Source organism: Gluconobacter potus, assembly GCF_015244705.1.
GTDB lineage: Bacteria > Pseudomonadota > Alphaproteobacteria > Acetobacterales > Acetobacteraceae > Gluconobacter > Gluconobacter potus.
In genome coordinates, this window is the sequence record NZ_JABCQF010000001.1 from 858,911 (window position 1) to 913,525 (window position 54,615).

The window sequence follows — 54,615 nt, forward strand, 5'->3', positions numbered from 1 at the left end:
CCGGGTGTGGCGGGCCATGCCGCCGGGCCGGAGCCTGATTGCTGTGGGCGCCTGCGCGGTGGATGGCGGGCCTTTTCCGGCCGGTTATGCGACGCTGGGTGGGTTACAAGCGCTGACGCCGGTGCGGCGTTCGATTGCGGGATGTCCGCCGTCGCCGGACGATATTCTGCGGGCTTTGCAGGAACTGGCGCAGGTCTGAACGGTTTGTCCGGACGCGGGAATTTTCCTGAAACAACGAAGTTTTGTCCCCCGACGGCTTGCCGTAACACGGTTTCGCGTTAAAGCAGACGGACGCACTGGATGCGTTTTCCATGAGGTTCGGTCGCCTGTCTTTCAGGTCACCGTATAGAGCACAGGGCTAGAGATGGCTGATTATCGCCTTGGAATTGATCTTGGTGGCACGAAGATCGAAATTGCCGTTCTGAACCGTTCGGGCGATCTCGTCCTGCGTGAACGCATTCCCAATCCCGGTATCTATAATGAAGCCGTTCTGGCCATTCGTGATCTGGTGACGGATGTGGACCGTCGTCTGGGTGCGGTGCCGAGCCACCGCGTTTCGGCCGGACAGCATACGTCCACGCTGGGCATCGGCATCCCGGGATCAATCTCCCCCGAGACCGGGTTGATTAAGAACGCCAATGCGACCTGGCTGAACAACCAGCCTTTCGGTCAGGATGTAGAATCTGCGCTGGCGCGTCCGGTCCGGACGGAAAATGATGCGAACTGCTTTGCCTTGTCCGAGGCAGCTGATGGTGCGGCCAAGGGCATGCTGACGGTGTTCGGTGTCATTATCGGAACCGGCATGGGCGCGGGCATCGTCAATAACGGCCGTGTTCTTGAAGGGCGTCATCACATTGCAGGCGAGTGGGGGCATCTGCCTCTGCCCTGGCCGACGGAAGAGGACGCGCCTCCACGCGAATGTTTCTGTGGCAACAAGGGCTGTATGGAGCGCTATCTGAGCGGTCCGGCCCTGGCGGTGGATTGGAAGGGGCCGGGTCACCGCAATACAGCCGGGATCGAGGAGGCGGCTGCCAATGGCGATCAGGCTGCGATTGCGGCGCTGGGCCGTTATACCGAGCGTTTCGCACGGGCCTGTGCGATGGTCATCAACTTCCTTGATCCGGATGTGATCGTCCTCGGTGGTGGCGTGTCCAACCTGCATACGCTGTATGAGCGCGTGCCGCCGCTTCTGGCCAAACATGTGATCACGCCGGTCTGCACGACGCCGATCGTACGGAACAAGCATGGTGACAGCTCGGGTGTGCGTGGCGCGGCATGGCTGTGGGACGTGACGGAATAAGTCCGTCGCGCACTGGATATGAAAAAGGCCGCCCGGATGACCGGGCGGCCTTTTTTGTTGGTTCGTTTTGGTTCAGGCGGGCTCTTCTTCCACCGTTTCCGACATTTCTTCCGCCGCCTGTTTCAGGCGGTGATAGGAGCGGCGGGAGAAGGGCAGGATCGCAATATAGAGCAGTCCTGCTCCCGCAAGAGCGCCCCAGGGGTCTGCGACCATAAGGGCGGCGTAGAGGCCGGTTCCCAGCATCAGGGGCAGGACGTAGCGCGCCGGGACCTTGAAATTCTTGAAGGACCAGACCGGCAGGGTCGAGACCAGAAGCAGGCCTGTAAAGATCAGGCAGACGGCCGAGACGATGGGCAGGCGGGCAAAGGCGGCCAGTCCCCCGGCATGCAGCCGGTCGGCCTCAAGGCCCAGGAAGACCGGGAACAGCACCAGCCCGGCTCCGGCAGGGGCGGGAACGCCCGTAAAGAAGCTGTAGGAATATTCCGGCTTATCATCGTCATCGAGGCTCGCATTGAAGCGGGCGAGACGTAGCGCCATGCAGACCGTGAACAGGATGCAGGGGACGAAAGAGTAGCGCCCGGCATGTTCGAGCGACCACATCAGCAGCACGAAGGACGGTGCCACGCCGAAGCAGACGAAGTCCGACAGGCTGTCGAATTCCGCGCCGAAGCGGGTGGCGCCCTTGAGCAGGCGGGCGATCCGCCCGTCCAGGCCGTCGATACAGGCGGCGATCAGCAGCGCCACGGCCGCGGGTTCGAACTGGTGTTCGAGCGCGAAACGCATGCCGCTGAGCCCGGCGCAGAGGCCGAGCATCGTCATGATGTTGGGGATGAGGCGGTTGAACGACGGCCCCCGCACGCGGGTGCGGGGATTGCGCCCCATGCGTCGGAGCCTGCGTCGGATGCGGCGTCTTTTGGCGGGGCGGATGGGTTCAACCGTTGGCGGTGTGGTCATGAACGGCGTCTGGCTCAGAGCTTCGCCAGGACAGTTTCGCCACCAACCATGGTCTGCCCTTCCACAACCAGGGGTTCAACGCCGGGCGGCAGATAGACATCCGTGCGTGAGCCGAAGCGGATCAGGCCGAAACGCTCGCCGGCTTCCACGCGGTCGCCTTCCTCGACGAAACACAGGATACGGCGGGCGATCAGCCCGGCGATCTGGACAACGCCGATGTTGCGACCGTCCGGCAGCGTCAGGCGCAGTTCGTTGCGCTCATTGTGTTCGGAGGCCTTGTCGAGGCTGGCATTGAGGAACTTGCCGGCGTGATAGGCAATCTTCGTCACTTCACCGGCGGCTGGCATGCGGTTGATGTGGACGTTCAGCACGGACAGGAACGTCGAGACGCGCCAGACCGGGGTGTGGCCCATTTCCAGAGCGGCAGGTGGGGTGACGAGCGCGATGGATGTGATGCGGCCATCAGCGGAGGCCAGCACCAGATCCGTGCGCGGTGGCGGGACGCGCTTGGGATCGCGGAAGAAGTAGAGACAGAACGCCGTGAAGGCGATGCCCGCGTTGCCCAGCAGGCGGGTAGGGCGCCAGGGCGTGGCCCGTCCGAGAAGCCCGACGAGTGAACCCGCGAGGAGAAAGGGAGTCGCGGCGCGATGCGGCGGCGACAGGACAAGCTTGAAGGACTGGATCAGCGACATGGAACGCACTCTTACGGCACACGGCGGGAGGGTCAAGAATTCGCCACAAAGAAGGCGTTTTTCGGGCAGGTTTTCTGCTTCCGCCGCCTTCAGGCGGGCTCGGCCACCTGCCGGGGGAACGGGACGCACAGTTTTTCGTCGATCAGGGGCGTTCCCGCATAGACATTCTTGCGGGCGGTGACGACATGCACTCCGCCGCAGGGCAGTCGCAGTGTGCGGCCTGCCCGTTCCATCAGGCGGCCATGCGTGACTGACAGCGCGGCGGGTGGGGTCATCAGCGCGGAGGAATGGTGTTCGATCCGGAACAGGGCCTGATCGAGCAGGCGCGTCAGCTGCCCGCTGCTGTAGGGGATGCCGTGACCGAAAGGGGTGGCGTCCGTGTGGGCCCAGTAGCCGGAGCGGTTGGGAACGACCAGCGTCAGGACCCCGTCATCGCTGAGGGTGCGCCAGATGGCGCGGAGGAAATCCGGAGCGAAGCGGGTGAATTCGAGGCCGTGGACCACGAGGACGGCGTTCATCGAGAGGTCGTCGAAGGGCAGGCGTCCGCTGCTGACGATGCAGTCCGCCCAGGGGATGTTTCGGGTCTGGCTTCGGGTGGGACGGGTGCTGCGCTGCGTCTGCGGGTGCAGGAGGCGGCCCGAAACGGCGAATTCCGCACTTTCCGGGAGATAGGGGGCTGTGTAGCCTATTCCGAGGATCCTTCGGCCGCGCATGGGGGGCATGATGCTCTGCAGGCGGTCGTTGAGAAGCAGCGCCGTGCGCTGGCCCTGTCGGCTTTCATAGAAAGTGGCGGCATCATCGGAACGGATGCGGGCCAGGGACGTCAGCATGCAGCTACCTCATCAGCAGGACACTCCAAGGGGAACAGTCATGCCACTCGATATCAAGCCGATTCCGGTTCTCTCCGACAATTATGCCTGGCTGCTGACCGCGATGGAGGGTCAGCGCGCCGTTGTGGACCCCGGTGAAGCGGGGCCGATCATGGACGAAATCGGGGAAGGGCGGCTCGACATGATCCTGCTGACCCATCATCACGCCGATCATACAGCGGGGACGGACGCGCTGCGGGAGCGCTATGGCGCGAAGGTATATGGACCGCGGCAGAAAAGGGAATGGTTGCCCCGGCTGGATCACGACGTCGAGGACGGGGACAGCTTCTCGCTGGGCAGTGCGCAGATCCGGGTTCTGTCCACGCCGGGCCATGCGGTGGGGCATGTGTCGTATATCGTGCCCGAGGTTCCGGCGCTGTTCTGCGGGGATGTGCTGTTCAGCCTGGGATGCGGGCGGCTGCTGGAAGGGACAGCACAGGAGCTGTTCGACAGTCTGCATCGCTATGACAGTCTGCCGGATCAGACGCTTGTCTGCGCGGGGCATGAATATACCCGCTCCAATCTGGCTTTCGCGCTGCATGTCGATCCGGACAACGCGGCTTTGAAGGCCCGGGCCGGGGAAGTCGAGCGGCTGCTGGAAGCAGGCCGGCCGACGCTCCCGGTGACGCTCGGGGTGGAGCGGAAGACCAATCCTTTCCTGCTCGCGCCGGATGTTGTGACGTTTGCGCGGCTGCGCAGGGAAAAGGATACGTTCTGAAGGCACAAAAAAGCCCCGCTCGAAAGAGACGGGGCTTTTTTGTGAAGGATCGTTGGGCCGTTACCAGCCGAAGATGATCTTCTTGAGCAGTTCGGCGCCGAGGCCGACGACGACAACGCCGCCAGCCCAGATCGCCACGAACCAGCCCACACGTTTCATCCAGTTCAGGAAACCCGGTTTCTGTTCGGGCTGTCCGTATTCGATGCGCATGAGCCGGGTTCCCTGTTCTCAGTGGTAGTGATGTCCGGCGGACATCTTTCCGCGGAACACGTAGTACGAATAGGCCGTGTAGGAGAGGATCAGCGGTAGCAGGAACATCGTACCGACCAGCAGGAAGGTCTGGCTCTCCGGCGGAGAAGAGGCCTGCCAGATGGTGATGGTCGGGGGTACGATGTAGGGCCACACATTGATGCCAAGGCCGCTGAAGCACAGGAAGAACAGGCCCAGTGTTGCGACGAACGGCAGCAGGTGCGAGCGTGGGTTGCGCAGTCCCATGAACAGGACGCCCGTCAGCACGATGACGGCGACAGGCACCGGAGCGACCAGTGCGAACTGCGGCATGGCGAGCCAGTGCTGCATGTAGGTGGTGTGCAGCATGGGCGTCCAGATGGAGACCAGGGCGATCGTGATCAGCATCAGCCCGGCAAGAGCGAAGGAGATCCTGCGCATCGTGTCGTGCAGTTCACCCTCACAGCGCCACAGGAGCCAGGTTGCGCCGAGAAGAGCGTAACCGATGACCACGGCAAGGCCACAGAACAGGGCGAACGGAGAGAACCAGTCGAAGCTGGACCCGACGAACACGTTGTTCTCGACCTTGATGCCCTGGACGAGCGTTCCGAGGATGACGCCCTGCATGAATGCCGCCACGAAGGAGCCGCCGCAGAAGGCCGTGTCCCAGAAAAACTGGCTCATGGGCGATTCCGACTTGAAGCGGAACTCGAAGGACACGCCGCGCAGGATCAGGGCCAGCAGCATGAACAGGACCGGCAGGTAGAGCGCCGGAAGGATCGTGCCGTAAGCCACGGGGAAGACGCCGTAGAGCGCGGCGCCACCGAAGATCATCCAGGTCTCGTTGCCGTCCCAGACAGGGGCGACGGTGTTGACCATGAGGTTGCGGTGATCGTGGTCCTTTTCCTTGAGGAAGAGGATGCCGATCCCGAGGTCGAAGCCATCGAGGCAGATATAGAGGAAGATGGCGGTTGCTGCGAGCAGCGCCCAGACCACCGGGAGCCAGAAGCCGGCTGTTTCTGTCATGGTTCTTACTCCGCCATGCCAGCGTCGGGCTGGGGCTGATGGGAGACCTGTGTTGTGCCCGCAGCGCGCTGGGGCTGATCTTCGGCCGGACCATGCTGATCCGGATGGGGCTCTTCGGCGAAGGTCCGCAGCAGGATGGTGATGCCGCCCGTGAACACGATGAAATAGACGATGACGAAAGCGATCATCGACGTCGCGATGTTCGGCAGGGCGATCGGGGAGACGCTGTCGGAGGTCCGCAGCAGGCCATAGACCGTGAAGGGCTGACGGCCGACTTCAGTCGTGATCCAGCCGCAGAGCAGGGCCAGGAAGCCGGCTGGCGACATGAACAGTGCGATACGGTGCAGAAGCGGCGTATCGTACAGCTTCCCCTTCCAGCGGAGGTACAGCGACCACAGTCCGACCAGCACCATCAGCATGCCGAGCGCGATCATGATGCGGAAGGAGAAGAACAGCAGCGGGGAGTAGGGACGGTCTTCCTTCGGATAGTCCTTCAGGCCCGGAACCTTGCCGTCGAGGCTGTGCGTCAGGATCAGCGAACCCAGATAGGGGATGGCGATCTTGAAATGCGTCGTCTCGTTCTTCATGTCCGGAATACCGAACAGAAGCTCGGGCGCGCGGCTTTCGGACTCCCAGTCGCCTTCGAGGGCTGCGATCTTGGCCGGCTGGTATTCCAGCGTGTTCAGGCCCTGCGTATCGCCGGCCAGAACCTGGATCGGGGAGACGATGGCAGCCATCCACATGGCCATAGAGAACATCAGACGGACCTGTTCGGACGCCTGACGGCCTTCACGGCGGGCCTTGAGCAGATGCCATCCGGCAACGCCCGCCACGATGAACGCCACGCACAGGAAGGCTGCGAGGCCCATGTGCACGATGCGGTACGGGAAGGAGGGGTTGAAGACGATCTGCCACCAGTCAACCGGCAGGAAGCGGCCGGTGGCCTCGTCGATGCGGTAGCCGCGCGGGGTCTGCATCCAGGAATTGGATGACAGGATCCAGCTCATGGAGATCAGCGTGCCGATCGAGACCATGCAGGTGGCTGCGAAGTGCAGGCCTTTGCCGACGCGGTTGAGGCCGAACATCATGACGCCGAGGAAGCCGGCTTCAAGGAAGAAGGCCGTCATGACCTCGTAGGCCAGCATCGGGCCGAGGATCGGACCGGCTTTCTGTGAGAACGACGACCAGTTGGTTCCGAACTCGTAGGACATGACGAGGCCGGAGACCACGCCCATGCCGAAGACGACGGAGAAAACTTTCAGCCAGTATTTGAAAAGGTCGAGATAGGCGCTGCGACCCGTTTTGAGCCACAGGCCTTCGAGGACTGCGAGATAGGCTGCGAGACCGATCGAGAATGCCGGGAATACGATGTGAAACCCGACTGTAAACGCGAACTGGAAACGCGCCAAGAATAGAGCCGACAAGCCAAACATGTCGATTGCCTTCTGGGTAGATGGCGAGACGCACAGACCGGCAGGAAGGATGTCGGCTCCCCGGGGGCCTTACGCACGCACAACAGGGTAACGAAGTTGTGATCTCTTCGCGTGTTGCCGTCTTTTGAACCCTCTAAACGTATTTTGCCAGAAAAAGTTTGATACTCCGGACATGATTTTGACAAAAATCAATGCGGCATCCGGGATTTTTCCGGGCGTTCAGGGGGTTCTGAAACCCTGGCTGACAAGTGCTGAAACCGCCTGCGCATCCGGGAGGATCTGGCCATTGACGACGGGCATGGAGAGCGAAAAGGGGCGCTCCTTCATGGCCGGGATGCCGGATGCTTTCTCCAGCAGTTTCTGCAGCGCGGCCTGAAGGTCGGGAGCGAGATGCGACTCTATTTCCGGACGATCGAGGAGACGGGACGCCAGTTCCTGCCAGTGGGTCATGGTGAGGGTGAGCGTGCCGTTCTGTTCCGGCAGGGCGAGGGCGCCTGTCAGGGTGATCCGGTTGTCCGGGGAAGCCGGGACAGGAGTGGCGGAGGCATCCTGAAGGATGAGGCGTCCGTAGGATGTGGGGTCGAGCAGCGAAAGTCCCTGCGATGACTGCGATGCTGTCAGGGCGATTGCCAGACGTGCGTTGCGCAGGTCGCTGGAGAGGCCGTAGGGCAGCGGAAAGCCGTTGACTGTGGCGGCATGCGCGATGAGGCCGAGGCGCGTAGCGTCCGGGCTGGCAGCGGGAAAACGGATGAGGCGCCCTGACAGGGTCTGTGCGGAGAACTGTCTGTTCGGCCATTGGCCCGAGAAGGCCAGTTGAAGCCGGGGTGCCGAAAAGACCAGGTTTTCCGGATTGCGGAAGCGGATCTGAAGGCCCGAAGTCAGCACGGTTAGAACATTCTCATTCACGACAAGGCGGGCGGCCTGATGTCCTGTCAGGGAGAGTGGAAGCCCTGCCTGGAGCAGGGAGAGCCATGATCCGCCCAGACGGATTTTCTCACAGGCCCATCCCGCATCATACGGCGACGCGGCCGACGCGGAGTGTGTGCCGTTCAGGCGGTCGAGTTCCACCCAGGCCCCGAAGGGCCAGCCGCCCTTGTGCAGCGGAGTCGTCTCAACCCTCCAGCCATTTTCGCGCGCCGCGGTGAGGGCGGTTCGGGCCGTGGCGTCCAACCTGTGGATTGTGTGGAGCCAGAAGACTGTATCCAGCGTCGCGGATATTGCGAGGACGGCAATCAATACCAGAGCAGATCGGCCGTAACGCACAGTAAAGAATGGACGAGCCATTGAGCATGTCTTTTCAGGTGTGGCTGCGGGATTGGTCAAGTCCCATCTGTTTTATCCCCAGCCATTGAAAGAAGCTCCAAAACGTTGGAAAGCGCTCACGAACGTGTGATCTTAAGCGGAGCTTCTGGAAGTGTGAAACGCTGAAAACGGCAGAAAACCAAGAGATGCGAAGATTCTGTCAGAGGTGGGACGTCAGGAACACGTCGGGTCTGGAATAGTCCTGAAAGATTTCAGTTTTTTGCAGTCCGGTCATGCGTTTTCCGGGTCCACAGAGTTATCCACAGGATCGCGGGGAAGGGTATGGGTTGTGCACAGTTCATCCCACGCGCTCTCCAGAGCCTGTGTGAAGGCTTTGCGCTCCTGCTGCGGGGGCAGAGGCTGACCGATGACGACGTGCAGGGTTCCCGGACGTTTGAGCCACGCATTGCGGTCCCAGAACAGGCCTGAATCGGTGGCGACGGGCACGATGGGAACGTCTATCTGTCGTGCCAGGGCGACGATGCCGGGCTGGATCGGATGGCGCTCTCCGGGAAGGGTACGGGTGCCTTCGGGGAAAATGATGATCTGGCGATCGTCGGCGTGGGCTGCCTTGGTGTCCCGCATCATGTTGCGCAGGGCTTTCGAGCCGGCCTTCCGGTCGATGGCGATCATGCCGGTCAGGAGCAGCATCGGGCCGACGACGGGAATACGGGTCAGTTCGGACTTGATGATGTAGTCGGGCCGGTCAACGAGGGTCATCCAGATGAAGCCGTCGAAGAAGGACTGGTGCTGCGAGGCGATCAGCAGCGGACCGGGAGGCAGGTTCTCGCGCCCCGTGACCTCGATGCGGACCGAGCAGATCCGGGTGAAGCCGGCTAGGACGGCCCGTGCCCAGAGTTTCGCGTAGGACAGGGCCAGATCCTGGTTTTTCATCAGGCGGATCGGAATGGTTCCGAGGCCCATGAACAGGGTGATCCAGAAAAGATAGAGATTGAAAAGGACGCCGCGCAGAATGCTCATCATGCTGTTCTGCACACCAGAAAAGCGGTCCGGGCACAAGGGCTGTCAGGCGCCGTCCAGTCCTTCCCGGCCATCCGGAAGGCCGGTGAGGACGCAGATTTCCGCGCCGAGGAACTTGTTGTACTCGCGGAACATCAGGAACAGGGTCCGGCGGGAAAGGGGCGCCTGAAGGGCGAGAGGCACGACCGGATAGGGGACGAGAGCCAGATCCGGAGCCACGCGATGGATTTCGAGAACCGCCCGGCGGATATGGTAGCCGGCCGTGACGACCAGAAGGCGGTGAAGGTGATTGTCACGGGCCCACTGGGCGGTTTCGTGGGCGTTGCCGATCGTGCTGGTGGCGCGGCGGCCGAGCGTGATGCGCTCGGCCAGGGGGGAGGACAGGGATTCCTGCTGGAGATGCAGGATGTGCTGTAGCGTGACATGGGGGCCGACCCCCGAGATCAGGAGCAGATGCCCGTATCCGCCCCGCAGAAGTGTGATGGCCGTATCGACGCGTTGTTCTCCGCCGGTCAGGGCGACGATGCCGTCGCAGACGGGGGCTGTGACGGAAGCCTTGCTCGCGTCCTGAATGAACCATGCGAATCCCGCCAGCCAGAGCCCGCCCAGAGCCAGACATGTCAGGAACAGCCGCTTCATGGCAGTCGCCGGAGCCAGACGAGCACGACGGTCTGCGCGGTGAGCCAGCCCAGGCAGGCGGCAATCAGCGGCAGGGCGCCAAGCTCTTCGAGAAGGAGGCGGGGCAGGACATGCAGGGTGTTCCACCAGCTGGCCAGCATGGTCTGCCATGTTGTCGCAGGCAGTGCGGCCGGCCCTGCGTCATGTGAGAAGGGCGCCAGTTTTCGCGCGAGCATGGTGATGACCGGGCTCAGGAAGAACAGTCCGGCGAGGCCCCCGGCGAGGCTCAGAAGGGCGGCCCGGCCTGCAATGCGACTGGAGATCGTTACATCTCCGGCACCAAGGAAATGGACGATCTCGACAGCCTTGCGCTGGGCCATTACAGAGCGGCGGACGGTCATGCCAACCGACAGGACTGCGATGGCGGCGATAAGGCTGACCGCAAGCCAGGCGCAGGCGACGAGGCTGCTTCCCAGACCGTTGAGGCGCTCCCCCCAGCGGCGGTCTTCTTCCACGACGGCTTCCGGCAGGGCCTCATGGACGACCTTTCCCAGATCAGGGGTTCCGGTATGGGCGACGATCAGGACGACGGGCAGGGAAAGGCCGGTGAGATGCCCGCTGTCCGAGACCTGTCCGAGCCAGGGGGCGAGAAGGGTCTGTACCTGCTGCGGGGAAAGTTCCCGGACAGTGGTGACATCGGGCGTTTTGTTGAGGGTCTGGATGAGGGCGCGGGTGCGGTCTTCAAGCTGGGGCGTGTCGGACGGGATCTCGATCGTGGTGGCGTTGCGTGCAGCGCCGGCCCAACCTTCGGCCAGGGTTTGAACGCCTGTCAGCCCGGCGAGCGAGAGCCCGGCCAGGAGAGTCATGAGTGCGACCAGAAGTGGCAGGCTGCCGGAGCGCAGGCCGGGGGAGACAGGCGCGCTCATGTTCCGTCGCTCCGGCGTGCGGCGATTCCGTCCTGAGGATCGGCCCCCGCGAGTGTGCCGTCCTGAAGGACGATGGACGTGGCTGGAGCTTCGCGGACCAGCGCTTCATTATGGGTTGCGACGATGACGGTCGTGCCCATGTCCACCAGTTCCTGAAACGTGGCCAGCAGGCGACGGGCCTGCGCGTCCTCAAGGGCATTCGTGGGTTCGTCGGCCAGCAGGACTTCCGGACGGCCGATCAGGGCGCGGGCGATGGCAGCGCGCTGCTGTTCGCCGCCGGAAAGGGTTCCGGGGCGCTTGTCAGCAAGATGCGCGACGTCTAGCCATTCCAGAACGGCGAAGGCCTCGCGTCTGGTGTCGCGTTCGGAGGCGCCGCGCAGTCTCAGCGGGAGAGCTACATTGTCGAACACAGTCCATTCCCCGATCAGGCGATAGTCCTGGGGAACAAACCCGATCCTTCGCCGCAGGTTCCGTAGCGTGGCCCGGCTGGCCTGACTGACGGATACGCCGAGGAGGTCCATCTGACCGGCGGAGGGGCGTGTTTCGAGCGTCAGGAGGCGCAGCAGACTCGATTTGCCGGCTCCGGAGGGGCCGAGCAGCCAGCGGAACTCCCCCTGCGGGACGGTGAGCGTCAGATTCCGCAGAACGGGCTGTCCCACGCCGGGGGGCATCATCGAGACATTCAGGAGGCGGATCATGATGCTTTCATTGAAAAGGCGGGCAATCTATTAACCATTTAATAACGATCATTTCGTCATAACAGGCAAGCACACGGATCAGGCTAGGCCGGATCGGAGCCGGCTGTCGAAGGGATTGATTGAATGCGCATTGAATGCCCCCACTGTCATGCAGTCTTTGAGGTCCCGGAGGCGTTGGCAAAAGGGGTCAAGCGTCTGCGCTGCGCCAACTGCGGAGACAGCTGGGAGCTGGGCGCGCCCGCAGCTTCGAAACTGGAGGAGGCGTCCGAAGGGGCTGTCGCCGCGCCTGAAGTTTTCGAGGTCCCGGAAGAGGAGGCTGCGCCTGTCGTTGCGGAGTCGCCGGTTTCCGGAACAGAAGGGACGTTCCGGGCGACCGGGGCCATGGCCAGCCGCAGCAATGCCCGCCGTTCCGCGGTTCTGCATTCGCGCTCGGCCGGAGAGGTACAGACGCCCGCGGATACGGCTGGTCCGTCAATGATCGGGTCTACCGGAGCCTGGATTGCAGCCTGGGGCGCCAGTCTTGTTCTGGCAGGATCCGGGGTGGCCGCGCTGTGGTACTGCAAGGGCGCAGGCGTTTTCGGGTTTCTGCCTGGGGCCGGGCATTTCTCCTGACCCCTGCGCATCTTACATGTTGCGGGCGGCGAGGGCCGAGACCGTGGCCCCGATCGCGGCGATGGCCATGAGCAGGATACCGTCGAAAATCAGGGAGCCCGGCGTGATGAGGTGAGAGCCGATCTGCAGATGGTTTGGAAGAGTCCCGGCGACATGGTTCATGATGTCACGGGCCTGCGGATCGGCCGTGGCGGCGCTTGTGGTGATCGCGTTGACGATATGTGGCAGGATGTACCAGCCCACTCCCAGAATCAGCAGGAGAGGCGCCAGAAGTTCGGCGATCTGCTGGGCCAGATAGAAGGCGAAATAGCAGACCGACCAGATGCCCGTCCGGATCATGGAGGACGTGGTGAGCGATGAATCGCTGCGGCTGCTGCGGCCCAGAAGGCGGTCCGTGATATGGGATGGGGGCTGCATGTCCATAGATATGGCTTCCAGTGGTCCGGCAACGGGAGTTAGTCTTCGCCCCTGAAAACGGACGAATGGTTCACCTCGGACTAGCTGCAAGAGAACGCCAATGCAAACTTTCCCGTGCTGTCATGCCTTTTCCTGAGTTCGAGATGCCTATGGTGACGTCTAACATGCCCCGGGTGGTCCTTGTGGAGCCCGATTGTGACCATGCCAGGCAGATTGCCCAGGTTCTGGTCAAGGAGGGGTTTGCCCTGACCTGCGCCACAAGTGGCGAGGAGGCGCTGGGCACGATCGAGGAGACCATGCCGGATCTGGTGGTCGCCTGTACCGAACTGCCGGGCATGAGTGGTGGCCAGCTGGCGCGGCGGCTGCGGCTGGATGCGCTGACCCGGAACATCCCGATCCTGATGCTGACGGAGGATGCCTCTCCAGGTGTGGAGCGTGAGGGGCTGGAGAGCGGCGCGGACGCCTATATTTCCAAGTCGGCCCATCCGGATCTCATGGTGCTGCGGATGCGGGCTCTGCTGCGGGAAGGGCCGGAACTTCTTCAGGTCGATGAGGCATCCCGTCTGCGCCGGGCGCGGATCGTGATCGTCAATTCTCCGCGTGAGGATGAAGACGAGGAAGAAGTCGTCGAGGACGTGCCGGAAACCACTCTGGGAGAACTGCTCTGGCGTGACGGGCATACCGTCACCTCCATCGAGCGGTCCGATGATCTGATTGAGGGCGGCTGGCTTCGGGGGGCGGACAGTCCGGACTGTCTGGTGCTGGAACTGGGCAGCGGGGACGAGGATCTGAAGTTCTGCCGTCTTCTGGATGCGCGTCGGCAGGCGGTGCTGGAAGCGGGCGGGATTCCGTTCCGGACGCTTGGGATCGTGGAAGCGTCGCGTTTCCGGCGGCAGTCTTCCGGTGAGTTTTTTGAGGCCGGGATTGATGATCTCGTACCAAGCGATATTGCGCTTGAGGCGCTGGCCATGCGGATCCGGACGCTGGCGCAGCGCAGGATGGCGCAGGACGAGTTTCGTCAGCAGGAAATCGAGCGTCAGCAGAACGCCCTGACGCTTGAAGCCGCGCGCGCCAAGGCGGAAATGGCCGAGGCGCTGGCGCAGGCCAACATGGAGCTGGCGCGGACGAACGAGCGGCTTCTTCAGGCGCAGTCCAAGCTCGTGCAAACGGCGAAAATGGCGTCGCTGGGCGAGCTGGTGGCGGGCATTGCGCATGAGATCAACAATCCGCTGGCCTTTACGATCGCACATGCGGATACGGTGACGCGGACCCTCAAGCGGTTACAGGGTGTGAATGCCTCCGACGAGGCGATGTCCCTGACGAAAAAGGGGATGTCGCGGCTGGAGTCCATGAAACTCGGTTTGCAGCGGATCCAGAACCTGGTTCTGAGCCTGCGGCGGTTTTCACGGCTGGATGAAAGCTCGTTCCAGAAGGTTGATGTACCGGCAGCGCTGGAAACCGCGCTGGCTCTTCTGGCGCACAAGCTGGGGCCGGGGATTATCGTGCAGAAGGATCTTCAGGCGCCGGCCGAACTGGTCTGTCAGCCAGCGTTTCTCAATCAGGTTGTCATGAACATCATTTCCAATGCGGCCGATGCGCTGGCGGACATGTCCACCGACGGAGATATCGTGCGGGGCAGGATCGTCATTGCCTCGCGTCTGGAAAACGGTCGCTACGAAATGAGTGTGAGTGATGACGGGCCGGGGCTGCCGCCTGACCTGCGGACGCGGATCTTCGATCCGTTCTTCACGACCAAGCCCGTGGGAACCGGGACAGGTCTGGGGCTGGCCATTGCCTATAGCGTCATGGAGGCGCATGACGGGGTGATTGAGGTAACGGACGCCAATCTGCCGGACGGGCGCGGGATCGGAGCGTGTTTCCGGATGAGTCTGCCCGTTCGCATGACCGAGGAGGGGCCGGTGGCGACTGGTCGTGCAGCATGACTTTCTGGAGTGCCAAAGGGCCGTCGCGCCCGCTGATCCTGCTGGTTGACGATGAGGAGGAGATCCTCGTCGCCCTGACGGATCTGCTGGAAGACCAGTATGAAATCCTGTCCACCACGGACCCGCTGAAGGCGCTGGATCTGCTGCGGGCGCACAGGGATGTCGCGACCATCATTTCTGATCAGCGGATGCCTGGTCTGACCGGAGACCAGCTGCTGATGCAGGCCCGGGCGTTTTCGGATGCCCGCAGCATTCTGCTCACGGGATATGCCGATCTGGAAGCGGTCGTCTCCGCCCTGAACCAGGGGCAGGTGCAGGCCTATGTGCACAAGCCCTGGGATTCGGATGCCCTGCGTTCGCTGGTTGGGGAAGTCACGCAGCACTGTCTGGCGCAGCGGGCCCTGAGGACGGAGCAGGCGCTTTTGCGGGGGCTGATGGAAGCGCTGCCGATCGGGCTCGTCTTTTCGGACCGGGACGGGCGGTGCATCCGCAGTAATGTGCGGGATGAATCCGAGAGCGGGGCTGAGAACGAGCAGGCCCATTTTCCGGAAAATCTCTGGCCCGAAATCACGGCCATGCGTGAGGATGTGCGCGTTTCGGGGCAGGAAGAGCGTCTGGTCGGAGAGGTTCTTACGGAAGGAGAGGGCCGTTCTGTCACGCGCTGGCATGAGCTGACGCGGCTGGTTCTTGCGTGGCCGGAAGGTGCTTCCAGGGCAGATGCCTGGCAGGTCAGCATGGACCGGGATGTGACGTCCCGTGTCGTTATGGAATCACGGCTGCGTCAGGCCGAAAAGCTTCAGTCGCTCGGGACGCTGGCTGGCGGTATTGCGCATGATTTCAATAATCTGCTGGCGGCAATTTCAGGGTCTCTCGAGCTTCTGGAGGATATCGCGGAGTTTGATGAGGCTTCTCTGGCACTGTTGCGCAATGCCGCGGATTCCGCCCAGCGCGGGGCCGTTCTGACGCGGCGGCTGCTTCAGTTCGGACGTCCGCGCGAGGCACGTCTGTCGGCTGTGTCGCTGGGGCAGTTGCTGCCGGGGCTGACGGATCTTCTGCGTCAGAGCCTCAAAAAGCGGGGTGTCCCGGCATCGGCGGCCCCATGCGCGCTGTGTGTGGAAGACGTGCCACCGGATCTGCCGCTGGTCTGGTCGGATGCGGACCAGCTTGAAATGGCGCTCCTGAACCTGTGTGTGAATGCGCGGGATGCCATGGCGGATGGCGGGACGGTGCGGATCAGTGCGCATGTCGTCGAGCAGAAGCGGACAGGTCTTCCCGCGGAGTGCTGTCCTGACCGGGCCGTGGCGCTGGAGGTCGTGGATGAAGGCGAAGGCATGCCGCCGGAGGTGGCGGCAAGGATTTTTGATCCCTTCTTTACGACCAAGGATGTCGGGCGTGGGACCGGGCTGGGTCTGTCCAGCGTGTATGGTTTTCTGAGCCGGAGTTATGGCGAAATCGTTGTTGACAGTGTCGTGGGCAGGGGGACGCGCATGACGCTGCTGCTTCCCGTGGCGCGGGGCAGTCAGGAACGGGTTGCTGTGCCGCAGCTTCAGGGTGCGAAGCTCGAACGGCGCCTGAAGGTTCTGGTGCTGGATGATGAAGCGCCGGTGCGGATGGTGACGGCGGGATTCCTGGCCCAGGATGGCCATGAGGTGACGGCTGTGGCCTCGCTGACGGATGCCCTGAAGCGTGTTGATCTGGCGTCCCCCTTCGAGCTTGCGATCATTGATATGAGGATGCCGGATCATGATGGTCTGGCCTGTGCGGAAGCATTGCTGAAGGCTGTGCCCGGATTGAGGGTGCTGTTTATCAGTGGGCACACAGATGATATGCCGGCCCCTGAAAACGGGCTTCTTCTGCCGAAGCCCTTTACGCAGGAAAGCCTGCAGAGGGCCGTTGCCGAAACCATGCGTTCTGTTGACGGTGGTGCGTCATAAGAAGCCGGTCCTGCGTTGGCTGGCGGCACTGGGCCTGTGAATTGGAGATTGTGACACGTGAGTGATGCCTATCTTGTTCCCCAGGAGGACACGGCTGCTGCGGCTATCGAGGAGATCGAGGCCGAACTGGGTCTGTTTGATGACTGGATGGAGCGGTATCAGTACATCATCGAGATGGGACGCAAGCTGCCGCCATTTCCGGAAGAGTGGCAGGATGATGCCCATCGTGTTCCGGGCTGTCAGAGCCAGGTCTGGCTTGAAGCGGTCGAACGGGATGGAAAGCTGTTTTTCGCCGGGGCGTCGGATGCCGCGATCGTTCAGGGGCTCGTGGCGCTTCTGCTGAGGGTTTATTCCGGCCGTCCGAAATCGGAAATTCTGGAAACAAGCCCTGTGTTTCTGCATGACATGGGACTGGTCAAGGCGCTTTCGACGAACCGTGGGAACGGGGTCGAGGCCATGGCGCAGGCCATTCAGAAGCGCGCGTCACACTAGAAATAAAAAAACCCGCAGGCTCAAAGCCGGCGGGGTTTTTTCTTGCAGAGATTATAATCTTACTGCGGATGACTTGCCGACGGAGTGGCGCTGGTCGCAGCTGTCGTGCCATTGGCGGTTGTCGGGCACTTCGTGAACTTCCCTTTTGCGTCCCGGCAGGGCTTCGGCTTCTGGGGAGCTTCGCATTTCGTGAACTTGCCCTTGTCGTCGCGACAGGGCTTGGCGTGGGCCATCTGGGTACCGAGCGCCAGAACGGCGAGGGCGGCAACGGAGAGGCGACGGAACGGCATGGGGTATGATCTCCAGAGCGGTGCCGGGTTACGGGGAACGCGTCCCGGCTTTCAGAAAAGAATGCAATACGTTGCGAGCGGCGTGCAAGCGGTCTTGTAGCGGGAGACTAGCGGAAACCCTGCTGGTCCACAGGATGGGTCGTGTCCCAGGTGATGTTCCCCCGATACTGTGCCGTGATGGGCTGTCCGTCCTTAAGGGCCGGGTAGTATCTGGCAAGGCTGAAATAGGCGAGCGAAGCGCGTTGCAGGATGGGCGGACCGTCACTGACTGTGCAGTCATGCGCGGCACCCATTGGGTCGATCTGACAGAGGGCGGTGATGTGACCGCCAATTCCGGCAGCGTCGGCGGTTTCGGGATAATGGGGCGGAGGCGTATGGGCCTTGTCGAGCATCGGCGTCGTCAGGTCGGGCGAAGCATGGAAGGTGTAGGTCTTCTCCCAGGTGCCGGGCACGGCCACGCTGTTCTGGTAGGCGGGCAGGAATGTCGAGCTGTAGGCCATCTGCTCGGCTGCGAGGCCGAAATCCGGTTGTGAGGCGGAAGACTGGCAGTCGGTGGCTATTCCGGCAGCGCTGATGGTGCAGCGGACATGGGCCGTTCCGCTTTTGTGAAACTCAAGTTCGGCCGGCGGGTAAATGAGAGGGCTGTGATGATGGGGATCCAGCATCGCGCCGAGAGGATGGTCTTCGGCCTGTGCGGACAGGCTGCTGCCCGCAAGAAGGAGGGTCAGGGCCAGAAGCGGGCGGATGACGGACAGTCTCATGATGTGTCTTTCATCGGGAAGTAACTTTGTTACCCTATGTAACGATTGTATCTTCCGCCAGTCTGCCGGAACGAAAAAAGGGGAGATGCCTGATGGCATCTCCCCTTTTTCATGGCCCCGAGGGTCCTGTCAGATCATTTCTGATCGGGCAGGGCGTAGGCGATGATGTCGTCGCCCATGCGGGTCGGGAACGAGTTGTGTCCGCCTGCATAGGTCACGATGTACTGCTTGCCGTTGATGGCATAGGTGATCGGCGTTGCCTGGGCACCAGCCGGCAGACGGTCCTGCCATAGCACCTTGCCCGTCGTCAGGTTGTACGCACGGATGTAGTAATCCATGGACGCCGTCAGGAAGCCGAGATTGCCAGCCGTGGAGAGCGGGCCACCGAGGCTCGGGACACCGATCTTGATCGGCGGCAGCGGGATCGGCAGGGAGCTGCCATACATCGAGTCACGCAGGGTGCCGTTGCGGTGCTGCCAGACGACCTTGTTGGTCTTCAGGTCAATACCGGCGACATAACCCCAGGGCGGCGTGCGGCAGGGCATCTTGATGCCGAACGGCAGCAGCACCGGATCCAGGAACGGATGCAGATTGACGGCATACGGAATGCCATAGTTGTGCTGCAGGCCGGTTTCACCACCCGTCCCCTTGGCATTTTCTTCAGGCCAGAGCGGGTTGCCCGGTCCGCGGGGAACAAGCTGGGAGACGAACGGCAGGGAGATCGGGTTGGCGAAAGCCACCTGACGCTGCGGATCGACAGCCAGACCACCCCATTCGAACATTCCCAGATCACCCGGGAAGATGAGCGAGCCCTTGAGCGACGGCGGCGTGAAGGGGCCTTCGTAGCGCAGGGTGTGGAAATAGATGCTGCAGAACATCTGGTCGAAGATCGTGCCGCCCCAGATATCGGAGTCGTTCAGCGGGTTCTTCGGACGCAGGGTCAGCTGCGACATCGGCTGGGTCGGGCTGGTGTGGTCACCCGGAGCAGCACCCTGGGGAACCGGGGTTTCCGGAGCCGGGACGATTTCCTTGCCGGTACGACGGTCGAGGACGAAAATGTCGCCGGTCTTGGTCGGAGCGTAGATGGCCGGAACAAGCGTGCCGTCCTTCTGCGTTACGTCCACGAGGCTCGGCTGGGACGGAACGTCCATGTCCCACAGATCGTGATGAACGGTCTGGTAGAACCAGGCGAGCTTGCCCGTATCGGCGTTCAGCGCAACGATACCCGGAGCGAAACGCTCGGAATCCTTCGTGCGGTCACCGCCCCACTGGTCGGGAGTCCCCACGCCCATCGGGATGTACACGAGGTTCAGGTTGGCGTCGTAGGACGACACGATCCAGGAGTTCGGGGAGTTCGGGTGGAAGACAGGGTGGCTGTCATCCGGAAGCTGGTTCGGATCCGGGTTGGATGCATCGAACACCCAGACGCGCTTGCCGGTGTAGACGTCGAATGCCTGCGTGGCGCCAGAAGCCTGCTTGACCGAGCCGTTATCGGTGATGGCGCTGTTGGCGATGATCAGCTTGTTCGTGATGACCGGCGGGGACGTCGGCTCGTACTGGCCGGGCGTCGTGTAAGGCTGGTTCGGAACGCGCAGATCGATCTCGCCGTTGTTGCCGAAGCCGGAGCAGGTCTTGCCCGTGTCGGCATCGACTTCAACCAGACGGCCATCGTTGACCGGCAGGATGATGCGCTTGGCGCAGTCCGTCGGAGCAGGATTGCCATCGGAATCCGTGGCATTGGCCGGCGTTTCGTGGAAGCTGACGCCACGGCAGGTCAGATGCTGGAAGCCAGGGTTGATCTGGAGCTTCGGATCGTAGACCCACTTGACGTTACCGGTGGCACCATCAACCGCAAACAGCTTCTGATGCAGCGAGCACATATAAAGCGTGTTGTTGAACTCGATCGGGGTCGCTTCGTTCGTCGCTTCGCCCGGGTCATTGGAGTTCATCATATCCTTGGTGTGGATATGCCATGCGACCTTGAGGTTGCTGACGTTGGACGCGTTGATCTGGTTCAGCGGGGACCAGCGGTCACCGGCCTGTGTACGACCATAAGCGTGCCACTCGCTGGCCGGGACGTTGTCCGGGTCGGCGGGGGAGGCGTTTGCGATCTGCGTCGGCAGTTCGCCGCTGATGTCATGCGGGTCGGTGAAGAGGCTGGCGAACAGGGCCAGAACCGCAACGCCAACGGCGCCGGCGAGCGGCAGGACGGTCGTCCGCGTGCCACCGATCTGGCGCGAGACGAACGGCAGCAGCAGCCAGATGCCGAGGATGATGACGATGTCCGAGCGCGGGATCAGGGCCCAGATGTCGAGACCGACAACGGTGAGTTCCCAGATGACCGTTCCGAAGACGACGACTGCGAACAGATAGAGGGCAGCCGGATTGCGCCGGAATGAGAGGAAAGCCGTGGCGAGAAGTGCCAGGCCAAGGATGACATAATAAAGAGGGCCGCCGATGGCAGCGACCCATGCGCCGCCTACGGTAAGGATCGCGCCGCAAAGCGCGAATACCGCGGCCGTAATCAGGGCCCAGAGCCCTGGCCGGGATGTTGTGCTCATGATGTTCCTGGATCTGTTGTTCTGATGCATCACGGTGACTTCCGGACAAAGCACATGGATGGGCGTCAAGGGTCAAGATGTCAGAAGGTTCATCTTGCTCACGTCACTGTGAGGACTTTCACGTCGTCGTGACTTGAGGAAAGGAAGGACTTATGATTGAGCGTTCAAGAAAATAATGCGCTTGCAGGCCACTTGGGCTTACGATAAGGACACCGCTTCCGCGCACGCGTCCGGGCCACGAGTGGCATGCCCGGCCGTGCAGAGTCTCTGCAGGATGCAGGACCAATCGTTTACGGCGAGGGAGACCGAAATGCCCAAGATGAAGACCAAGTCGTCGGTCAAGAAGCGGTTCAAGATCACCGCGACCGGCAAAGTGATGTGTGGCCCGGGCAACAAGCGCCATGGCCTTATCAACCGTCCGCAGAAGATGAAGCGCACCAACCGTGGTCCCCAGACCATGACGGACATGGATGCGAAGACAATCAAGCAGTGGGCGCCCTACGGGCTCTGAGGAGATAAGGTAAATGGCACGTGTCAAGCGGGGCGTAACGTCACACGCCCGTCACAAGAAGGTTCTCGAGCTCGCCAAGGGCTATCGCGGCCGTTCGTCCACGAACTACCGTATTGCTCTGGAGCGCGTCGAGAAGGCGCTGCGTTATGCGTATCGTGACCGTCGCAACAAGAAGCGTGATTTCCGCGCCCTGTGGATCCAGCGTATCAACGCTGCCGTCCGCGAGCATGGTCTGACGTACAGCCGCTTCATCAATGGTCTGGACAAGGCTGGCATCGAGATCGACCGTAAGGTCCTCGCCGCCATCGCTTTTGACGATAGCGCCGCTTTCGGTGAAATCGTGAAGAAGGCCCAGGCCGCTCTCGGCTGAGCTTTTCCGGCTTGATCCCCCTGGGGGTCTGGTGACTGGCGGGCCGTCCTGTTATCAGGACGGCCCGTTTTGTTTTGTGCTGCAGGGGATGGGCGGTATGGCTGACGATCTCGATATACTCAGAAATGACACGCTGGCTGCGCTGGCCGGAGCGCAGGATCGCGCCCAGTGGGACGCGATCCGCGTCGGAACGCTGGGCAAGTCCGGTGCGCTGACCGGTCTGCTCAAACAGCTGGGCAGGCTGGAGCCGCAGGAGCGCAAAGAGCGCGGTCAGGCGCTGAACCGTCTGCGCGACGAGCTGACGGCAGCTATCGAGGCCCGTGGGCGCGATATCGAGGAAGAGGCGCTTCAGGCCCGTCTGCGCTCCGAGCGCGTGGACGTGACGATGCCGGCGCCTGCGGTTGTCACGGGCACCATCCATCCCATCAGCCGGACCATTGAGGAAATGACGGCCATTTTCGGCGCGATGGGCTTCTCCGTCGCCGAAGGGCCGGACATCGAGAGCCAGTGGCATAATTTCTCGGCCCTCAATACGCCGGAGCATCATCCTGCCCGGACCGAGCACGACACGTTCTATCTGCCACCGAAGAATGAGGGCGGGGAGCCGCGGGTTCTGCGGACGCAGACCTCTGGTGTGCAGATCCGCACCATGCTCGGCTCAAAGCCACCGATCCGGATCATTGCACCGGGTCGTACCTATCGTGCCGATCATGATGCGACCCATTCGCCGATGTTCCATCAGTGCGAAGGCCTCGTGGTCGATCGCAACATCACGCTTGGCCATCTCAAGGGCTGCCTGATCGAGTTCCTGCGCGTTTATTTCGACAAGCCGAACCTGCCTGTCCGTTTCCGGGCGTCCTATTTCCCGTTCACCGAGCCTTCCATGGAAGTTGATATCGGCTGGTCGAAGGCGACCGGCGAAATCGGTGGCGGGTCTGACTGGCTTGAGGTTCTGGGATCAGGAATGATTCATCCGCGGGTTCTGGCAAACTGTGGCCTGGATCCGTCCGAATGGCAGGGCTTTGCGTTCGGGATGGGGATCGAGCGTCTGGCGATGCTGAAGAACGGCATCCCCGATCTGCGGTCTTTTTACGAAAGCGATCTGCGCTGGCTGCGTCATTACGGATTTTCGGCGTTCTCGCCTGCCACGCTGACGGAGGGCGTGTGACATGAAGTTCTCTCTTTCCTGGCTGCGCGAACATCTTGATTTTACGGCTTCTGTTGAAGAGATCTGTGCCCGGCTGAATGTCATCGGGCTTGAGGTCGAGGGTGTTGAAAACCCCGCTGACCGTCTGGTGGGTTTCCGGACCGCCAAGATCGTCGAAGCGCACCGCCATCCGGATGCGGACCGGCTTCAGGTCTGCCGGGTTGCTGCGGGCGCCGGCTTTGAAGATGTGCAGGTCGTTTGCGGTGCGCCGAATGCGCGGGCTGGCCTGCATGTGATCTTTGCGACGCCGGGCACGTATGTTCCGGGGCTCGACATCACCATCAAGAAGGGCAAGATCCGCGGGCAGGACAGTGGCGGCATGCTGTGTTCGCTCCGTGAGCTCGGGATCGGTGAGGAAAGCAATGGCATTGCCGAGCTTTCTGAAGCGGCTCCGATCGGAGAGTCCTACGCCGCTTATGCCGAGCTGGATGATCCGGTCATCGAAATCGCCATCACGCCCAACCGTGGTGACGCGCTCAGCATCCGGGGCATTGCGCGGGATCTGGCAGCTGGCGGGATCGGGCATCTGAAGCCCTGGTTGACCGAAGCGATGGAAGGGGATTTTCCGTCGCCGCTGACGTGGAAGACCGAGCATCCGGCCTGTCCGTATATCGTCGGGCGTGTGATCCGGGGTGTGAAGAACGGTCCGAGCCCGGACTGGCTGCAGCGTCGTCTGGAATCGGTCGGGGTCAAGCCGATCTCGGCGCTCGTCGATGTGACGAACTACCTCACTTATGATCTCGGCCGTCCGCTGCATGTCTTTGATGTTGCAAAACTTAAAGGCGATACGCTGACGGTGACGCATGCGGCCCGTGAGACCTTTACGGGGCTTGATGGGCGCGAATATGTGCTTGGCACCGAGGACATGGTCATTGTCGATGAAGCCGGTGTGCAGTCGCTCGCCGGGCTGATTGGTGGTGAGAGCAGCGGCGTGGATGCGAACACGACCGATGTGTTCGTGGAATCCGCCCTCTTCGATCCTGTGCGGATTGCCCTGACGGGCCGTCGTCTGGCCATTCACACCGATGCGCGGCAGCGTTTCGAGCGCGGGATTGATCCGGCGCAGGTTCTCAACGGACTTGAAGCCGCGACGGTCATGATCCGCGATCTGTGTGGCGGTGAAGTCAGCGAGATCACCGAGGCTGGCGCCCTTCCGGACTGGAAGCGGACGGCGACGCTGCGGTTCGAGCGTCTGAAGACACTGGGTGGTGTGGATATCGCGGCTGACGATGCCGTGCGCTCCCTTGAGCATCTGGGCTTTGAGGTGACGGAACGGACGGAAGACGCCGCGACGTTCCTGGTGCCGTCCTGGCGCAATGACATTGCCTCGGGGCAGGTTCTGGCACAGGCCCCGACGCTGGATGAAGACGTGGCCATTCGCGCTGCCAGCCATGTTCAGGCAATAGAAGCGGAATGCGATCTGCTTGAGGAAGTGCTGCGGCTTTACGGTCTGGACAATGTTCCGGCGGTTGCGCTGCCGCAGACGACGGTTGTGCCCGCTCCGGCTGTCACGCCGCTTCAGGCGCGTGCGGCCCTGCTGCGTCGTGTCTGTGCGGCACGCGGACTGACCGAGACGGTCGGGTTCTCGTTCGTGGCGCAGGATGATGCGGCTCTGTTCGGTGATGTGCCGGAAACCCAGCATCTGCTGAACCCGATTGCCACTGATCTGGATCAGCTTCGTCCGACGCCGCTGATCAATCTGGCGCGGGCCCTGTCACGCAATCTGGCCCGTGGTCTGGGCCTGTCGGGCGAGGGTGCGCTGTTCGAGGTTGGACCGAGCTTCGATGCGACCGGACAGCATCTGCGTCTGGCGGGTCTGCGGGCTGGTCTGACGGCGCGTGAGCCGGGTGTTGCGGCGCATGAAGCGACGCTCTGGGAGGCGAAGGCCGATCTTACGGCGGCTCTTGTTGCGCTGGGTGTGCCGGAAGCGGCGCTGTCGGTTACGGCTGATGCGCCGGGATTCTATCATCCGGGCCGGTCGGGCCAGGTGCGGCAGGGGCCGAAGATGGTTCTGGGGACGTTTGGTGAACTGCATCCGCGTGTCGCGCGGGCGCTGGGACTGAGCGGAACCGTGGTGGCGTTCGAGGTCTATCTGGATCAGGTGCCGCTGCCGAAGGCCAAGCGCAAAGCCGCGCCTGTCCTATCGCCGTTGCAGCCTGTCCGTCGTGACTTCGCTTTCGTGGCGGGGCCGGATGTGGAAATCCAGGCGGTTCTGAAGGCCGCGCGGATGGCGGATCGCAATCTGGTGCAGGATGTCCGGCTGTTTGACGTGTTCGAGGGCGGCAGTCTGCCGGAAGGGCATCGTTCGCTCGGTGTGGAAGTGGTCTTGCAGCCACAGAGCGAGAGTCTTACGGATACGCAGCTTGAAGCGGTTTCCAAATCGGTGGAAGCTGCGGTTCTCAAGGCAACAGGGGCTGTGCTGCGTCGATGAACTCTCTTCCAGAATCCGGATCTGACGGACAGTCCTCGGCGGACCCTTCCCAAAAGGCCACGCCTTTGCCCCGTTACGGGCGAGTGATCTGGATTCTGGCGGGTGAGGCCAGCGGGGACGTGATTGGCGCGCGTCTCATGCAGGCACTCCATGCGCAGGACCCGTCGCTGGTTTTTGCCGGTGTCGGGGGCGGGCGCATGGAAGCGCTCGGGCTGCACAGCCTGTTTCCCATGAGCGATCTGGCAGTGATGGGGCTGGTCGAGGTCGTGCCCCGTCTGCGGCAGCTCTCCCAGCGTCTGCTCGAAGCCGTGCAGGATATCGAACTGCGCAAGCCGGATCTGGTCGTGACGATCGACAGCCCGGGCTTTACCCTGCGGCTGCTTCAGAAAATCGAGCGTTCAGGTATCAAGCGCGTGCATTATGTCGCGCCGCAGGTCTGGGCCTGGCGTGAAAACCGGGTCAAGGAGTTCCCGGGGCTCTGGGACAGGTTGCTTTGCCTCCTGCCGTTCGAACCGGAGTGGTTTGCACAGCGTGGGCTGGAAGGGCGGTTTGTCGGGCATCCGGTGCTTCAGTCCGGTGTGCGGCAGGGGAATGCCCAGCGTTTCCGGCTGCGGCACAATATTCCGGCTCATGCGCCGGTCGTGATCCTGATGCCAGGCAGCCGGCGTTCGGAAGCGCCCCGGCTTCTGCCAGTGTTCCGCAAGATGCTGGATATCCTGCGGGTGCAGTATCCGGATATCTGTCCGGTCATTCCGGTGGCGCCCGTGATTGCGCCGACGATCCGCCAGCTGATCCGCAAATGGCCGATCCAGCCGCATATCGTCACTGACATTCATGACAAGCATGATGCGTTTGCGGCGGCACAGTGCGCCCTGACCAAGTCAGGGACGTCCACGCTTGAGCTTGCGATGGGCAATGTGCCGATGGCGGTGACGTATCGCGTCAACCCGGTGACGGCGACGATTGCGCGGCGTCTGATCAAGGTGCCGCATGTGGCGATGGTCAATCTGCTGGCAGGGCGGGAAGTGGTGCCTGAACTGCTTCAGGAAAACTGCACGCCAAAGAAGCTGGCCGAGACGGTTTCGAAGCTGCTGAGCGATCCGCAGATGGTGGAAAAGCAGCGCATGGCATTTGCCGATGTGCTCGATAAGCTCTCGCCGCCTGTGGGCACGCCTGCGGATGCAGCGGCGGCCGAGATCATGGACCTTCTGAACGAACCGGTTTCCCGGTCGTCCAGAAGCTGAGATTTTAGCGCAGGAAGCCGACGAGACGTTCGGCTTCCCGGACGATCGGTTCTGAGATGCTGTTGGCGCGTTCGGCGCCGGCGCGCAGAACCGACAGAAGATGTGCCTCGTCCTGAAGCAGGCGCTGTGTTTCGCTGGCAACCGGCGCCAGACGCTCGACCAGAAGATCGGCGAGGGCGTTCTTGAACGGGCCGAAGCCCTGACCGCTGAAATGGCCGAGGACAGCGGCCGGCGTTTCATCCGACATCGCAGCATAGATCGAGACGAGATTTCGGGCTTCCGGGCGCTCGCTCAGGCCGTCCATTTCGCTGGGAAGCGGTTCGGAATCGGTCTTGGCACGGCGGATCTTCAGGGCAATGTCGTCGGCTGTGTCGGTCAGGACGATCCGGCTCTGTTCGGACGGGTCAGACTTGGACATCTTCTTGCTGCCGTCACGCAGGCTCATGACGCGGGCTGCGGCGGGGGGGATGAATGCTTCGACCTGCGGGAAGAACTCCACGCCCATGTCGTGATTGAATTTCTGGGCGATGTCGTTGGTGAGCTCGATATGCTGGCGCTGGTCTTCGCCCACGGGCACGCGGGTCGCGTGGAAAGCAAGAATGTCGGCCGCCATCAGGTTTGGATAGACATACAGACCGGCCGAATGGTTTTCGCGGTTCTTGCCGGCCTTGTCCTTGAACTGGGTCATGCGGTTGAGCCAGCCGAGGCGGGAGACGCAGTTGAAAATCCAGCCGAGGCGGGCATGGGCGCTGACGGCGGACTGGTTGTACAGTCGCGTGGGCTCGATCCCGGCTGCGAGAAGGCAGGCTGTTGAGCCCAGCGTCTGCTCGCGCAGGGTCTGCGGGTCCCAGGGCATGGTGATGGAATGCAGATCCACCAGACAGAAGACGCAGTCATGATCTGCCTGCAGCGTGACCCAGTTGCGGATCGCTCCGAGATAGTTGCCCAGATGGGGAATGCCGGTTGGCTGGATGCCGGAAAAGACGCGCTGCATGAATTCAGTCTTCAGTTTCTGAAAAAATCAGGGAAGGGGTGATGCGTTTCATCGAACGGGCGTCTGCAGGTCCAGCTTCTGGCGTTCCTGCAGAACCTCGGACGCAGACATCGGGTGTGTGCGGGCAGTAGCAATGTCCGCGGCTGTGAAGGTCGGAGCCGTGCCGGATATTTCCTGACTCGCGACAAAGGTCAGAATACGGGCGATCTCGTCGTTGGGCAGACGCTGGAAAGACGGCATGGCACCGTTGTAATGGCCGCCACCGGCCGTGATGGAGCCATCCAGTCCGTAAAGCAGGACATCGACGAGATAGTGATGACCGGCAGGCGTTTGTGCAATCGGGCCGACGCGTCCGAAAATGGGGGCGATTTCAGAGACCTGACCATGGCCGCCGTGATGGCAGATGCTGCACTCATTGGAGTATTCGCGCGGGGCCTGGATACGGTTTTCCCACGCATGGCCGATCACGAAGACAATCACCATGGAAATGGCGAGAAACAGGGGAAGCCGGATAGCGGGGTCAATTCTGATCACACTGTCGTTGTGGCATTTTCAGAGGCGTTTCAGCAAGGCCGGGCTTGGCAAAACACTCGGAATAGGGCTCATGGCGCTATCGGAAGGAGCAATCATGACCGTCAGGGGACGTCTTGTACTGTATGTGGGGCCCATGTTTGCGGGCAAATCCGCGCATCTGATTGCCGCGGCAAAGCGGCAGACGGATGTTCTGGCGCTCAAGCCCGGGTTTGATACGCGCGATGGTTCGGAGCTGGTGAGTCGGGACGGGTCGCATCTTGCGGCTGTTTCCGCGAATGCCTGGCCCGAGGATGCGGACCGCTACAGTCATATCGTTCTGGATGAGGGGCAGTTCTGGGTGGCGCCGCATTACCATGGCGATATCGTTGAGGATATCCGGGCTGCGCGTGCGCGGGGTGCGGATGTGACGGTCGGGGGGCTGGATACTGATTACCGGCGTGTGCCGTTCGACGTCATGACACGCCTGATGGATGAGGCGGATGAGGTCATTGCCCTGACGGCGCGCTGCCATGTCTGTGGAGCGCCAGCGGCCTGGACCGCGAAGACCCACGAAACCGGGCATCTGCTGGAGACGGGCGATCAGGAACTTTACGAGGCGCGCTGTGATGCGCACTGGACCCTTCCGGACAGACCCTGAGGCCTGATCCGGAAGGGGGCGGCTGTTACTGCTGGCCGCCGTTATTGACGCCCAGGAGACGGATCTTGAAGATCAGCGGGCTGTTGGGCGGGATGATGCCCATGGAGCGCTTGCCGTAGCCGAGATTCGGCGGAAGGTAGAGCATCCATTCGTCACCGACATGCATCATGGGCAGGGCTTCAAGCCAGCCCTGCACGAGGCCGTCGAGCGGCATTTCCATATAGGCGCCGCTGCCATGCTGGTCAGAGCTGTCAAAGATGCCGCCATCGGGGAGGCGGCCTTCGTAGATGACCATGATGGTGGAGCCGTGACGGGGGCTTTCACCATCCTTGGGACCCGACTGGAGAACCTTGTAGGACAGGCCGTCCGGCAGGGTCTTGACGCCGGGTTCAGCATGGATTTTCGCCATGAACTGCTCGGGCGTCAGGTCGGAATCATCCACCTGCTTGTGGCCACCGGCGCACCCCGTCAGGGCGAGGGCGCCACACAGGGCGAAAGCGGATGTAAGACGGATCAGACTGGTCATGGTCCCCCAGGGAGTCAGTTGAGAAATCAGAGCGTGCCGCCGCGACGGCCAATCTGGCCGCCAAGCCGCAGACGCAGGGCGTTGAGCTTGATGAAGCCCTGGGCATCCTGCTGATTATAGGCGCCTTCGTCGTCCTCGAAAGTCACGACGCGGGTATCATACAGGCTGTGCGGGCTTTCACGACCCACGCAGGTCACATTGCCCTTGTACAGGCGCATGCGAACACGGCCGGTCACGGAATGCTGGCTGGTGTCGATCAGGGCCTGAAGCATCCGGCGCTCGGGCGAGAACCAGAAGCCGTTATAGATGATCTCGGCATAGCGCGGCATGATGCTGTCCTTGAGATGGGCAGCTTCGCGGTCGAGCGTGATGCTTTCAATCGAGCGGTGTGCCGCCAGCAGGATCGTGCCGCCCGGCGTTTCGTAGATACCGCGGGACTTCATGCCCACGAAGCGGTTTTCCACGATGTCGAGACGGCCAATGCCGTTGTCACGGCCCAGTTCGTTCAGACGGGTCAGCAGGGTGGCCGGGGTCATCTCGACGCCGTTGATGGCCACCGGGTCACCGCTGACGAAATCAATGGTGATTTCGGTTGCGACGTCGGGTGCGGCTTCCGGCGAAATCGTGCGCTGGAAGACGATTTCCTCGGCGCCGATCGACGGATCTTCGAGCAGCTTGCCTTCGGAAGAGGAGTGCAGGAGGTTCGCGTCCACGGAGAACGGGGCTTCGCCGCGCTTGTCCTTCGTGACCGGGATCTGGTTCTCTTCAGCGAAGGCGAGGAGCTTCGTGCGGGATGTCAGATCCCACTCGCGCCAGGGGGCGATGACTTTTACGTCCGGCTTGAGGGAGTAATAGCCAAGCTCGAAGCGGACCTGATCGTTGCCCTTGCCGGTTGCGCCATGAGCCACGGCATCGGCGCCGACGGCTTCGGCGATCTCGATCTGGCGCTGTGCGATCAGCGGGCGGGCGATGGACGTACCCAGCAGGTACTGGCCTTCATAGAGCGTGTTGGCCCGGAACATCGGGAACACGAAATCCTTGACGAAGGTTTCGCGCAGATCCTCGACGAAGATTTCCTTGACGCCGAACATCTCGGCCTTTTTGCGGGCCGGTTCCAGCTCTTCACCCTGGCCGAGATCGGCCGTGAAGGTGACGACCTCGCAGTTATAGGTCTTCTGGAGCCAGCGGAGGATAACCGAAGTGTCCAGGCCGCCAGAATAGGCGAGCACAACTTTCTTGACGTCCTGGTGGGCGCTCATAACTGCGTGGTCCTTGGTGTGTTTCGTTTGAGAAGCGTTTCTAGCATCTCGGGGGGAAGAGGGAAACCGGGCGAATGTCAGGCGTCGGGGGTGGTGGACCGGCGCTGGCGCTCGCTTTCGGTCTTGAGCTGACCGCAGGCCGCAAGGATGTCCTGACCGCGTGGGGTGCGGATGGGAGAGGCGAAGCCGGCGTCCATCACGATGTTGGCGAATTTCGTGAGCTGCTGACGGGTCGAAGGCTGGAAATCCGAGCCCGGCCAGGGATTGAACGGGATCAGGTTCACCTTGGCCGGCAGGTCACGGATCAGACGCACGAGCTCGCGGGCATCGGCTTCGCTGTCATTTACGCCACGGAGCATGATGTATTCGAAGGTGATGCGCCGGGAATTGGACGCGGCTGGATAGCGGCGGCAGGCGGCGATCAGCTCTTCGATCGGATATTTACGGTTGAGCGGCACGATCTGGTCACGCAGTTCGTTGGTTACTGCGTGCAGGGAGATCGCGAGGTTGATGCCAAGCTCATCGCCGCAACGGTCCATCATGGGCACCACGCCGGATGTCGAGAGCGTGATGCGGCGGCGGGACAGGGCGATGCCTTCGCCGTCCATGATGATCCGCATGGCCTTGGCGACGTTTTCGTAATTGTAAAGCGGTTCGCCCATACCCATCAGGACGATGGTGGACAGGTAGCGCGGCATGTCTGCGCTGGGGCTTGGCCATTCGCCGTAGCTGTCGCGCGCGGCCATGAACTGGCCGACGATCTCGGCCGGGCCGAGGTTACGGACGAGTTTCTGCGTGCCGGTATGGCAGAAGGTGCAGGACAGGGTGCAGCCGACCTGTGAGGAAATGCAGACGGCACCGCGGTCTTCCCGACGATCCGGGATGTAGACGGTTTCGGCTTCCTGACCGTCGCGGAAGCGGAAGAGGAACTTGCGCGTCTCGTCCACAGAGGTTTGTTCGGTTGCGGTCGTGGGGCGGCTGACGACGAAATGCTGGGCCAGTTTGGCCTGCATGGGCTTGGCGATGGTCGTCATTGCCGAGAAGTCGGTCGCGCCCTGATGGTAGATCCAGTGCCAGAGCTGCTTGGCGCGGAAGGGCTTTTCGCCGATTTCCGTCATCAGCGCGGCCAGTTCTTCGCGTGACAGGCCCACCAGATCGCGCCGCCCGTCCGAAAGGCGTGCCTCGGGCGGCGCGAACAGGGCGGATTTCGCATGGATGCGCTCGCGCTCGGCAGCGTTCAGGTCGTCAGAGGCGACGGAATTGATTCGGGGGCGGATATCGGGATGGATTACGGCTGTCATGGCGGCGGAGCCATAGCACGGGGAAGACCCGCAGTTCCAAAGGAAAAGCGCGGTCTTCCCCGTAAAACTATTCCGCGGCGGCTTGTGTCGTACCGGTTTTGCGGGCTGCGATCAGGAACTCGCGATTGCCTTCGGGGCCGGTAATGGGGCTGGCCTCGATCCCGAGGACTTCCCAGCCGGGGAGGGCTGCGAACCATTCCCGGATTTCTTCGCAGACACGGTCGTGGACGGCCGGGTCCCGGACGACGCCTTTTGCGCCGACTTCCCCGCGGCCTGCTTCGAACTGGGGCTTGATGAGCGCGATGGCCCAGGCATCCGGCGTCGTGAGTTCAAGAGCAGCAGGCAGGACGGTGCGCAGGCCGATGAAGCTGGCGTCGCAGACCACGATCCCGGCGGGTTCGGGGATCTGCTCGGCCGTCAGGGCGCGGGCGTTCGTCTTTTCCAGGACGACGACGCGTTCGTCCGAGCGGATTTTCCATGCCAACTGGCCATGTCCGACATCCACGGCATAGACCTTTTCGGCTCCATGGGTCAGCAGGACGTCCGTGAAGCCGCCTGTCGAGGCGCCGACATCGATTGCGATGCGGCCTTTCGGGTCCAGCCCGAAATGCTCGATGGCGTGGATCAGCTTGAGGCCGCCACGCGACACCCAGGGATGATCCTGCCCTTTGAGGGCGAGGGGAGCGTCTTCGGAGAGCTGGTCGCCGGCCTTCGCGATCCGGCGGTCACTCGTATAGACGAGGCCCGCCATGATCAGGGCCTGCGCCCGTGTCCGGCTTTCGACCAGCCCCCGGTCAACGAGGAGCTGGTCGGCGCGGCGTTTGGCCATCAGTCGTTCAGGCGGACTGCTGGGCGACTTCGACGCCGAGGGCGTCCGCCGCAGTGCGGATGATATGCGGTGCGCTCAGGCCCGCATCCTCGTACTGGGCATCCTGCGTGTTGTGATCGATGTAGCGATCCGGCAGGGCCATCGGACGGAACTTGACCTTGTCCAGCAGGCCGGTCTCGGCGAGGTGCTGAACGACGAGGCTGCTGAAGCCGCCAATGGCACCTTCTTCAATCGTGATGAAGACTTCGTGCTGGCGCGCGAGATCCTCGACGAGTGCCTTGTCGATCGGCTTGGCGAAGCGGGCATCGGCGACCGTGACAGGGACGCCCTGTGCAGCGAGCTGATCAGCGGCGCGCAGGGAGTCGTGCATGCGGGGGCCAAGCGACAGGATGGCGACGCCACCGCGGGCATTCGGTGCCCGGCGTGCTTCGCGCACGATGCGGCCCTTGCCGATTTCCAGAACTTCGCCCTTTTCCGGGAGATCAAGGCCGATACCGTTACCGCGCGGATAGCGGAAAGCGATCGGGCCGGCATCGTATTCGCAGGCCGTGGCTGTGGCGTGGAGCAGTTCGACTTCGTCGGACGGCGCCATGACCACCATGTTCGGCAGGCAGCACAGATAGTTCAGGTCAAAGGCACCGGCATGGGTGGCGCCATCGGCACCGACCAGCCCGGCACGGTCAATGGCGAAGCGGACCGGCAGGTTCTGCAGGGCGACGTCATGGACGACCTGATCGTAAGCACGCTGCAGGAAGGTCGAATAGATCGCGCAGAACGGGCGCAGACCTTCGGATGCGATACCGGCAGCGAAGGTGACGGCGTGCTGTTCGGCAATGCCGACGTCAAAGAAGCGGTCCGGATAGGCCTTGGCGAAGGCGTTCAGGCCGGTGCCGGACGGCATGGCGGCCGTGATCGTGATCAGCTTGTCGTCGGTCTTGGCGCGACGCATCAGTTCACGGCTGAAGATGGACGTGTAGCTCGGCGGACCGGCCGGGGCCTTCTTCTGCTCGCCCGTGACGACGTTGAACTTGCTGACGGCGTGATACTTGTCACCGGCGGCTTCTGCGGGTTTGTAGCCGCGGCCCTTCTCGGTGATGATGTGCAGCAGGATCGGGCCCTGATCGTCGGCGTCGCGCAGGTTGCGCAGGATCGGCACGAGCTGGCTCATGTCGTGGCCGTTGACCGGGCCGACATAATAGAAGCCAAGTTCTTCGAACAGCGTGCCACCGGTGATCATGCCGCGGGCATATTCCTCGGCGCGCTTGGCGGTGCGCTCAATTTTGCCTGGAAGGCGCTTGGCGACCTTGCCGGCGAGATCGCGCAGGCTGAAGAACTGGCGCGAGGACATCAGGCGGGACAGGTAGTCCGACATCGAGCCGACCGGCGGGGCGATCGACATTTCGTTGTCGTTGAGCACCACGATCAGGCGGTTTGCGCCGGGGCCTGCGACAGCCGCGTTGTTCATGGCTTCATAGGCCATGCCAGCGGAGATCGAGCCGTCGCCGATCACGGCGATGACGTTGCGTTCGTGATAGCTCGGGTCTTCTTCCGCGCGCAGGTGATGCGCGACGGCCATGCCGAGGCCAGCCGAGATCGATGTAGAGGAATGGGCAGCGCCGAACGGGTCGTATTCGCTTTCTGCGCGACGGGTGAAGCCGGACAGGCCCTCGGGCTGGCGCAGCGTGCGGATGCGGTCGCGGCGGCCCGTCAGGATCTTGTGCGGATAGGCCTGGTGTCCGACGTCCCAGATGATGCGGTCGTCCGGCGTGTTAAAGACGGCGTGCAGGGCGACGGTCAACTCGACCACGCCGAGAGACGCGCCGAGATGGCCGCCCGTGGTGGAGACGGCATCAACGGTTTCAGAGCGCAGTTCATCGGCAAGCTGCTTGAGCTGGTCGACGGACAGGTTCCGCATGTCGGCAGGGAAGCGGACGCGATCCAGCTCCGGATAGCGGCCATAGGTGGGAATCGTGGAGGTCTTCTTGCTCATGGGATCAGTTCCTGCGCTCAACGACATAATCTGCCAGAGCCCTGAGGGCGTCGGCCTGTGCACCGAAAGATGAAAGGGCCTCCCGGGCCCGGTCGCTCAGGCGACGGGCTTCGGCGCGGGCACCGTCAATGCCAAGCAGGGAGACATAGGTTGATTTGCCGCTGGCTTCGTCCTTGCCAGCGGTTTTGCCGAGTTCCTCGGCGGTTGCTGTCGAGTCCAGAACGTCATCTGCGACCTGAAACGCTGTGCCGAGATCGCGGCCATAGGCGACGATGGCGGCGCGGCGGGCGTCGTCTACATCGGCGAGGATGGCGCCAGACTCGGCGGCATAGCGGATGAGGGCCCCGGTCTTCAGGGCGTGCAGACGACGGACCTGGTCCAGCGGGAGGGCGCGGCCTTCGCCGCGGATGTCGATGACCTGACCGCCGACCATGCCAGCCGATCCGGAAGCCTGCGCAAGCGCAAGGGCCAGATTGGCGCGGACGGTCGCGTTGGGGCTGGTTTCAGGCTCGACGAGAATTTCAAACGCGCGGGTCTGCAGGGCGTCACCGGCCAGAATGGCGATGGCTTCGTCAAACTGCTTGTGCGTGGACGGCCGGCCGCGTCGCAGGTCGTCATCGTCCATGGACGGCAGATCGTCATGCACCAGCGAATAGGCGTGCAGCAGTTCAACCGATGCGGCGACACGCAGGGCGGCCTTGCGGTCTGCGCCGAAGAGTGTTGCCACTTCGACAGCCAGGAAGCCACGCAGACGCTTGCCGCCGCCGAGGGCCGCATAGCGCATGGCATCGAGGAGAACAGACTCGTCACCTGGCACCATGGGTAGCAGGGTATCGATCGTGTTTTCGATCTCGGAACAGGCGCGGGCGAGCGCGTCCTTCAGGGAAACAGACGTGGTAGGGGCATTCATCGGCCGGACTCTCCGGTATCGGCAAGAGGCTCCGTGCCTGTCGTGCCGTCATCGTTCTGCACGATGGCGCGGACACGCATCTCGGCCTCTCCCAGCTTCGCATCACAGTGCCTGCGTAGGGCAGCACCGCGTTCATAGGCGGAAATAGCGTCCTCGAGCTTCATCTGGCCGCCTTCAAGGCCGCGGACGATCCGCTCCAGTTCGGAGAGGGCATCCTCGAAAGACATGGCATCAATGGGTTCGGGCATGAAAAGCCTCAAGGCACACTTTGGAACAAGGTAGCGAGGGGATTACAGGCAGAAGACAGGTTTTGCCAGCCCCGAGCATGGGAACGCTGGAGTTTCTTCAGGACGGTGACGTTTCTGCACGTCGCCGGATCATGAAAGAAAGAACGCCTGCGGTGTCCGTAAACGCAATGAGCGCATGGCCGGTTTCGCGGCAGTAGGACTGGAAATCAGCCACTGATGCGCGGTCCGTCGCCAGGATGCGCAGTTTTGCACCGGGCGGCATGTCGCGAAGGGCGCGGTTGGCCTTGAGAACAGGCATCGGACAGGTCAGGCCACGCAGATCAAGGAGTGTTTCTGTCGGGGAAGCGTTCATGGGGTATTATTATGCGCCTATCCGCCAGGAGGGCCAAGGCGGGTTTTCCTGTGCCAGATGGTGGTTTTCAGGTTTTCGTTGATAAACGGTGTGTTTGTTTCTACATTAATGGCTTAATGCCACAAAAGCGTTCCCCTCGGGGAGCGCTTTTTTTATTTGGGGGACGGCATGTCGGACAGGGAAGGCCTGACAATCAGTCTGGCTGATGGGAATGAGAGACGCGCTTATACGCTTCGGATGCTTGAGGACCGGGTTCTGCGGCTGGAGACGATCGCAGGCGGGCTGTCGGACCGATACGAGGACCTGCGGACCGAGATGCGCCAGGAAATCTCGTCTCTGCGGGATCAGATGAAGCTGCTGGAAGCGAAGGTTGACGAGGGGAATCGTGTCGTCAACGGCAAGCTGGATCGCCTGATCGGGGGGCGGGCGGTCATTACCGGGATCATCACGCTGGCAACATCCATTCTGGGGACGGGCATGGTGCATTTTGCCCTGTCCCTGAGCACGAAGTGAGGGGGCGGCATGAGCGGAATTGATGCGGGTCAGCTCAAGCATCTGGTGGTTGCTCCGGCGCTGGCGGCGCTGGGACTTGATGGGGAGGTCGCGGTCAATCTGGTGACGGGAACGGCTCTGGCGGAGAGCCGGGGGACTTATGTCAGGCAGATCGGTGGGGGGCCGGCTCTGGGACTGTGGCAGATGGAGCCCGCGACGCATGACGACTGCTGGGTCAATTTTCTGTGTTATCCGGTTGGAAAGCGGTTTGAGCGGATTCTGCAGGGGATGCTTTCGCAGGATCTGCCGAGGAGCGCGCAGCTGGTCTCAAACCTGAGATATGCGTCCGCGATGGCGCGTATCCGGTATTACCGGGTTTCGGCACCCTTGCCGTCGACGAGTGATCCGGCCGCTCTCAGCCGTTTTCACAAGCAGTATTACAATACGGCTGCGGGTGCGGCGGATCCGCTCAGTAATATTTCGTATTTCCGGCAGGCGGTCATGGTCTGAATATAGGGGAGCGGTGTCGGGGAATGTATGCATCACGCTCCCGACACCGCATGAGTGCTTAAACCGTTTCAATATGACCGAATAGTGGCAAGTGGTGTCGGAAATCGGATCGGGTCGGTTTGAGGATCAGGAAAGGGGCAGGGTCCGGATGGCCAGGTCACCTTTGAATATTGTGCTACCGGTATGTGTCAGGGAAAGGCCGCGGTGCAGCGAGACGCTTCCGCCCATCGCGATCCAGCGACGGCAGAACGCGAAATCTTCGGAAAGATAGGTGCGGGTTTCGGGATCGATCAGGCAGTCGAAAAGGGCGTAGGCGTCTGCGGACGGGGCGTCCGGACTGCTGCCTTCGGTTCTGGCGTCAATGCGACTGTAACGCGTTTCCGGATAATGGGCGATCATGTCGCGCACCATCTGGCGCGTCATGAGCATGAAGCCGGTCCCTATATAAGAGACGGTTGCGATTTCGCCGGGTGCGGTTCCGTCATGAAGCGCTGTGCAGTCTCCGACATAACGCAGGCTGGCCGTGGCTGCGGGTTCTCCGGCGGCGATAAAACGGTCTGTATCCCGGTCCCAGTAATGGGATTTCAGGGGGTACGCGCCTCCGATCAGGGGGCGATCTGCATCCAGAAGGGCGAGAATATCGGTGATGGAGAAGCCGATGTCGCTGTCGATGAAGAGAAGATGGGACGCATCGGTCATGGTCACGAACTGATGCAGCAGCGTGTTCCGTGCCCGTGTGATGAGGGCATCGCTTCCGATGGTCGAGAGCGTCAGTTGCAGGTTATTGGCCGGGGCTGTTGACATGCAGCTGATGAGGGACTGCATGTAGCTCAGTGTGACGGTGCCACCGAAGCAGGGTGTGGCGATGAAGACGTGGTGGGGTGTGGCGGGGCAGGAAGTCATGACAGACAGCCTGCCCGGAAGTCATGAAAAAAGGATTAAAACTGCGTCTGGAAAGTGATCATGCGCCCATGTGGGCCTGAAGAATCATGTAAAAGACGAAGGCGGCATCCAGGCCGAGAACGATGGGTGTCAGGCGCTGGAACTGGCGCATGGCGATGGCGAGCGCGGTGTAGATCAGCAGGCCGCACGACAGGCTCAGCATGAAATTGCCCGTCACACCTGCGATGAGCAGCATGGTTAGAGGCGGAATGGCTTCTGCGGGCGTTTCGGCGACCCGGCTGAGGCTGCCGAGCATGTTCAGACCCACGAGAATGAGCACGGGGGCGGTGGCGATGGCCGGAATGGCGGTGATGAGCGGCCAGAACACCGAAGACAGTGCGAACAGGACGGCGACGACCAGCGCGCTCAGTCCTGTGCGACCACCGGCTTCAACACCTGCAAGGCTCTCGACATAGGCGGAGACGGTGCAGGTTCCGAGCGACGCTCCGATGATGCTCGCGGCACCGTCGGAGCCGAAGGCACGATGATCGAGAGCGGGTTTCTCGACTGTTCCGTCCAGACCGGCGCGGTGGGCGACGCTCATCATGGTCGCGGTTGCGTCGAAGAAATCACTCAGCAGGAAGTAGAGTGTGATGGGGACGAGTAGTCCGAGATGGGAAAAATATTCGTGGAAATCGAAGGGGAGGAACAGGTTGGTCGGGTAGTGCGGCCAGTCCAGAAGCTGCGCGGGCAGATGCGTGATCGGGCCGGAAGGCGTCTGGATGAAAAGGCCGGCCATGGTGATGGCCAGAATGGCGATGAGCAGACCTGCCGGGACACGCAGCACCACGAGGATGGCGCTCAGGACGACACCTGCCATGCTGAGTAGAACGGACGGGTTGCTCAGGGATCCAAACGTCAGACCTTCGGATGAGGGGACGGCGATCCCGCCTGTTGTCAGCCCGATCCGGGCAATGAAGGCACCGAGGGCGATCTGGATACCGAGGACGATCGAGGGCGGAAAACCGCGGATGATGCGCTGGCGGATCTGGCTGAGGGAAAGAGCCGTAAAGCACAGGCCGCTGAACAGAACGACCGTGAAGGCCGTGCGCGGGCTGACATGAGCCTGCTGGACGACGACCTGCGCGAACAGGACGTTGCTGCTCATGGCCGGGGCAAGGGCAATCGGAAGTCTGGCCCAGAGTGCCATCAGGAGCGTGCCGGCGACTGCACCGGCGATGGTCGTCATGACCATGTCATGGCGGTCCAGACCCGCCGCCGAGAGAATGGCGGGATTGACGGCCACGATATAGGCCATGGCCCCGAAAACCGTCAGTCCGGCAATGATCTCACGCGGGATCGTTGAACCGCGGGCCGTGATATGGAACCAGCGGTCGAGTCTGGATAGCAGCAAGCGGACGCTCCGGGGCAGGGATTGGCTGGGCCAAGCTATAGTCAAAAAAGCCGCTCCTGCCACGGGCCGGATCATATCTTTTCATTTCGGGTTCGATTTTTTCTCCCAGACCTTGCGGACTTCAGCCGGTGACAGGCGGCGGTGCGGGGTTTTTGCAGTTTTTCCAGCAGGCTGGGTTCCACTCCGTGTCTGTGCGGGGTGCGGAACGCTGCTGGGGCCAGTACCTGTGGTTTTGCTGGGAGCAATGCCGGCGGCCGGATGCTCGTTCGCTTCCAGAATGGCTTTTTCACAGGCCGAGCCTTTGCCGACGCCAAGCTGGATCGTCGGGATCAGGGCTGCGGGCGGGAAAACGATCCCCAGGCCCACGGAGGCGGCGACGCGGCCGAGCAGTTCCGCGCCGGGCAGGATCGTCGGGCTTTTCATGGAGCCAAAGATATGGACGGCGCCGGGCAGGGACAGGATCTGAGGTCCGATCGAGCGTGTTGTGACCGCGTAGTCCAACGTGTCCTTGTGGAAATTGACGGTTCCCGTGCCCATCGTCCGGGTGGTGCCGGTCTGCAGGAGCATGGAGTTGGTGTGCACGATTCCGTCTTTCAACGGCAGATCGGCCACGAGGCATTCCAGCTTGGAGCGGTCCGGGATGCCAAGGGCGGAGAGGACGGCAGAGCCCAGTTTGAGGCCCAGAAGATCTGGCAGCAGTGCCGTAACATCGCCGCCGCGATCCAGAACGAGGGTCGTGCCGCCGTCGCCATTTTCAACGAGGGTTGCGACCGAATTGCCGGTCGAGGTCAGGGTCATGTGACCGCCAATGGTGCCTTCGCCCTGGAACATGTCTTTGGACGTCATGATGCGGGACAGTGGCAGGCGCGAGACATCAAGGCGGAAGCGGGTGTGGAACTGTTCGTTTTTCGTCGGCTCCAGCGTGGCGTTCGCGGAGATGGTGCCTGTTCCGGTTGCGAAGGTCAGATGTTTGAGATCAATGGCGCCGTCGCGAACGTTCAGCTCCGCATCAATATTGTCCAGCGGCCAGTTTTTGTTGCGGATGTGATCGCCGTGATAGGTCAGATGGACGTTTGCGGCATTGAGTTTGGGGACATTGATCTTCTTGTCAGGCAGGACGCGTGCACTGGCCGGTTCGGCTTTCTTTGCTTCGCCGGGCTGTGCGCCGATGAAGCCGCCCAGATCCGCTAGATCGACAGAGTGTGAGTGCAGCGCGGCTTCCACGAAGATCGGCTTCTGATGCGGATCGACGTTGATATCCCCGCCGATATCCGAAGAGCCCATGTGACCCTCGAATTTCTGGAAACGGATCGCGCGGTCGGAATAGGCCAGAGTGCCGGTCACGCTGTAGGCCGGGGTCTGCGGGATGGGGACGCCTGTCAGCGGGTAGAGGAGCGCCATGTCCGGTCCGGCAAAGTGCAGTGCCAGATTGGTGCCCTGGAAATGGATGGGATCGTCGACCGTGCCGCGCAGCGTGACATAGGTCGGGCCGTTGGCGAGGCGGCCGTCGATCGGATAGGGGTGTGTTGCATCCGTCAGGCCGAGCAGGGCACCACCGACGATATGGCCTGTGATCGGGGCCTGCGCGTACCGGCCCTTGAGGTCGATGACGAGATGCCCGTCCCCCCCGTTTTTCGGCTCTTCGGTATGGATGAGGACATGCATGTCCGTCTTGAGCTTCGCCAGAGCCAGGCGGATATCGCCGTCATTGATTTCGATCTTGCCGAGCTTCGGCAGGGTCGTGGTGGACGATGAGGATGTCTGCGACGACGGATCGGAAGAGGATGCGAAACTGTAGTTGTTCGTGCCGTTGAGCAGCGAGACGATATCGCCTTTTGGGGTGTCGGCGCGGATCAGCGGCAGGGAGAGGCCGCCGCCTGTCAGGTAACGCCAGACATCGACAGTAACTGTGATCGCCTTGGCGGAGGCGAAATCGTCCTTCTCTTTCTCGAAACCTTCCGGCTGATCGATTTTCAGGTCATCGACGGTGACGGTGGTTTTGAAACCAAGGCCGACATGCAGATGCGCGATGCTGACAGGACGGTGCAAGGCTGCGGTACCCTTGCGATCAATATAGGGAACGAACCAGTCCCACTGCCAGATCAGGATCAGGATGACGATGGCAGCCACCAGTGTTCCCAGCACGCCCCCGACGGTTTTCAGGATCAGATGCCGCTTTCCCGGGCGGGTGGCGTGGTCGTCTGAAGGAAACGCGGGTTGGGGCGGGGTGCTGCTCAACGGGGTATTCTCCGAAATCCGGGGGCGTGTCAGACAGAATCTGGTCGTCGCAAGTCACTCTAATTACGGACAGAACCGGAAACGGTTTCACAGCGCATGGGAAGATCAGCACGAATGGAGACAGTTGGAGGCGCTGATGAGCAGAAGAATTCTGGTCTGGCGGAACTGCGACGTGTCAGCCGGGAGGCCCATGAGGCGGTCGATGAGGCTTTTTCCCGTTTCGGGCTTGCGGATCCGCAATCCTATGGGGACTTTCTGACGGCTCATGCGCGCGTGCTTGGGGCTGCGGAGGCGTATCTCAGCCGACATGCGGCCTCACTGCCGGTCTGGCGTCCGCGGGCGGAGCTTCTGAAGGATGATCTGCGTCAGATGGGACTGGCGGTTCCGGCCGTGCAGGCGGACTGTTTCCCGGAAAGTGACGGCACGGCGATGGGTGTTCTGTATGTGCTGGAAGGCTCGCGGCTTGGGGGGCGTGTTCTGTCCGCGCGCGTGGCAGAAGGGCTGCCCCGGGCCTATCTGTCGGCGTTTCACCAGAAGGGAGAATGGCCGGTATTTCTGGAGCGGCTCGGGCAGTATCTGGATGAAAGTGATGCGGGGCGCCGGCAGGCCGTGATGGAGGGCGCGATCGCGACGTTTGCGCTGTTCCGGAAGAATGCCGAACGTCAGGACTGAGGGGGACGCACCGGCATGAGGCTTCGCGGGATCAGGCCGGGAAAGGTCTGCGCGAGGCGTCCGGCGTCTTCGGGGTCAAGCATCGCAATGGCACAGCCCAGTGCGCTGGCGTCTGGAGCAGGGAGCCGGTCGATCCCCCGCAGGAAATCAGCAAGACCATGGCCTTCCGCCGTCAGCACCATGAATGATGTCATCCGCGTGTAGAGTGCCGTGGTGGCATCGATCTTGGTCAGGGCATGGTCGGGAATGGCAATCCGGATTTCTTCGCCACTGACAGGCGACAGGACCGTATTTTCCGCGATCATGACATGAAGCGGCACCATCGGCAGAAGTGTGGGAGAACCGGGAAGAGATAGGTAGCGCCCGGGGAGCGGGTTTTCCGTGAAGAGGCAGGCGTTCCAGATATCTCCGTCCGATACTTCGAGAGCCATGACCAGGGGATTGTAGCGGCCGAAGTTCACGTCTCCCGCGCCGACAGGCACAAGGGATCCCGTCTGCATGTCTCTCATCAACTGCTTCGTCTGGCCGAGCATGCAGAAATGGAACTGCGGAGGTGTCCGACGGGATGACGGCGCGGAGAGCTGTGCTGGTGTCAGGCCGAGATCCTGAAGAACGGTCCGGTCTGCATGGGTGACGGTGGCCTTGAGGCGCCAGTACAGATCCGTCAGCGAGGCCTGAACAATGGAAGAGGCAATCCGGCGGCTTTCCGGCAGCCAGCGGCTTGCGCCTGTATATTCGGCGTCGTTGCGATCGAAGTTCTGCCAGGCTTTGTCCGGCGTGGCGCTGGAGTTGCGCCGCAGGAAGCTTTCATGATCGCCGGCGGCGAAATGAAGGACACGGCTGTCGGACCAGGTCGCGTTTCTCTCAAGCGCGGAAAACGGGTCGGGCAGACTGCTGCCCATCTGGCGCGGCCGGACGAGGTGCCGGACGATGCGATGATCCGGCAGGCTCAGCAGGCCGTGGCGGGTAAAGGTCTCGATCGGGGAGAATGCGGACGGAACCTGATGCCCGGAAGAGCCGAACAGACACCAGTTCACCGGCAGCATGGCCGTCGTGGCTGCTGCAGTAAACTCGGCGACGGACCGGGCAGTTTCAAAATGCAGATATTCGTCCGCCGCCAGAACCATCATCCAGTCGAATTCGTCCCGCCCCTGTTCAAGAGCCTTTTCGTGAAAACGGGTCTGACGATCCAGTCGTTCGGACAGCGTCGTATCGGAGGACTGGACACGGATGTCATAAAGCGTGGCCGCGTTTGACAGAACCATATCTGTTCCGTCTGTCGAATGGTCATCACAGACAATCAGGGTTGAAAACCCGATGGTCGCATGATGCGCAAGCCACCATCCGATCGTGTAGACTTCGTTGTGGACGAACAGGATGGCGGCGCTTTTCGACATAAGGCAGGGCTCAGTCCATTTTCAGGGCGGCGAGGAAGGCGCTCTGGGGGATTTCGACCTTGCCGAACTGCCGCATGCGCTTCTTGCCTTCCTTCTGTTTGTCCAGAAGCTTGCGCTTGCGGGAGATGTCACCACCATAACACTTGGCGGTCACGTCCTTGGACAGCGCGCCGATCGTTTCACGGGCGATGACCTTGGAGCCGATGGCGGCCTGAATGGCGATCTTGAACAGTTGCTTGGGGATCAGGTCCTTGAGCTTCGCGCAGATGGAGCGGCCGCGCTGCTCGGCAACGGTGCGATGCGAGATGAAGGACAGGGCATCCACCGGTTCGTGGTTTACGAGGATGGAGATGCGGACGAGATCGCTCTCTTCGTAGCCGTCCATCTGATAGTCGAACGAGGCATAACCGCGGCTGATGGATTTCAGGCGGTCGTAGAAATCGAACACCACTTCATTGAGCGGCAGGCGGTAGACGGCCATGGCACGGTTGCCGACATAGGTCAGATCCACCTGTACGCCACGGCGTTCGGAGCAGAGTGTCAGGACCGGGCCGAGATATTCGTCCTGAACCATGATGGTCGCCTTGATCCAGGGCTCTTCGATGGTTTCGATCTTGCTGAGTTCCGGCATGTCGGCCGGGTTGTGCAGATCTTCGGACGTGCCGTCCGTCATGTGCATCTTGTAGACCACGGACGGGGCAGTCGCGATCAGGTCCAGATTGAACTCGCGGGACAGACGCTCCTGGATGATTTCCAGATGCAGCAGGCCGAGGAAGCCGCAACGGAAACCGAAGCCCAGGGCGGCGGAAGTCTCGGCCTCGAAATGGAACGAGGCATCGTTCAGGCGCAGTTTTCCGAGGCTGTCACGCAGCTTCTCGAAATCATCCGCGTCGATCGGGAACAGGCCGCACCACACCACCGGAATGGACGGCTTGAAGCCGGGAAGGGCCTTGGGGGCGGGGCGTTTGTCGAGCGTGACGGTGTCACCGACATTGCAGTCCGCGACGGTCTTGATGGCGGCGTTGATGTAGCCCATCTCGCCCGGGCCGAGGCTCTCGACCGACTGCATCTTGGGCAGGAATACGCCGACCTGATCGACATGATAGGTCGCGCCGGTCTGCATCATGCGGATGCGGTCACCGCGCTTGAGGCGGCCGTCCTTGATGCGGACGAGAATGATGACACCGAGATAGGCATCGTACCAGCTGTCCACCAGCAACGCCTGAAGTGGGGCTTCGGCATCACCCGTAGGGGCAGGAAGACGCTGGACAAGGGCTTCGAGCACGCCTTCGATATTGATGCCGGTCTTGGCGCTGATCTCGACGGCGTCATCGGCCGGAATGCCGACCACGTCTTCGATCTGGGCACGGACGCGCTCGGGTTCGGCAGCCGGAAGATCGATCTTGTTCAGGACCGGGACGATCTCGTGATTGGCATCGAGCGCCTGATAGACGTTCGCCAGCGTCTGGGCTTCCACGCCCTGGGAGGCATCGACGACCAGCAGCGAACCTTCACAGGCAGCGAGCGAGCGGCTGACTTCATAGGCAAAGTCGACATGGCCCGGCGTGTCCATCAGGTTCAGCGTGTAAACCTTGCCGTCCTTGGCCGGATAGGTCAGGCGGACGGTCTGCGCCTTGATGGTGATCCCGCGCTCCTGCTCGAGCTCCATCGAATCGAGGACCTGGTTTTTCATTTCACGTGCGGTCAGCGCGCCACAGGCCTGGATCAGCCGATCGGCCAGCGTCGATTTGCCGTGATCGATATGAGCGATGATCGAGAAATTGCGGATAAGGGAGAGCGGGGTATCGGTCATGGCTGCTACATAAGGGATTATCGCAGAAATGTCAGTAGATCTGCGCAAAAGCCTGCCTTTGTGAAAAGGCAGGCGGACGAGGGATCAGCGATCTGTCAGACGGAACTCGATCCTGCGGTTTCTGGCATAGGCTGCCGGCGTGCTGGCAGCGTCCAGAGGCTGGTAGTCGGCAAAGCCCGTGGCGGCGAGATGACGGGGGTCCACACCCTCGGCAATCAGCAGCTTGACCACCGTGATGGCGCGCTCGGATGACAGTTCCCAGTTGCTGGGAAAGGCACTGTGGATTGGCTGACGGTCGGCATGGCCGTCCACGCGCAGAATCCACGGAAGGTCCGTCGGGATCGTCGAGGCGACCTGCTTGAAGGTATGGGCAAGGGTCGTGATTTCCTTGCGGCCTTCAGGCGTCAGGTCGGCACTGCCCTGCGGGAACAGGATTTCCGACTGGAAGACGAAGCGGTCTCCCACAACATTCACGCCCTTCTGGTCTTTCAGCAGGTCCCGCAGACGTCCGAAGAACTCCGAGCGGTAGCGTTTGAGCTGATTGACCTTGTCGGCCAGCGCCAGATTGAGCTTGTTGCCAAGATCCGCGATCTGGGTGTCTTTGCCCTGTTCTGCCTTCTTCTCGAGGTCGAGGGCGTTGCTGATTGCCTGAAGCTGGCGGGTCAGTTCTTCAACCTGAGCCTGAAGATCCGAGATCTTGCTGTTCTGCTGCTTGCTTGTGTCGTCTGCCGAGGCGAGTGCCTGATCCTTCGACTGAAGCTGCCCTGTCAGAGCGGCGATCTGGGTCGAAAGGGTCTGGAGCTGGACCTGATTGTGCTGCTTCTCGTCAGACAGCGTGGCGACGGTCGAGGACAGGCTCTTGTTCTTGTCCTCTGTCATCGACAGCATGTGCGACAGCTCGGCCAGCTGCTTTTGCAGGGCATCGAGCGTGTGCTCACGCCGGGCTAGCGACACCGAGAGGAACTGCTGCCCCACGACGAACACCAGCAGGACGAATGTCACGACCATCAGCAGGGTGGACAAGGCGTCCACATAGCCGGGCCAGGCATCAAGGGCGTTATGGGATCCGCGTCTGCGCCGGGCCATGGATCAGCCCTGCCTGCCGGGAGGGGGCGTCGTATTGCCGGACGCTGCTGCAATCGTGCGCGCCAGAACACGGAGATCGTTGCGAAGTTCTCCGATCGTCTGGGCGCGGCCTTCATGCAGTTCCTGGATCAGGCGGCTGAGATGCGTCTCGATCCGCAGGAGCGCCGTGCCCTGAGACCCCGGACCCTCATCGCCCATGTGGCGCAGAAGGGCTGTCTGGGTCTCGGCCGTGCGGGTCATGAGCGTCTGGTTTGCGGCGAGCAGATCCGTCATCCCGCGCAGGCGTTCCTGAAGGCTGTCGAGCATATGCAGTTCGCGGACGCGGTTCTCTTCGCTGCGGGAGACGGCGTTCTGAAGTGTTTCCAGATTTTCGGCGGTCTGTTCGAGCAGGGCCTGAACATAGGCCGGAACGGGCGCGCCATCGCTGTCGATCGATGTGCTGCCGCTCACGCGCGTCACGCCAGCCAGCCATTCTTCCAGTTCGTTGAAGAAGCGGGTCTGGGCCTGTCCGGCGGTCAGATCCAGAAAGCCGAGGACCAGTGCGCCGGCGAGACCGAACATCGAGCCCGAAAACGCCGTGGACATGCCCGCCAGCGGGCCGGCCAGTCCGGTCTTGAGCTGGTTGAACATGACATCCATGTCCCCACCGCCCGCGGACATGTTGCCGATAACACCGGCAATCGAGCTGACCGTCAGCAGAAGTCCGTAGAACGTGCCCAGCAGACCCAGGAAGATCAGGAGCTGCGTCATGTAGCGGGAGATTTCCCGGCTTTCATCCAGACGCGAGGACAGGCTGTCGAGCATGGCCTGTGTCGTCTGGGTGGAAAGCGTCAGGCGGTCCGTGCGGTTGCGGGCTGCCAGCATGCTGGCCATGGGGGCGAGCAGGCGCGGGGCCTTGGGGGCGGCCAGACCGGCGCGGGGCTGACGCAGGAGCTCAACCCACTGCACTTCCGGCATCAGGCGCTGGACGACATGGAGATTCCACAGGATCCCCAGCAGGAGCACGCCCAGGATAATGGCGTCGAGTTTGGGGTTCGCGTTGAAAGCATGGAGCAGGGTCGTGCCCATTGTCGCGGCCAGAAGGCCGACCGCGACAAGGAAAACGGCCATTCGCAGCAGGTAGGTCGTAGGACGTGTCACGGCGTGTCTTTCCTGATTTTATTGTGGCATGCCGTTTGCGGAAGAGGCGGGGGTGTCGGTGGGATTTGTCTCGATGACAACATCCAGCCGGTCAGCAGGTGCGGTGTCTCCTGTCGCCGGACGCCCCAGCGCGCGGGGGTAGAGGCGGGTCGTGGCGACACCTGCGTGAATGAAGATCGAGCGGACAGCGAGCGCTCGTGCCAGCGCGATGCGGCGCGGCATGGACACGTCATCGCCGGGCAGGGCTGCGTACGCCATCAGCACGACGCGCTGCTCGGGATGGTGGGAAAGCCCGGTTCCGTAGTCCTGAAGCGCCTTGAGGCTGTCTGCGTTCAGCGCTTCGCTTCCGCTCGGGAACAGGACCCGCATCCCGCCCTCAGGGAGCGGCGCCGTGTGGCTGGCCGCGTCAGCAACGGCCATGACTTCGGCGGGCGGGACGGGAGGATGAATCTGGACGGGGACGAAAGGCGGGGGCAGGACGACCGGCGGCGGCGGAGCAGGGGGAACGCCGGGAATGGTCGTGTGCGTCGGCGTGCTCCGGACGGGCTCTGCTGGAGAGGATGCTCTCGCTGCGGGCGGTGCGGCCACGGGGGCCGGGGCCTTTGCCGCGGATTTCTGGACGGCGTGTCCTGCCGGATGCGTCGTCGGGGCTGGTTTTTTCGCGGAGGGGGCGGTCTTGGCCTGAGGCAGATCATCCAGATTGCTGGTGACCTGTGCCTGTGCGGCGGACAGCGGAAGGCAGGCCAGAAAGGCCGCCAGAGGAAGGGAGAAGGGGATCGGCCTGTACATGTCAGGCCGATCCTAGACGAGGCCTCACGACTCCCGCAATGGGAAGTGAGGGCAGTTTCGTCAGCTCCGGTTCAGAGCCTCGTGCACAAGGGCGCGCAGGGGGCCGTGAAGGTTGGTGTTTCCGGCAACGACATTGACGTCGTCGGGAAGGTCATGGAGTTCGGTTCCGTCCGGATCGGTCGCATAACCACCGGCTTCGCGGACGAGAAGCAGGCCGGCTGCGCAGTCCCAGGGCTTGATGCCGAATTCCCAGTAACCGTCATAACGGCCAGCTGCGACCCAGGCGAGATCCAGGGCTGCGGCACCGAAGCGGCGAATCCCGGCAACCTGAGGCATCAGGGCGCCGAGGACGCGGGCGAACGGCAGACGGCTGCTGCTCGGGACTTTCGCGAACGGAATTCCGGTGGCGAACAGGGCTTCGTGCATGTTGCGGCGACCGGAGACACGAAGGCGGCGTTCGTTGAGGAACGCGCCCACGCCCTTTTCGGCCCAGAACATTTCGTTGGCAGCCGGGTTGTAGACAACCGCGGCTGCCATTTCGATCGTTCCGTCCGGCAGCTTGCGCTGAAGGCCGATGGAAATGGCCCAGTGCGGGATGCCGTGCAGGAAGTTCGTCGTGCCGTCGAGCGGATCGACGATCCAGCGCCAGGTCCAGTTGTCCCCGCCCGAAGCACCGCTTTCTTCCATCAGGAAGGCGTAGCCGGGACGGGCACGGCTCAGTTCCTCGCGGAGGATGGCCTCTGCGCGCAGGTCGGCCTGGGAGACGAAATCTCCCGGGCCCTTGATGCTGACCTGAAGCTGTTCGACCTCGGCAAAGTCACGGAGCAGGCGGCGCGAGGCCTTCTGCGCCGCGCCCTGCATGACGGCAATGTGCGGGGAAAGACGCATGCTGGATCAGTCCTTCGCGCGTTCGACGTAGGATCCGTCTTCCGTGCGGACAACGATGCGCTCACCGGCTTCGATGAACGGCGGGACCAGCGTCTTCACGCCATTGGACAGCATGGCGGGCTTGTAGGAGGAGCTGGCCGTCTGGCCCTTGACCACCGGGTCGGCTTCCGTGACTTCCAGCGTCACGTGCGGGGGCAGTTCCACACCCACCGGGTCGCCTTCGACCAGCTTGACGTTCAGCGGCATGTTGTCCTGCAGGAAGGCGAACTGGTCGCCGAAGATGTCTTTGGCAAGGACGAGTTGCTCGAACGTTTCCGGATCCATCAGGACGACATTGTCACCGTCCATGTAGGAATAGGTGTAGTCCTTGTCTTCCGTCATCAGACGTTCGACGGAATCTGCCGTTCTCCAGCGCTCGTTGGTCTTGTTGCCTGTCTTGAGGTCGCGCATTTCGACCTGGATGAAGGCGCCACCCTTGCCCGGGGTGATGATCTGCTGCTTGAGAACCGTCCAGCGGCGGCCATCGTGCTCGATGACCTGGCCGGCCCGGATAAGGTTGGCTTGCTGTTTCATGCTTGTGTCCTGATGACCCTTGGGGAGGGATTTTCTGTCACGTCTTGTGGGCTTCTAGCGCCGCACGGGGGCTGGAAGCAAGGCCAAGGGGCGCGTGACGGTTTGTGGCTTCAGGAAACTGTGAAGGGCAGGGGGCTTGGGGCATGGCGGCGGACAGGTCATGTCAGAGTGTGTGTCTGTCCTGAAGGTCAGGGCGAAACGCAAGGAGAAGCCGCATGTACGATATGAAGAACCTCTCGCGCATTTCCCATCTTGAAGCCAATGCCTCCAAGGGCATGGATGCCTTCTGGCAGTTCGACCGTGCCGCATTCGAGGAAGGCGAAGTCAGCGCCCTGACCAAGCAGCTCGCCGCCGTGGCCGTCGCGCTGACGACGCAGTGTCCGTACTGTATCGAGCTTCATGTGAAGGCCGCGCGCGAAGCCGGCGCAACGGATGCTCAGCTCTCCGAGATCGCCCTTGTGGCCGCCGCCATCCGTGCGGGCGGCGCCATCACCCATGCCACTCACATGTTCGACGCCAAATAAGGCGGCTTCAGTTTTATGGGGCGTGTCAGGTAAAGCTGCACGCCTCTCCGTCGGGCGTTGAGACCGTGCCCGGAGACGCGGGGTCCAGATATTCCGGCCCGATCGGCACCTTGCCTCGTCCCCCCGGAATGTCGAGAACATAGGTCGGCCAGGCCAGTCCCGTAACGCGCCCGCGAAGCTGCCTCAGCAGGGCCTGACCTTCCGGGACAGGGACGTGGAAATGTCCCGTTCCGGCAGCAGCATCGAGATGGTGCAGGTAATAGGGTTTGACCCGCGCCTTGATGAAGGCCCGCAGCAGGGCTTCCAGACTTTCCACCGTATCATTGACCCCGCGCAGCAGAACGGACTGTGACAGGACCGGAATAGCCCGGGCCAGAACGGCGCGGATGGCCTTGGTGGCCTGCGGGGTCAGCTCGCTGGCATGGTTGGCGTGCACGACCAGCCACATGGAGCGGTCCGTTTCCATCGCATCGAGCAGTTCTTCCGTCATGCGGGCCGGATCGGCGACGGGCACGCGGGAGTGGATGCGGATCGTCTCGATGTGCGGGATGTCGGACAGGGACTGCACGATATGCTTCAGTCGGCGCGGAGCCAGCATGAGTGGATCGCCGCCCGTCAGGATGATTTCGCGGATATCGGGATGCTGCCGGACCCAGTCGAGCGCAGTTTCAAGCTGCGCATCGCTGAGAAGCCCACCGCCTGGTCCGACATGCTCGCGCCGGAAGCAGAAACGGCAATAGAGCGGGCAGACTAGCAGAGGCTTGAGCAGGGCGCGGTCGGCATAACGGTGCACAATGCCGGGGACGGGAGACAGGGCATCATCGCCGATCGGGTCCGGGTCTTCGTGCGGCAGCATGACGAGTTCGCGTGCGTCGGGAATGACCTGTCGGGCGATAGGGTCATCCGGATGCGTGATCAGGTCTTGGAAGGCGGGGGGAATGGCCATCGTGAAGCGTTCGCCTACCGCTTCGAGCGTTGTCCGCTGGGCTTCCGTCGCCATTCCCGCCTCGATGAGGTCGGATGGCGTGCGAAGCGTGTGACGTTTTGCAGAACGTCCCGTAAAATGCCCTTTAAAATGCGCTGGGGCTGTCTTGACCATATCATCCATGTGATGCCTCTAGCGGTGCGGGTGCCGGTTTTGCAACAGGAGCGAGAGACGTCATGACCGTATTGTCTGCTGATCCGGGCCGGATCGCCGAACGCCTGCCTTTGCTTGAGCGGCGTACGCAGATGGTCAGATCGGTCCGGACCTTCTTTGAAGAGCGTGGATATCTGGAAGTGGAAACGCCGTTCGCGGTTCCTGTTCCGGGTGAGGAAGTCCATCTGCGCTGTTTCAGGACGGAACTTGAGCGGCCGGACGGCTCCCGTGAGGCGCGTTTCCTGCATACGAGTCCGGAATTCGCGATGAAGCGGATTGTCGCGGCGACGGGGCGGCCCGTGTTCCAGATGGCGCGTGTCTGGCGCAATGGTGAGGCCAGCAATACGCATGCCCCGGAGTTCACGATGCTCGAATGGTATCGTCCGGGCGCGGATCTGTCGTCTCTCATGGATGAAACCGAAGCCTTCCTGCGCGCGCTGCTGCCGCCTGTGGTGCATCGGGGGATGGATGTCATTGATCTGTCACTACCCTTCGAGCGGCTGACGATGCAGGCTGCATTCGCACGCTATGTGGGGGCGGATCTGCTGGGTACGGCGGGAAATGCCGAAGCCCTCGCCAGGCAGGCGCATGTTGGCCTGCGCAACGGGGAGAGCTGGGAGGACCTGTTTTTCCGGCTTCTTCTGGAGCGTGTCGAGCCCGTGATCGGGCGTGAGCGTCCCACATTCCTGACGCACTGGCCGGCGGAACAGGCGGCACTCGCACGCCGGGACCCGGAAGACGGGCGCGCGGCGCTGCGGTTCGAACTTTATGTGGGTGGGCTGGAGCTGGCGAACGCCTTTGAAGAACTCACCGATCCGGTGGAGCAACGGGAGCGTTTTGCAACGGATCGTAAGCGTCGTATGGAACTGTCGCCGGATCAGGACTGGGCAGTGGACGAGGCGTTTCTGGCGGCTTTGCCGGATCTGCCGCCCTGTTCAGGAATTGCGCTCGGGTTCGACCGGCTGGTCATGCTGGCAACCGGAGCGCCGCGGATCAGTGACATTTTGTGGTTGGCCTGATCTTTTCGGAACTTGCAGGAGTTTTAATCCTTCTTTTGCGTCAGAAGGGCTAGAACGTGTCGAAAGAGGAACATGACCGCATTGCCGCGGCACAGTCGGGGAAGATGATGATGAAAAAAGTTGGATTGCTGTCTGTCCTGGCGCTGCTGGGCCTGTCTGCCTGCGAAGTCCCCACCCTTCAGCAGCGCAAGGTTCTGGATTCCATGGTTGGCAAGTCCGAAGTGGACGTGCTGCGTCAGTTCGGCGTTCCGACCCGTAACTACGATGCCCAGGGCCATACGTTCCTCGCCTATATTGATAACGAAACGCAGTATTCTCCCGGCGGTGGCTGGGGTTGGGATGGCTGGGGCGGCGGTATGGGCGGCTGGGGTGGCATGGGCGGCTGGGGTGGCATGGGCGGCTGGGGTGGCGGCTGGGGCGGCATGGGGGGATGGGGTGGCGGTTTCCCGTCGACCTATTACAACACCAGCTGTCAGACGACATTCGAGCTGGTCAGCGGCAAGGTCGTCGGATGGACCATGCGCGGGGACGGGTGCTGATTCGGCCAACCTGCTTTATGGTCGTTTCTCCCGCTCACAGGATGGTGCGATCAGGCATGGATGTGCGACTCGATGTTTTCTCTTCAGGACGGTTTCCGCGCTGGGGGAAGGGACTGAAACTCGGCGTGGGGCTTCTTCTGGGGGCCTCGCTCTCCGCCTGTGGCGATCCTGACTGGCAGGGCACCGACTGGACGAAGAACTACCAGGACAACTTCGAGACCCAGATCAGCGCCCGCGCGGCCCTCATGCCTGGAAGCACCGACCAGGCCTATCAGCCCAGCCCGGACGGCACGCCCAACAGTCCGGTGGCCTATCATGCGCCGCCGATGCTGTCTTACGAAGACCATCCGCTCAATGAGAACATTGCGGGATCGCTGGAACTCGCCGATTACGTCAAAGCCATTCAGGTTGCGAAACTGGATCCCTGGATCAGCGGTCCGGGCCCCTACACGCTCTTTGCCATTCCCAATGCCGCCATGGAGCGCCTGAGCGCCCGCTGGCCGGGTGGACTGTTCGCTCCCGCCAATCGCGGACAGCTCACTCACATTCTGGGCTATACGATTGCATACGGAAAATGGGATGAGGCGGCTCTGCGCAAGGCCATCCAGCGCAATCATGGTCGCGCCATCGGGCTGAAGACCCTGTACGGGGATCTGCTTGGTGTGCAGCTTTCCCCGCAGACGGGCGAACTGATCCTTGAGAATACGGTAGGTCAGACCAATCGTCTGGGGAGCAGGTCTTTCCCCCAGTCCAACGGCGTTCTCTACTTCACGCAGGATACGCTTCTGCCCGTGCCGGCGCTGAAACTGGCGTCAGCCGGCAGCAAGAACGGCCATCGCTGAAAACCGCTCCGCATCCTTGCCATCGAACTGAAGGGGGATGGCAAGGAAGTCGGCGCCTGCCGTGATGGCGGACGAGGCGTCTTCCGTGTTCCGGATGTTTTCTGCGACGCCTGGCAGTTCCATGACGGAACTCCACCATTTCACCAGTTCCAGATCGCCGGGCGGAAACGCGACGTAATCGGCGCCCGATTCGCCAGATTTCATGGCATCGTCGCGGTTGGTGCACAGACAGCCGACCGGCATGTCGCTTCCAACCGCCTTGCGCAGGCTTACAAGGTCCTCGACGTTGGTCGCGTGAAGTCCGTCACAGATTCCCAGAAGGGATTTCGGGGTGCCGGCCAGCGATCCCGCGACTTCCAGGATCATGGCGACACCATTGGCATGCAGCAGGTCCACGAGCTGTGAAAGCTGCGTTGCCTCCGGCGTCCATCCGGCGGGGATGCGAAGAGCCGTTATTTCGGGCAGCACGAGGATGTCGCGGAGCACCTCGAGGGCAGCGTCCGTCTTAAAACCGGCGGGCAGAACGGGGTAGAGATCACAGGCTGTCATGGGGACGTTCTC

The 54,615-nt window shown here is 62.2% G+C and carries 58 protein-coding genes (2 of these 58 only partly in view); 20 read left to right on the forward strand and 38 right to left on the reverse strand.

What is annotated here, in order from left to right; translation table 11 throughout:
• Positions 1–199: the 3' end of an NADH-quinone oxidoreductase subunit B family protein gene (locus HKD31_RS03790; protein ID WP_194263566.1), read on the forward strand. Its footprint begins 287 nt before the window's first position; 199 of the gene's 486 nt are visible here — the last part of the coding sequence; its start codon lies off the left edge, out of view; its stop codon occupies positions 197–199.
• A 165-nt stretch (positions 200–364) separates the two neighbouring features.
• Positions 365–1,300: an ROK family protein gene (locus HKD31_RS03795; protein WP_194263565.1), complete on the forward strand. Its 936-nt coding sequence runs from the start codon at positions 365–367 to the stop codon at positions 1,298–1,300.
• Positions 1,301–1,372: 72 nt separating this feature from the next.
• Here the strand turns inward: HKD31_RS03795 and HKD31_RS03800 are convergent, their stop codons facing one another.
• The 3 genes from HKD31_RS03800 to HKD31_RS03810 form a co-directional block, all read right to left on the reverse strand.
• Positions 1,373–2,254 carry a CDP-alcohol phosphatidyltransferase family protein gene (locus HKD31_RS03800; protein WP_194263564.1) on the reverse strand — a complete coding sequence of 294 codons (882 nt, stop codon included), beginning with the start codon at positions 2,252–2,254 and terminating at the stop codon, positions 1,373–1,375.
• 14 nt (positions 2,255–2,268) lie between these two features.
• Entirely contained in the window at positions 2,269–2,946 is a 678-nt protein-coding gene (locus HKD31_RS03805) for a phosphatidylserine decarboxylase (protein ID WP_194263563.1), read from the reverse strand.
• A gap of 89 nt (positions 2,947–3,035) precedes the next feature.
• Positions 3,036–3,776 (reverse strand): methyltransferase, encoded by a 741-nt coding sequence (locus HKD31_RS03810; RefSeq protein WP_194263562.1) that lies wholly within the window; start codon positions 3,774–3,776, stop codon positions 3,036–3,038.
• Between the two features lie 40 nt (positions 3,777–3,816).
• Here HKD31_RS03810 and gloB point away from each other — a divergent pair, with 40 nt between their 5' ends.
• Entirely contained in the window at positions 3,817–4,533 is a 717-nt protein-coding gene (gene gloB, locus HKD31_RS03815) for a hydroxyacylglutathione hydrolase (RefSeq protein ID WP_194263561.1), read from the forward strand.
• A gap of 60 nt (positions 4,534–4,593) precedes the next feature.
• Here gloB and HKD31_RS03820 read toward each other — a convergent pair whose 3' ends face one another.
• From HKD31_RS03820 to HKD31_RS03855, 8 genes are all read right to left on the reverse strand, one after another.
• Positions 4,594–4,743, reverse strand: a complete 150-nt coding sequence (locus tag HKD31_RS03820; protein ID WP_098049509.1) for a DUF2474 domain-containing protein — start codon at positions 4,741–4,743, stop codon at positions 4,594–4,596.
• Positions 4,744–4,761: 18 nt separating this feature from the next.
• Positions 4,762–5,787, reverse strand: a complete 1,026-nt coding sequence (cydB, locus tag HKD31_RS03825; RefSeq protein ID WP_194263560.1) for a cytochrome d ubiquinol oxidase subunit II — start codon at positions 5,785–5,787, stop codon at positions 4,762–4,764.
• A gap of 5 nt (positions 5,788–5,792) precedes the next feature.
• Entirely contained in the window at positions 5,793–7,220 is a 1,428-nt protein-coding gene (locus tag HKD31_RS03830) for a cytochrome ubiquinol oxidase subunit I (RefSeq protein WP_041110728.1), read from the reverse strand.
• Between the two features lie 219 nt (positions 7,221–7,439).
• Entirely contained in the window at positions 7,440–8,504 is a 1,065-nt protein-coding gene (locus tag HKD31_RS03835) for a DUF2125 domain-containing protein (RefSeq protein ID WP_194263559.1), read from the reverse strand.
• 249 nt (positions 8,505–8,753) lie between these two features.
• Positions 8,754–9,503 (reverse strand): lysophospholipid acyltransferase family protein, encoded by a 750-nt coding sequence (locus tag HKD31_RS03840; protein ID WP_194264064.1) that lies wholly within the window; start codon positions 9,501–9,503, stop codon positions 8,754–8,756.
• A 45-nt stretch (positions 9,504–9,548) separates the two neighbouring features.
• Positions 9,549–10,142 (reverse strand): YdcF family protein, encoded by a 594-nt coding sequence (locus HKD31_RS03845; RefSeq protein ID WP_062494845.1) that lies wholly within the window; start codon positions 10,140–10,142, stop codon positions 9,549–9,551.
• Complete coding sequence (locus HKD31_RS03850; protein ID WP_194263558.1) at positions 10,139–11,047, reverse strand: cell division protein FtsX; 909 nt, start codon at positions 11,045–11,047, stop codon at positions 10,139–10,141. The genes HKD31_RS03845 and HKD31_RS03850 overlap by 4 nt, the downstream gene beginning before the upstream one ends.
• Positions 11,044–11,745 (reverse strand): cell division ATP-binding protein FtsE, encoded by a 702-nt coding sequence (locus HKD31_RS03855; protein ID WP_194263557.1) that lies wholly within the window; start codon positions 11,743–11,745, stop codon positions 11,044–11,046. Before HKD31_RS03855 ends, HKD31_RS03850 begins: the two co-directional genes overlap by 4 nt.
• 123 nt (positions 11,746–11,868) lie before the next feature.
• Between HKD31_RS03855 and HKD31_RS03860 the strand changes: the two genes are divergently transcribed.
• The gene (locus HKD31_RS03860; RefSeq protein ID WP_194263556.1) at positions 11,869–12,357 is read left to right on the forward strand and encodes a zinc-ribbon domain-containing protein; all 489 of its coding nucleotides are present in this window, start codon (positions 11,869–11,871) and stop codon (positions 12,355–12,357) included.
• A 12-nt stretch (positions 12,358–12,369) separates the two neighbouring features.
• Here HKD31_RS03860 and HKD31_RS03865 read toward each other — a convergent pair whose 3' ends face one another.
• On the reverse strand, positions 12,370–12,780 hold the full coding sequence (locus HKD31_RS03865) for a hypothetical protein (protein ID WP_011251857.1): 411 nt from the start codon (positions 12,778–12,780) through the stop codon (positions 12,370–12,372).
• A 158-nt stretch (positions 12,781–12,938) separates the two neighbouring features.
• Here HKD31_RS03865 and HKD31_RS03870 point away from each other — a divergent pair, with 158 nt between their 5' ends.
• The 3 genes from HKD31_RS03870 to HKD31_RS03880 are packed head-to-tail and all read left to right on the forward strand — an operon-like array spanning position 12,939 to position 17,143.
• On the forward strand, positions 12,939–14,717 hold the full coding sequence (locus tag HKD31_RS03870; RefSeq protein ID WP_172491740.1) for an ATP-binding protein: 1,779 nt from the start codon (positions 12,939–12,941) through the stop codon (positions 14,715–14,717).
• Complete coding sequence (locus HKD31_RS03875) at positions 14,714–16,651, forward strand: response regulator (RefSeq protein ID WP_194263555.1); 1,938 nt, start codon at positions 14,714–14,716, stop codon at positions 16,649–16,651. The genes HKD31_RS03870 and HKD31_RS03875 overlap by 4 nt, the downstream gene beginning before the upstream one ends.
• Positions 16,652–16,708: 57 nt before the next feature.
• Positions 16,709–17,143: a SufE family protein gene (locus HKD31_RS03880; protein WP_062501917.1), complete on the forward strand. Its 435-nt coding sequence runs from the start codon at positions 16,709–16,711 to the stop codon at positions 17,141–17,143.
• 59 nt (positions 17,144–17,202) lie between these two features.
• Here HKD31_RS03880 and HKD31_RS03885 read toward each other — a convergent pair whose 3' ends face one another.
• The 3 genes from HKD31_RS03885 to HKD31_RS03895 all read right to left on the reverse strand — a co-directional run bounded on the left by HKD31_RS03885 (position 17,203) and on the right by HKD31_RS03895 (position 20,755).
• Positions 17,203–17,433 (reverse strand): hypothetical protein, encoded by a 231-nt coding sequence (locus HKD31_RS03885; RefSeq protein ID WP_194263554.1) that lies wholly within the window; start codon positions 17,431–17,433, stop codon positions 17,203–17,205.
• Between the two features lie 107 nt (positions 17,434–17,540).
• A complete protein-coding gene (locus HKD31_RS03890; RefSeq protein WP_194263553.1) occupies positions 17,541–18,194 on the reverse strand; it encodes an energy transducer TonB in 654 nt (217 codons plus the stop codon).
• A gap of 134 nt (positions 18,195–18,328) precedes the next feature.
• The gene (locus tag HKD31_RS03895) at positions 18,329–20,755 is read right to left on the reverse strand and encodes a glucose/quinate/shikimate family membrane-bound PQQ-dependent dehydrogenase (protein WP_194263552.1); all 2,427 of its coding nucleotides are present in this window, start codon (positions 20,753–20,755) and stop codon (positions 18,329–18,331) included.
• A 310-nt stretch (positions 20,756–21,065) separates the two neighbouring features.
• Between HKD31_RS03895 and rpmI the strand changes: the two genes are divergently transcribed.
• From rpmI to lpxB, 5 genes are all read left to right on the forward strand, one after another.
• Positions 21,066–21,266, forward strand: coding sequence for a 50S ribosomal protein L35 (rpmI, locus tag HKD31_RS03900; RefSeq protein WP_046901279.1), 201 nt, complete (start codon positions 21,066–21,068; stop codon positions 21,264–21,266).
• Positions 21,267–21,279: 13 nt separating this feature from the next.
• Complete coding sequence (rplT, locus tag HKD31_RS03905) at positions 21,280–21,636, forward strand: 50S ribosomal protein L20 (protein WP_011251849.1); 357 nt, start codon at positions 21,280–21,282, stop codon at positions 21,634–21,636.
• 97 nt (positions 21,637–21,733) lie between these two features.
• The gene (pheS, locus tag HKD31_RS03910; protein WP_194263551.1) at positions 21,734–22,804 is read left to right on the forward strand and encodes a phenylalanine--tRNA ligase subunit alpha; all 1,071 of its coding nucleotides are present in this window, start codon (positions 21,734–21,736) and stop codon (positions 22,802–22,804) included.
• A gap of 1 nt (position 22,805) precedes the next feature.
• Complete coding sequence (gene pheT, locus HKD31_RS03915; protein WP_194263550.1) at positions 22,806–25,274, forward strand: phenylalanine--tRNA ligase subunit beta; 2,469 nt, start codon at positions 22,806–22,808, stop codon at positions 25,272–25,274.
• A complete protein-coding gene (gene lpxB / locus HKD31_RS03920) occupies positions 25,271–26,518 on the forward strand; it encodes a lipid-A-disaccharide synthase (RefSeq protein WP_041110716.1) in 1,248 nt (415 codons plus the stop codon). The genes pheT and lpxB overlap by 4 nt, the downstream gene beginning before the upstream one ends.
• Positions 26,519–26,522: 4 nt before the next feature.
• Here the strand turns inward: lpxB and trpS are convergent, their stop codons facing one another.
• Together trpS and HKD31_RS03930 are read right to left on the reverse strand one after the other, a co-directional pair.
• On the reverse strand, positions 26,523–27,512 hold the full coding sequence (gene trpS, locus HKD31_RS03925; protein WP_194263549.1) for a tryptophan--tRNA ligase: 990 nt from the start codon (positions 27,510–27,512) through the stop codon (positions 26,523–26,525).
• Between the two features lie 48 nt (positions 27,513–27,560).
• Positions 27,561–28,046 carry a c-type cytochrome gene (locus HKD31_RS03930; protein WP_338085525.1) on the reverse strand — a complete coding sequence of 162 codons (486 nt, stop codon included), beginning with the start codon at positions 28,044–28,046 and terminating at the stop codon, positions 27,561–27,563.
• A gap of 94 nt (positions 28,047–28,140) precedes the next feature.
• Here HKD31_RS03930 and HKD31_RS03935 point away from each other — a divergent pair, with 94 nt between their 5' ends.
• Positions 28,141–28,683, forward strand: a complete 543-nt coding sequence (locus HKD31_RS03935) for a thymidine kinase (protein WP_011251843.1) — start codon at positions 28,141–28,143, stop codon at positions 28,681–28,683.
• 25 nt (positions 28,684–28,708) lie between these two features.
• On the opposite strand, the gene HKD31_RS03940 is transcribed toward HKD31_RS03935, so the two are convergent.
• The 8 genes from HKD31_RS03940 to HKD31_RS03975 all read right to left on the reverse strand — a co-directional run bounded on the left by HKD31_RS03940 (position 28,709) and on the right by HKD31_RS03975 (position 36,098).
• The gene (locus tag HKD31_RS03940; RefSeq protein WP_194263548.1) at positions 28,709–29,209 is read right to left on the reverse strand and encodes an FKBP-type peptidyl-prolyl cis-trans isomerase; all 501 of its coding nucleotides are present in this window, start codon (positions 29,207–29,209) and stop codon (positions 28,709–28,711) included.
• A gap of 26 nt (positions 29,210–29,235) precedes the next feature.
• Positions 29,236–30,468, reverse strand: coding sequence for an argininosuccinate synthase (locus HKD31_RS03945; RefSeq protein ID WP_011251841.1), 1,233 nt, complete (start codon positions 30,466–30,468; stop codon positions 29,236–29,238).
• A gap of 77 nt (positions 30,469–30,545) precedes the next feature.
• Positions 30,546–31,769 (reverse strand): dual-specificity RNA methyltransferase RlmN, encoded by a 1,224-nt coding sequence (gene rlmN, locus HKD31_RS03950; protein ID WP_194263547.1) that lies wholly within the window; start codon positions 31,767–31,769, stop codon positions 30,546–30,548.
• 67 nt (positions 31,770–31,836) lie between these two features.
• Positions 31,837–32,598 carry a TlyA family RNA methyltransferase gene (locus HKD31_RS03955; protein ID WP_194263546.1) on the reverse strand — a complete coding sequence of 254 codons (762 nt, stop codon included), beginning with the start codon at positions 32,596–32,598 and terminating at the stop codon, positions 31,837–31,839.
• A gap of 7 nt (positions 32,599–32,605) precedes the next feature.
• Positions 32,606–34,588: a 1-deoxy-D-xylulose-5-phosphate synthase gene (gene dxs, locus HKD31_RS03960; protein ID WP_194263545.1), complete on the reverse strand. Its 1,983-nt coding sequence runs from the start codon at positions 34,586–34,588 to the stop codon at positions 32,606–32,608.
• A 4-nt stretch (positions 34,589–34,592) separates the two neighbouring features.
• Positions 34,593–35,498, reverse strand: coding sequence for a polyprenyl synthetase family protein (locus HKD31_RS03965; RefSeq protein WP_062494812.1), 906 nt, complete (start codon positions 35,496–35,498; stop codon positions 34,593–34,595).
• Entirely contained in the window at positions 35,495–35,746 is a 252-nt protein-coding gene (locus HKD31_RS03970) for an exodeoxyribonuclease VII small subunit (RefSeq protein WP_011251836.1), read from the reverse strand. The genes HKD31_RS03965 and HKD31_RS03970 overlap by 4 nt, the downstream gene beginning before the upstream one ends.
• Before the next feature lie 97 nt (positions 35,747–35,843).
• Positions 35,844–36,098 (reverse strand): sulfurtransferase TusA family protein, encoded by a 255-nt coding sequence (locus HKD31_RS03975; protein WP_194263544.1) that lies wholly within the window; start codon positions 36,096–36,098, stop codon positions 35,844–35,846.
• A 168-nt stretch (positions 36,099–36,266) separates the two neighbouring features.
• Between HKD31_RS03975 and HKD31_RS03980 the strand changes: the two genes are divergently transcribed.
• Positions 36,267–36,611, forward strand: coding sequence for a hypothetical protein (locus tag HKD31_RS03980; RefSeq protein WP_062494808.1), 345 nt, complete (start codon positions 36,267–36,269; stop codon positions 36,609–36,611).
• 9 nt (positions 36,612–36,620) lie between these two features.
• Complete coding sequence (locus HKD31_RS03985) at positions 36,621–37,100, forward strand: hypothetical protein (RefSeq protein ID WP_194263543.1); 480 nt, start codon at positions 36,621–36,623, stop codon at positions 37,098–37,100.
• Between the two features lie 126 nt (positions 37,101–37,226).
• Here the strand turns inward: HKD31_RS03985 and HKD31_RS03990 are convergent, their stop codons facing one another.
• The 3 genes from HKD31_RS03990 to HKD31_RS04000 form a co-directional block, all read right to left on the reverse strand.
• Positions 37,227–38,003, reverse strand: coding sequence for a hypothetical protein (locus HKD31_RS03990; RefSeq protein ID WP_194263542.1), 777 nt, complete (start codon positions 38,001–38,003; stop codon positions 37,227–37,229).
• A 58-nt stretch (positions 38,004–38,061) separates the two neighbouring features.
• Positions 38,062–39,393, reverse strand: coding sequence for an NCS2 family permease (locus HKD31_RS03995; protein ID WP_194264062.1), 1,332 nt, complete (start codon positions 39,391–39,393; stop codon positions 38,062–38,064).
• An 84-nt stretch (positions 39,394–39,477) separates the two neighbouring features.
• Positions 39,478–41,634 (reverse strand): AsmA family protein, encoded by a 2,157-nt coding sequence (locus HKD31_RS04000; protein WP_194263541.1) that lies wholly within the window; start codon positions 41,632–41,634, stop codon positions 39,478–39,480.
• 114 nt (positions 41,635–41,748) lie between these two features.
• On the opposite strand from HKD31_RS04000, the gene HKD31_RS04005 reads away from it, so the two are divergent.
• Complete coding sequence (locus tag HKD31_RS04005) at positions 41,749–42,306, forward strand: biliverdin-producing heme oxygenase (protein WP_194263540.1); 558 nt, start codon at positions 41,749–41,751, stop codon at positions 42,304–42,306.
• On the opposite strand, the gene HKD31_RS04010 is transcribed toward HKD31_RS04005, so the two are convergent.
• The 7 genes from HKD31_RS04010 to efp form a co-directional block, all read right to left on the reverse strand.
• Complete coding sequence (locus HKD31_RS04010; protein ID WP_194263539.1) at positions 42,297–43,703, reverse strand: glycosyltransferase family 2 protein; 1,407 nt, start codon at positions 43,701–43,703, stop codon at positions 42,297–42,299. The two genes, HKD31_RS04005 and HKD31_RS04010, sit on opposite strands and share 10 nt — an antisense overlap.
• A 10-nt stretch (positions 43,704–43,713) precedes the next feature.
• Positions 43,714–45,516: a translation elongation factor 4 gene (gene lepA, locus HKD31_RS04015; RefSeq protein WP_194263538.1), complete on the reverse strand. Its 1,803-nt coding sequence runs from the start codon at positions 45,514–45,516 to the stop codon at positions 43,714–43,716.
• Between the two features lie 84 nt (positions 45,517–45,600).
• Entirely contained in the window at positions 45,601–46,602 is a 1,002-nt protein-coding gene (locus HKD31_RS04020; protein WP_194263537.1) for a peptidoglycan -binding protein, read from the reverse strand.
• A 3-nt stretch (positions 46,603–46,605) separates the two neighbouring features.
• Positions 46,606–47,742, reverse strand: coding sequence for a flagellar motor protein MotA (locus HKD31_RS04025; RefSeq protein ID WP_194263536.1), 1,137 nt, complete (start codon positions 47,740–47,742; stop codon positions 46,606–46,608).
• Between the two features lie 18 nt (positions 47,743–47,760).
• The gene (locus HKD31_RS04030; protein WP_194263535.1) at positions 47,761–48,531 is read right to left on the reverse strand and encodes an OmpA family protein; all 771 of its coding nucleotides are present in this window, start codon (positions 48,529–48,531) and stop codon (positions 47,761–47,763) included.
• Positions 48,532–48,591: 60 nt separating this feature from the next.
• Positions 48,592–49,419, reverse strand: a complete 828-nt coding sequence (locus tag HKD31_RS04035) for an inositol monophosphatase family protein (RefSeq protein WP_062493542.1) — start codon at positions 49,417–49,419, stop codon at positions 48,592–48,594.
• A gap of 6 nt (positions 49,420–49,425) precedes the next feature.
• The gene (gene efp, locus HKD31_RS04040; RefSeq protein ID WP_062493545.1) at positions 49,426–49,992 is read right to left on the reverse strand and encodes an elongation factor P; all 567 of its coding nucleotides are present in this window, start codon (positions 49,990–49,992) and stop codon (positions 49,426–49,428) included.
• Positions 49,993–50,207: 215 nt separating this feature from the next.
• Here efp and HKD31_RS04045 point away from each other — a divergent pair, with 215 nt between their 5' ends.
• Positions 50,208–50,516 (forward strand): carboxymuconolactone decarboxylase family protein, encoded by a 309-nt coding sequence (locus HKD31_RS04045; RefSeq protein ID WP_011251821.1) that lies wholly within the window; start codon positions 50,208–50,210, stop codon positions 50,514–50,516.
• A gap of 25 nt (positions 50,517–50,541) precedes the next feature.
• On the opposite strand, the gene HKD31_RS04050 is transcribed toward HKD31_RS04045, so the two are convergent.
• Complete coding sequence (locus HKD31_RS04050; RefSeq protein ID WP_370543916.1) at positions 50,542–51,624, reverse strand: lysine-2,3-aminomutase-like protein; 1,083 nt, start codon at positions 51,622–51,624, stop codon at positions 50,542–50,544.
• A 53-nt stretch (positions 51,625–51,677) separates the two neighbouring features.
• Between HKD31_RS04050 and epmA the strand changes: the two genes are divergently transcribed.
• From epmA to HKD31_RS04065, 3 genes are all read left to right on the forward strand, one after another.
• Positions 51,678–52,673, forward strand: a complete 996-nt coding sequence (gene epmA, locus HKD31_RS04055) for an EF-P lysine aminoacylase EpmA (protein WP_062457810.1) — start codon at positions 51,678–51,680, stop codon at positions 52,671–52,673.
• A gap of 104 nt (positions 52,674–52,777) precedes the next feature.
• Positions 52,778–53,212: a hypothetical protein gene (locus tag HKD31_RS04060; RefSeq protein ID WP_194264060.1), complete on the forward strand. Its 435-nt coding sequence runs from the start codon at positions 52,778–52,780 to the stop codon at positions 53,210–53,212.
• Positions 53,213–53,268: 56 nt separating this feature from the next.
• Positions 53,269–54,054, forward strand: a complete 786-nt coding sequence (locus HKD31_RS04065; RefSeq protein WP_194263534.1) for a fasciclin domain-containing protein — start codon at positions 53,269–53,271, stop codon at positions 54,052–54,054.
• Here the strand turns inward: HKD31_RS04065 and HKD31_RS04070 are convergent.
• Positions 54,025–54,603, reverse strand: coding sequence for a thiamine phosphate synthase (locus tag HKD31_RS04070; RefSeq protein ID WP_062493491.1), 579 nt, complete (start codon positions 54,601–54,603; stop codon positions 54,025–54,027). The two genes, HKD31_RS04065 and HKD31_RS04070, sit on opposite strands and share 30 nt — an antisense overlap.
• Positions 54,590–54,615 carry the 3' portion of a hypothetical protein gene (locus HKD31_RS04075; protein WP_194263533.1) on the reverse strand. The gene runs 292 nt beyond the window's last position, so the window shows 26 of its 318 coding nt (coding positions 293–318); its start codon lies off the right edge, out of view; it ends in the stop codon at positions 54,590–54,592. The genes HKD31_RS04070 and HKD31_RS04075 overlap by 14 nt, the downstream gene beginning before the upstream one ends.

What these genes read in the sequence shown, in the direction of transcription:
- HKD31_RS03795 (WP_194263565.1), top strand. Translation starts at nt 365, where the DNA reads ATGGCTGATTATCGCCTTGGAATTGATCTTGGTGGCACGAAGATCGAA.
- HKD31_RS03800 (WP_194263564.1), bottom strand. Translation starts at nt 2,254, where the DNA reads ATGACCACACCGCCAACGGTTGAACCCATCCGCCCCGCCAAAAGACGC.
- HKD31_RS03805 (WP_194263563.1), bottom strand. Translation starts at nt 2,946, where the DNA reads ATGTCGCTGATCCAGTCCTTCAAGCTTGTCCTGTCGCCGCCGCATCGC.
- HKD31_RS03810 (WP_194263562.1), bottom strand. Translation starts at nt 3,776, where the DNA reads ATGCTGACGTCCCTGGCCCGCATCCGTTCCGATGATGCCGCCACTTTC.
- gloB (WP_194263561.1), top strand. Translation starts at nt 3,817, where the DNA reads ATGCCACTCGATATCAAGCCGATTCCGGTTCTCTCCGACAATTATGCC.
- HKD31_RS03820 (WP_098049509.1), bottom strand. Translation starts at nt 4,743, where the DNA reads ATGCGCATCGAATACGGACAGCCCGAACAGAAACCGGGTTTCCTGAAC.
- cydB (WP_194263560.1), bottom strand. Translation starts at nt 5,787, where the DNA reads ATGACAGAAACAGCCGGCTTCTGGCTCCCGGTGGTCTGGGCGCTGCTC.
- HKD31_RS03830 (WP_041110728.1), bottom strand. Translation starts at nt 7,220, where the DNA reads ATGTTTGGCTTGTCGGCTCTATTCTTGGCGCGTTTCCAGTTCGCGTTT.
- HKD31_RS03835 (WP_194263559.1), bottom strand. Translation starts at nt 8,504, where the DNA reads ATGGCTCGTCCATTCTTTACTGTGCGTTACGGCCGATCTGCTCTGGTA.
- HKD31_RS03840 (WP_194264064.1), bottom strand. Translation starts at nt 9,503, where the DNA reads ATGAGCATTCTGCGCGGCGTCCTTTTCAATCTCTATCTTTTCTGGATC.
- HKD31_RS03845 (WP_062494845.1), bottom strand. Translation starts at nt 10,142, where the DNA reads ATGAAGCGGCTGTTCCTGACATGTCTGGCTCTGGGCGGGCTCTGGCTG.
- HKD31_RS03850 (WP_194263558.1), bottom strand. Translation starts at nt 11,047, where the DNA reads ATGAGCGCGCCTGTCTCCCCCGGCCTGCGCTCCGGCAGCCTGCCACTT.
- HKD31_RS03855 (WP_194263557.1), bottom strand. Translation starts at nt 11,745, where the DNA reads ATGATCCGCCTCCTGAATGTCTCGATGATGCCCCCCGGCGTGGGACAG.
- HKD31_RS03860 (WP_194263556.1), top strand. Translation starts at nt 11,869, where the DNA reads ATGCGCATTGAATGCCCCCACTGTCATGCAGTCTTTGAGGTCCCGGAG.
- HKD31_RS03865 (WP_011251857.1), bottom strand. Translation starts at nt 12,780, where the DNA reads ATGGACATGCAGCCCCCATCCCATATCACGGACCGCCTTCTGGGCCGC.
- HKD31_RS03870 (WP_172491740.1), top strand. Translation starts at nt 12,939, where the DNA reads ATGCCCCGGGTGGTCCTTGTGGAGCCCGATTGTGACCATGCCAGGCAG.
- HKD31_RS03875 (WP_194263555.1), top strand. Translation starts at nt 14,714, where the DNA reads ATGACTTTCTGGAGTGCCAAAGGGCCGTCGCGCCCGCTGATCCTGCTG.
- HKD31_RS03885 (WP_194263554.1), bottom strand. Translation starts at nt 17,433, where the DNA reads ATGCCGTTCCGTCGCCTCTCCGTTGCCGCCCTCGCCGTTCTGGCGCTC.
- HKD31_RS03890 (WP_194263553.1), bottom strand. Translation starts at nt 18,194, where the DNA reads ATGAGACTGTCCGTCATCCGCCCGCTTCTGGCCCTGACCCTCCTTCTT.
- HKD31_RS03895 (WP_194263552.1), bottom strand. Translation starts at nt 20,755, where the DNA reads ATGAGCACAACATCCCGGCCAGGGCTCTGGGCCCTGATTACGGCCGCG.
- rpmI (WP_046901279.1), top strand. Translation starts at nt 21,066, where the DNA reads ATGCCCAAGATGAAGACCAAGTCGTCGGTCAAGAAGCGGTTCAAGATC.
- rplT (WP_011251849.1), top strand. Translation starts at nt 21,280, where the DNA reads ATGGCACGTGTCAAGCGGGGCGTAACGTCACACGCCCGTCACAAGAAG.
- pheS (WP_194263551.1), top strand. Translation starts at nt 21,734, where the DNA reads ATGGCTGACGATCTCGATATACTCAGAAATGACACGCTGGCTGCGCTG.
- pheT (WP_194263550.1), top strand. Translation starts at nt 22,806, where the DNA reads ATGAAGTTCTCTCTTTCCTGGCTGCGCGAACATCTTGATTTTACGGCT.
- lpxB (WP_041110716.1), top strand. Translation starts at nt 25,271, where the DNA reads ATGAACTCTCTTCCAGAATCCGGATCTGACGGACAGTCCTCGGCGGAC.
- trpS (WP_194263549.1), bottom strand. Translation starts at nt 27,512, where the DNA reads ATGCAGCGCGTCTTTTCCGGCATCCAGCCAACCGGCATTCCCCATCTG.
- HKD31_RS03935 (WP_011251843.1), top strand. Translation starts at nt 28,141, where the DNA reads ATGACCGTCAGGGGACGTCTTGTACTGTATGTGGGGCCCATGTTTGCG.
- HKD31_RS03940 (WP_194263548.1), bottom strand. Translation starts at nt 29,209, where the DNA reads ATGACCAGTCTGATCCGTCTTACATCCGCTTTCGCCCTGTGTGGCGCC.
- HKD31_RS03945 (WP_011251841.1), bottom strand. Translation starts at nt 30,468, where the DNA reads ATGAGCGCCCACCAGGACGTCAAGAAAGTTGTGCTCGCCTATTCTGGC.
- rlmN (WP_194263547.1), bottom strand. Translation starts at nt 31,769, where the DNA reads ATGACAGCCGTAATCCATCCCGATATCCGCCCCCGAATCAATTCCGTC.
- HKD31_RS03955 (WP_194263546.1), bottom strand. Translation starts at nt 32,598, where the DNA reads ATGGCCAAACGCCGCGCCGACCAGCTCCTCGTTGACCGGGGGCTGGTC.
- dxs (WP_194263545.1), bottom strand. Translation starts at nt 34,588, where the DNA reads ATGAGCAAGAAGACCTCCACGATTCCCACCTATGGCCGCTATCCGGAG.
- HKD31_RS03965 (WP_062494812.1), bottom strand. Translation starts at nt 35,498, where the DNA reads ATGAATGCCCCTACCACGTCTGTTTCCCTGAAGGACGCGCTCGCCCGC.
- HKD31_RS03970 (WP_011251836.1), bottom strand. Translation starts at nt 35,746, where the DNA reads ATGCCCGAACCCATTGATGCCATGTCTTTCGAGGATGCCCTCTCCGAA.
- HKD31_RS03975 (WP_194263544.1), bottom strand. Translation starts at nt 36,098, where the DNA reads ATGAACGCTTCCCCGACAGAAACACTCCTTGATCTGCGTGGCCTGACC.
- HKD31_RS03980 (WP_062494808.1), top strand. Translation starts at nt 36,267, where the DNA reads ATGTCGGACAGGGAAGGCCTGACAATCAGTCTGGCTGATGGGAATGAG.
- HKD31_RS03985 (WP_194263543.1), top strand. Translation starts at nt 36,621, where the DNA reads ATGAGCGGAATTGATGCGGGTCAGCTCAAGCATCTGGTGGTTGCTCCG.
- HKD31_RS03990 (WP_194263542.1), bottom strand. Translation starts at nt 38,003, where the DNA reads ATGACTTCCTGCCCCGCCACACCCCACCACGTCTTCATCGCCACACCC.
- HKD31_RS04005 (WP_194263540.1), top strand. Translation starts at nt 41,749, where the DNA reads ATGGAGACAGTTGGAGGCGCTGATGAGCAGAAGAATTCTGGTCTGGCG.
- HKD31_RS04010 (WP_194263539.1), bottom strand. Translation starts at nt 43,703, where the DNA reads ATGTCGAAAAGCGCCGCCATCCTGTTCGTCCACAACGAAGTCTACACG.
- lepA (WP_194263538.1), bottom strand. Translation starts at nt 45,516, where the DNA reads ATGACCGATACCCCGCTCTCCCTTATCCGCAATTTCTCGATCATCGCT.
- HKD31_RS04020 (WP_194263537.1), bottom strand. Translation starts at nt 46,602, where the DNA reads ATGGCCCGGCGCAGACGCGGATCCCATAACGCCCTTGATGCCTGGCCC.
- HKD31_RS04030 (WP_194263535.1), bottom strand. Translation starts at nt 48,531, where the DNA reads ATGTACAGGCCGATCCCCTTCTCCCTTCCTCTGGCGGCCTTTCTGGCC.
- HKD31_RS04035 (WP_062493542.1), bottom strand. Translation starts at nt 49,419, where the DNA reads ATGCGTCTTTCCCCGCACATTGCCGTCATGCAGGGCGCGGCGCAGAAG.
- efp (WP_062493545.1), bottom strand. Translation starts at nt 49,992, where the DNA reads ATGAAACAGCAAGCCAACCTTATCCGGGCCGGCCAGGTCATCGAGCAC.
- HKD31_RS04045 (WP_011251821.1), top strand. Translation starts at nt 50,208, where the DNA reads ATGTACGATATGAAGAACCTCTCGCGCATTTCCCATCTTGAAGCCAAT.
- HKD31_RS04050 (WP_370543916.1), bottom strand. Translation starts at nt 51,624, where the DNA reads ATGGATGATATGGTCAAGACAGCCCCAGCGCATTTTAAAGGGCATTTT.
- epmA (WP_062457810.1), top strand. Translation starts at nt 51,678, where the DNA reads ATGACCGTATTGTCTGCTGATCCGGGCCGGATCGCCGAACGCCTGCCT.
- HKD31_RS04060 (WP_194264060.1), top strand. Translation starts at nt 52,778, where the DNA reads ATGATGATGAAAAAAGTTGGATTGCTGTCTGTCCTGGCGCTGCTGGGC.
- HKD31_RS04065 (WP_194263534.1), top strand. Translation starts at nt 53,269, where the DNA reads ATGGATGTGCGACTCGATGTTTTCTCTTCAGGACGGTTTCCGCGCTGG.
- HKD31_RS04070 (WP_062493491.1), bottom strand. Translation starts at nt 54,603, where the DNA reads ATGACAGCCTGTGATCTCTACCCCGTTCTGCCCGCCGGTTTTAAGACG.